The organism is Nonomuraea montanisoli (assembly GCF_013363975.1).
Classification (GTDB): domain Bacteria; phylum Actinomycetota; class Actinomycetes; order Streptosporangiales; family Streptosporangiaceae; genus Nonomuraea; species Nonomuraea montanisoli.
In genome coordinates this window covers 283,331-339,380 of the sequence record NZ_JABWGN010000007.1, presented here as the reverse complement: position 1 = coordinate 339,380, position 56,050 = coordinate 283,331, and the positions used below count along the sequence as shown (strand labels likewise).

57 protein-coding genes, 1 pseudogene and 1 riboswitch (2 of these 59 cut by a window edge) are annotated in these 56,050 nt (G+C 71.6%); of the genes and pseudogenes, 31 read left to right on the top strand and 27 right to left on the bottom strand.

What is annotated here, in order from left to right; translation table 11 throughout:
* A protein-coding gene (locus HTZ77_RS19895) for an ABC transporter permease (protein ID WP_175591108.1) crosses the window boundary here: on the top strand, positions 1-1,020 show its 3' portion. The gene continues 159 nt to the left of window position 1, outside the view; the window shows 1,020 of its 1,179 coding nt (coding positions 160-1,179); the start codon falls outside the window, past its left edge; it ends in the stop codon at positions 1,018-1,020.
* Positions 1,021-1,096: 76 nt separating this feature from the next.
* Here HTZ77_RS19895 and HTZ77_RS19890 read toward each other — a convergent pair whose 3' ends face one another.
* From HTZ77_RS19890 to HTZ77_RS19865, 6 genes are all read right to left on the bottom strand, one after another.
* Positions 1,097-1,726: a bifunctional DNA primase/polymerase gene (locus HTZ77_RS19890; protein ID WP_175591107.1), complete on the bottom strand. Its 630-nt coding sequence runs from the start codon at positions 1,724-1,726 to the stop codon at positions 1,097-1,099.
* Between the two features lie 138 nt (positions 1,727-1,864).
* Positions 1,865-2,848: a porphobilinogen synthase gene (gene hemB, locus HTZ77_RS19885; RefSeq protein ID WP_175591106.1), complete on the bottom strand. Its 984-nt coding sequence runs from the start codon at positions 2,846-2,848 to the stop codon at positions 1,865-1,867.
* Positions 2,845-4,389, bottom strand: coding sequence for a bifunctional uroporphyrinogen-III C-methyltransferase/uroporphyrinogen-III synthase (locus HTZ77_RS19880; protein ID WP_175591105.1), 1,545 nt, complete (start codon positions 4,387-4,389; stop codon positions 2,845-2,847). The genes hemB and HTZ77_RS19880 overlap by 4 nt, the downstream gene beginning before the upstream one ends.
* Complete coding sequence (gene hemC / locus HTZ77_RS19875; RefSeq protein ID WP_328808663.1) at positions 4,386-5,291, bottom strand: hydroxymethylbilane synthase; 906 nt, start codon at positions 5,289-5,291, stop codon at positions 4,386-4,388. The genes HTZ77_RS19880 and hemC overlap by 4 nt, the downstream gene beginning before the upstream one ends.
* On the bottom strand, positions 5,288-6,544 hold the full coding sequence (locus tag HTZ77_RS19870) for a glutamyl-tRNA reductase (protein WP_175591104.1): 1,257 nt from the start codon (positions 6,542-6,544) through the stop codon (positions 5,288-5,290). Before HTZ77_RS19870 ends, hemC begins: the two co-directional genes overlap by 4 nt.
* Complete coding sequence (locus HTZ77_RS19865) at positions 6,541-7,218, bottom strand: redox-sensing transcriptional repressor Rex (protein WP_175591103.1); 678 nt, start codon at positions 7,216-7,218, stop codon at positions 6,541-6,543. The genes HTZ77_RS19870 and HTZ77_RS19865 overlap by 4 nt, the downstream gene beginning before the upstream one ends.
* A 123-nt stretch (positions 7,219-7,341) precedes the next feature.
* Between HTZ77_RS19865 and HTZ77_RS19860 the strand changes: the two genes are divergently transcribed.
* A complete protein-coding gene (locus tag HTZ77_RS19860; protein WP_175591102.1) occupies positions 7,342-7,575 on the top strand; it encodes a glutaredoxin family protein in 234 nt (77 codons plus the stop codon).
* A gap of 16 nt (positions 7,576-7,591) precedes the next feature.
* On the opposite strand, the gene HTZ77_RS19855 is transcribed toward HTZ77_RS19860, so the two are convergent.
* Positions 7,592-9,382: an antibiotic biosynthesis monooxygenase gene (locus HTZ77_RS19855; RefSeq protein ID WP_175591101.1), complete on the bottom strand. Its 1,791-nt coding sequence runs from the start codon at positions 9,380-9,382 to the stop codon at positions 7,592-7,594.
* Positions 9,383-9,561: 179 nt separating this feature from the next.
* Between HTZ77_RS19855 and HTZ77_RS19850 the strand changes: the two genes are divergently transcribed.
* The 3 genes from HTZ77_RS19850 to HTZ77_RS19840 all read left to right on the top strand — a co-directional run bounded on the left by HTZ77_RS19850 (position 9,562) and on the right by HTZ77_RS19840 (position 11,990).
* Positions 9,562-10,200: a sigma-70 family RNA polymerase sigma factor gene (locus HTZ77_RS19850; protein WP_175591100.1), complete on the top strand. Its 639-nt coding sequence runs from the start codon at positions 9,562-9,564 to the stop codon at positions 10,198-10,200.
* 223 nt (positions 10,201-10,423) lie between these two features.
* Positions 10,424-11,107, top strand: coding sequence for a DUF5667 domain-containing protein (locus HTZ77_RS19845; RefSeq protein ID WP_175591099.1), 684 nt, complete (start codon positions 10,424-10,426; stop codon positions 11,105-11,107).
* Positions 11,108-11,117: 10 nt separating this feature from the next.
* Entirely contained in the window at positions 11,118-11,990 is an 873-nt protein-coding gene (locus tag HTZ77_RS19840) for an HAD family hydrolase (RefSeq protein ID WP_175591098.1), read from the top strand.
* Between the two features lie 3 nt (positions 11,991-11,993).
* Here the strand turns inward: HTZ77_RS19840 and HTZ77_RS19835 are convergent, their stop codons facing one another.
* From HTZ77_RS19835 to HTZ77_RS19795, 9 genes are all read right to left on the bottom strand, one after another.
* Positions 11,994-12,980, bottom strand: a complete 987-nt coding sequence (locus tag HTZ77_RS19835) for an LCP family protein (RefSeq protein WP_175591097.1) — start codon at positions 12,978-12,980, stop codon at positions 11,994-11,996.
* Between the two features lie 2 nt (positions 12,981-12,982).
* Positions 12,983-13,567, bottom strand: a complete 585-nt coding sequence (locus HTZ77_RS19830) for an RNA polymerase sigma factor (protein ID WP_175591096.1) — start codon at positions 13,565-13,567, stop codon at positions 12,983-12,985.
* 91 nt (positions 13,568-13,658) lie between these two features.
* Positions 13,659-14,453, bottom strand: coding sequence for an SDR family NAD(P)-dependent oxidoreductase (locus tag HTZ77_RS19825; RefSeq protein WP_175591095.1), 795 nt, complete (start codon positions 14,451-14,453; stop codon positions 13,659-13,661).
* 81 nt (positions 14,454-14,534) lie between these two features.
* Positions 14,535-15,413 carry a lysophospholipid acyltransferase family protein gene (locus HTZ77_RS19820; protein WP_175591330.1) on the bottom strand — a complete coding sequence of 293 codons (879 nt, stop codon included), beginning with the start codon at positions 15,411-15,413 and terminating at the stop codon, positions 14,535-14,537.
* Positions 15,414-15,439: 26 nt separating this feature from the next.
* The gene (locus HTZ77_RS19815) at positions 15,440-16,435 is read right to left on the bottom strand and encodes an NAD-dependent epimerase/dehydratase family protein (RefSeq protein WP_175591094.1); all 996 of its coding nucleotides are present in this window, start codon (positions 16,433-16,435) and stop codon (positions 15,440-15,442) included.
* Between the two features lie 24 nt (positions 16,436-16,459).
* The gene (locus tag HTZ77_RS19810; RefSeq protein ID WP_018654693.1) at positions 16,460-16,558 is read right to left on the bottom strand and encodes a 30S ribosomal protein bS22; all 99 of its coding nucleotides are present in this window, start codon (positions 16,556-16,558) and stop codon (positions 16,460-16,462) included.
* A gap of 173 nt (positions 16,559-16,731) precedes the next feature.
* Positions 16,732-16,935: a helix-turn-helix domain-containing protein gene (locus HTZ77_RS19805; RefSeq protein ID WP_043629748.1), complete on the bottom strand. Its 204-nt coding sequence runs from the start codon at positions 16,933-16,935 to the stop codon at positions 16,732-16,734.
* Positions 16,936-17,246: 311 nt separating this feature from the next.
* A complete protein-coding gene (locus tag HTZ77_RS19800) occupies positions 17,247-18,029 on the bottom strand; it encodes a phosphatase (RefSeq protein ID WP_175591093.1) in 783 nt (260 codons plus the stop codon).
* Between the two features lie 29 nt (positions 18,030-18,058).
* Positions 18,059-19,222 carry an acetoin utilization protein AcuC gene (locus tag HTZ77_RS19795; protein ID WP_175591092.1) on the bottom strand — a complete coding sequence of 388 codons (1,164 nt, stop codon included), beginning with the start codon at positions 19,220-19,222 and terminating at the stop codon, positions 18,059-18,061.
* Positions 19,223-19,376: 154 nt separating this feature from the next.
* Between HTZ77_RS19795 and HTZ77_RS19790 the strand changes: the two genes are divergently transcribed.
* The 13 genes and pseudogenes from HTZ77_RS19790 (at position 19,377) to HTZ77_RS19730 (ending at position 30,095) form a co-directional block, all read left to right on the top strand.
* Positions 19,377-20,534: a sensor histidine kinase gene (locus HTZ77_RS19790; protein ID WP_175591091.1), complete on the top strand. Its 1,158-nt coding sequence runs from the start codon at positions 19,377-19,379 to the stop codon at positions 20,532-20,534.
* Positions 20,535-20,550: 16 nt separating this feature from the next.
* A complete protein-coding gene (locus tag HTZ77_RS19785) occupies positions 20,551-21,210 on the top strand; it encodes a response regulator transcription factor (protein ID WP_175591090.1) in 660 nt (219 codons plus the stop codon).
* Positions 21,211-21,290: 80 nt separating this feature from the next.
* A pseudogene (locus tag HTZ77_RS48935) lies at positions 21,291-21,416 on the top strand (ABC transporter ATP-binding protein); the annotation flags it as partial.
* A gap of 503 nt (positions 21,417-21,919) precedes the next feature.
* Positions 21,920-23,164 (top strand): helix-turn-helix domain-containing protein, encoded by a 1,245-nt coding sequence (locus HTZ77_RS19775; RefSeq protein WP_328808662.1) that lies wholly within the window; start codon positions 21,920-21,922, stop codon positions 23,162-23,164.
* Positions 23,165-23,242: 78 nt separating this feature from the next.
* Positions 23,243-23,635: a hypothetical protein gene (locus tag HTZ77_RS19770; protein WP_175591088.1), complete on the top strand. Its 393-nt coding sequence runs from the start codon at positions 23,243-23,245 to the stop codon at positions 23,633-23,635.
* A complete protein-coding gene (locus HTZ77_RS19765; RefSeq protein ID WP_175591087.1) occupies positions 23,632-24,120 on the top strand; it encodes a hypothetical protein in 489 nt (162 codons plus the stop codon). The genes HTZ77_RS19770 and HTZ77_RS19765 overlap by 4 nt, the downstream gene beginning before the upstream one ends.
* A 309-nt stretch (positions 24,121-24,429) precedes the next feature.
* Positions 24,430-25,005 carry a hypothetical protein gene (locus tag HTZ77_RS19760; RefSeq protein WP_175591086.1) on the top strand — a complete coding sequence of 192 codons (576 nt, stop codon included), beginning with the start codon at positions 24,430-24,432 and terminating at the stop codon, positions 25,003-25,005.
* Between the two features lie 746 nt (positions 25,006-25,751).
* Positions 25,752-26,093, top strand: coding sequence for a hypothetical protein (locus HTZ77_RS19755; protein ID WP_175591085.1), 342 nt, complete (start codon positions 25,752-25,754; stop codon positions 26,091-26,093).
* Positions 26,093-26,833, top strand: coding sequence for a hypothetical protein (locus HTZ77_RS19750; RefSeq protein WP_205302871.1), 741 nt, complete (start codon positions 26,093-26,095; stop codon positions 26,831-26,833). The genes HTZ77_RS19755 and HTZ77_RS19750 overlap by 1 nt, the downstream gene beginning before the upstream one ends.
* Positions 26,834-26,835: 2 nt before the next feature.
* Positions 26,836-27,561, top strand: a complete 726-nt coding sequence (locus HTZ77_RS19745) for an FtsK/SpoIIIE domain-containing protein (protein ID WP_175591083.1) — start codon at positions 26,836-26,838, stop codon at positions 27,559-27,561.
* 64 nt (positions 27,562-27,625) lie between these two features.
* Positions 27,626-28,006 carry a hypothetical protein gene (locus tag HTZ77_RS19740; protein WP_175591082.1) on the top strand — a complete coding sequence of 127 codons (381 nt, stop codon included), beginning with the start codon at positions 27,626-27,628 and terminating at the stop codon, positions 28,004-28,006.
* A 248-nt stretch (positions 28,007-28,254) separates the two neighbouring features.
* Positions 28,255-28,503 (top strand): hypothetical protein, encoded by a 249-nt coding sequence (locus HTZ77_RS19735; RefSeq protein WP_175591081.1) that lies wholly within the window; start codon positions 28,255-28,257, stop codon positions 28,501-28,503.
* 173 nt (positions 28,504-28,676) lie between these two features.
* Positions 28,677-30,095, top strand: a complete 1,419-nt coding sequence (locus HTZ77_RS19730) for a replication initiator (RefSeq protein ID WP_175591080.1) — start codon at positions 28,677-28,679, stop codon at positions 30,093-30,095.
* A gap of 505 nt (positions 30,096-30,600) precedes the next feature.
* On the opposite strand, the gene HTZ77_RS19725 is transcribed toward HTZ77_RS19730, so the two are convergent.
* Positions 30,601-32,145, bottom strand: coding sequence for a recombinase family protein (locus HTZ77_RS19725; protein WP_175591079.1), 1,545 nt, complete (start codon positions 32,143-32,145; stop codon positions 30,601-30,603).
* A 69-nt stretch (positions 32,146-32,214) separates the two neighbouring features.
* Here HTZ77_RS19725 and HTZ77_RS19720 point away from each other — a divergent pair, with 69 nt between their 5' ends.
* A complete protein-coding gene (locus tag HTZ77_RS19720; RefSeq protein WP_328808661.1) occupies positions 32,215-32,985 on the top strand; it encodes an ATP-binding cassette domain-containing protein in 771 nt (256 codons plus the stop codon).
* Complete coding sequence (locus HTZ77_RS19715) at positions 32,982-33,722, top strand: ABC transporter permease subunit (protein ID WP_175591077.1); 741 nt, start codon at positions 32,982-32,984, stop codon at positions 33,720-33,722. Before HTZ77_RS19720 ends, HTZ77_RS19715 begins: the two co-directional genes overlap by 4 nt.
* Positions 33,723-33,737: 15 nt before the next feature.
* Here the strand turns inward: HTZ77_RS19715 and HTZ77_RS19710 are convergent, their stop codons facing one another.
* From HTZ77_RS19710 to HTZ77_RS19690, 5 genes are all read right to left on the bottom strand, one after another.
* Positions 33,738-34,922, bottom strand: coding sequence for an ABC transporter permease (locus tag HTZ77_RS19710; protein ID WP_175591076.1), 1,185 nt, complete (start codon positions 34,920-34,922; stop codon positions 33,738-33,740).
* A complete protein-coding gene (locus HTZ77_RS19705; protein WP_175591075.1) occupies positions 34,919-35,665 on the bottom strand; it encodes an ABC transporter ATP-binding protein in 747 nt (248 codons plus the stop codon). Before HTZ77_RS19705 ends, HTZ77_RS19710 begins: the two co-directional genes overlap by 4 nt.
* On the bottom strand, positions 35,662-37,041 hold the full coding sequence (locus HTZ77_RS19700; protein WP_175591074.1) for an efflux RND transporter periplasmic adaptor subunit: 1,380 nt from the start codon (positions 37,039-37,041) through the stop codon (positions 35,662-35,664). Before HTZ77_RS19700 ends, HTZ77_RS19705 begins: the two co-directional genes overlap by 4 nt.
* Positions 37,042-37,114: 73 nt before the next feature.
* Positions 37,115-37,909, bottom strand: a complete 795-nt coding sequence (proC, locus tag HTZ77_RS19695) for a pyrroline-5-carboxylate reductase (RefSeq protein WP_175591073.1) — start codon at positions 37,907-37,909, stop codon at positions 37,115-37,117.
* Positions 37,910-37,953: 44 nt separating this feature from the next.
* Complete coding sequence (locus HTZ77_RS19690) at positions 37,954-38,844, bottom strand: proline dehydrogenase family protein (protein WP_175591072.1); 891 nt, start codon at positions 38,842-38,844, stop codon at positions 37,954-37,956.
* 174 nt (positions 38,845-39,018) lie between these two features.
* Between HTZ77_RS19690 and HTZ77_RS19685 the strand changes: the two genes are divergently transcribed.
* From HTZ77_RS19685 to tenA, 8 genes are all read left to right on the top strand, one after another.
* Complete coding sequence (locus tag HTZ77_RS19685; protein ID WP_205302870.1) at positions 39,019-39,486, top strand: hypothetical protein; 468 nt, start codon at positions 39,019-39,021, stop codon at positions 39,484-39,486.
* 196 nt (positions 39,487-39,682) lie between these two features.
* Positions 39,683-41,557 (top strand): molecular chaperone DnaK, encoded by a 1,875-nt coding sequence (dnaK, locus tag HTZ77_RS19680; RefSeq protein ID WP_175591071.1) that lies wholly within the window; start codon positions 39,683-39,685, stop codon positions 41,555-41,557.
* Positions 41,557-42,186, top strand: a complete 630-nt coding sequence (grpE, locus tag HTZ77_RS19675) for a nucleotide exchange factor GrpE (protein ID WP_175591070.1) — start codon at positions 41,557-41,559, stop codon at positions 42,184-42,186. The genes dnaK and grpE overlap by 1 nt, the downstream gene beginning before the upstream one ends.
* Before the next feature lie 44 nt (positions 42,187-42,230).
* The gene (gene dnaJ, locus HTZ77_RS19670; RefSeq protein ID WP_175591069.1) at positions 42,231-43,424 is read left to right on the top strand and encodes a molecular chaperone DnaJ; all 1,194 of its coding nucleotides are present in this window, start codon (positions 42,231-42,233) and stop codon (positions 43,422-43,424) included.
* 3 nt (positions 43,425-43,427) lie between these two features.
* On the top strand, positions 43,428-43,778 hold the full coding sequence (locus HTZ77_RS19665) for a heat shock protein transcriptional repressor HspR (protein ID WP_175591068.1): 351 nt from the start codon (positions 43,428-43,430) through the stop codon (positions 43,776-43,778).
* A 4-nt stretch (positions 43,779-43,782) separates the two neighbouring features.
* Entirely contained in the window at positions 43,783-46,353 is a 2,571-nt protein-coding gene (gene clpB, locus HTZ77_RS19660) for an ATP-dependent chaperone ClpB (RefSeq protein WP_175591067.1), read from the top strand.
* 799 nt (positions 46,354-47,152) lie between these two features.
* Positions 47,153-47,818 carry a hypothetical protein gene (locus tag HTZ77_RS19655; RefSeq protein ID WP_175591066.1) on the top strand — a complete coding sequence of 222 codons (666 nt, stop codon included), beginning with the start codon at positions 47,153-47,155 and terminating at the stop codon, positions 47,816-47,818.
* 15 nt (positions 47,819-47,833) lie between these two features.
* Positions 47,834-47,929: riboswitch (TPP riboswitch) on the top strand.
* On the top strand, positions 47,930-48,649 hold the full coding sequence (tenA, locus tag HTZ77_RS19650) for a thiaminase II (protein WP_175591065.1): 720 nt from the start codon (positions 47,930-47,932) through the stop codon (positions 48,647-48,649).
* Between the two features lie 80 nt (positions 48,650-48,729).
* Here tenA and HTZ77_RS19645 read toward each other — a convergent pair whose 3' ends face one another.
* A complete protein-coding gene (locus HTZ77_RS19645) occupies positions 48,730-49,260 on the bottom strand; it encodes a tetratricopeptide repeat protein (protein ID WP_312888617.1) in 531 nt (176 codons plus the stop codon).
* A gap of 266 nt (positions 49,261-49,526) precedes the next feature.
* On the opposite strand from HTZ77_RS19645, the gene HTZ77_RS19640 reads away from it, so the two are divergent.
* The 3 genes from HTZ77_RS19640 (at position 49,527) to HTZ77_RS48750 (ending at position 51,645) form a co-directional block, all read left to right on the top strand.
* Positions 49,527-50,180 (top strand): hypothetical protein, encoded by a 654-nt coding sequence (locus HTZ77_RS19640; protein WP_175591064.1) that lies wholly within the window; start codon positions 49,527-49,529, stop codon positions 50,178-50,180.
* Between the two features lie 98 nt (positions 50,181-50,278).
* The gene (locus HTZ77_RS19635; RefSeq protein ID WP_175591063.1) at positions 50,279-51,265 is read left to right on the top strand and encodes a zinc-binding dehydrogenase; all 987 of its coding nucleotides are present in this window, start codon (positions 50,279-50,281) and stop codon (positions 51,263-51,265) included.
* A gap of 71 nt (positions 51,266-51,336) precedes the next feature.
* On the top strand, positions 51,337-51,645 hold the full coding sequence (locus HTZ77_RS48750; protein ID WP_407940527.1) for a putative quinol monooxygenase: 309 nt from the start codon (positions 51,337-51,339) through the stop codon (positions 51,643-51,645).
* Here HTZ77_RS48750 and HTZ77_RS19625 read toward each other — a convergent pair.
* From HTZ77_RS19625 to HTZ77_RS19610, 4 genes are all read right to left on the bottom strand, one after another.
* Positions 51,584-52,237: a TetR family transcriptional regulator gene (locus tag HTZ77_RS19625; protein WP_175591326.1), complete on the bottom strand. Its 654-nt coding sequence runs from the start codon at positions 52,235-52,237 to the stop codon at positions 51,584-51,586. The two genes, HTZ77_RS48750 and HTZ77_RS19625, sit on opposite strands and share 62 nt — an antisense overlap.
* Positions 52,238-52,306: 69 nt before the next feature.
* Positions 52,307-54,094, bottom strand: coding sequence for an SDR family oxidoreductase (locus HTZ77_RS19620; RefSeq protein WP_175591062.1), 1,788 nt, complete (start codon positions 54,092-54,094; stop codon positions 52,307-52,309).
* Positions 54,095-54,173: 79 nt separating this feature from the next.
* Positions 54,174-55,265, bottom strand: coding sequence for a CapA family protein (locus HTZ77_RS19615; protein WP_175591061.1), 1,092 nt, complete (start codon positions 55,263-55,265; stop codon positions 54,174-54,176).
* Positions 55,266-55,358: 93 nt separating this feature from the next.
* Positions 55,359-56,050, bottom strand: partial view of a helix-turn-helix transcriptional regulator gene (locus tag HTZ77_RS19610; RefSeq protein ID WP_235994876.1) — the 3' portion only. Its footprint extends 142 nt past the window's final position; only the last 692 of its 834 coding nucleotides appear in the window; its start codon lies beyond the right edge, outside the window; it ends in the stop codon at positions 55,359-55,361.

Below are 56,050 nucleotides of genomic sequence, written 5' to 3'. Positions count from 1 at the left end.
GACGAGCTGGTGGCCACGGCGATCACGGTCGAGGTGCCGGAGACGGAGCACGTCCCGCTGGTGGAGTGGGACGCGATCGACCGGCTGACCCGGCTGCGCGGCGTGGTCTCCGCCGCCGCGCTGGCCGAGGGCAAGGACGGAGCCAACCTGCCCGTACGCTCCAACGACCTCGTGGACCCGGCCCGGGTCACCACGCAGAGCCTGAGCGTGCTGGCCGCGTCCACCGGGCTGCCGGAGGCCCTCCGCGGCCGGATGGTGCGGGGCAGGTTCTACGACGCCGGGCACGTCCGGCGCGGCGACCGGGTCGCGGTCATCGGCGACCAGGCGGCCAGGCTGCTCGGCGTCACCCGGCTCGACCCCGCGCCCGCGATCTTCATCAACGGGCACGCGTACACGGTCATCGGCGTCCTCGGCGACCTGCGCCGCGAGCGGAACCTCGGCTCCGCCGTCATCGTGCCGCCCACCGCGGGCCGCCGGTTCGGGCTGCGCCAGGTGTCGAGGGTGCTGGTCAACACCGACCTGGGCGCCGCGGCGCTCATCACCCGCCAGGCGCCGGCCGCGCTCAGCCCGGGCAACGGCGACATGCTCCAGGTGGTCGCGCCGCCCAGCCCGACCAGGGCCAGGGACCAGGCTCAGGAGGACGTGAACGCGCTCTTCCTCATCCTCGGCCTGGTGTCGCTGCTCGTCGGCGCGGTCGGCATCGCCAACGTCACGCTCGTCACGGTCATGGAGCGGGTCGCCGAGATCGGCCTGCGCCGCTCGCTCGGCGCGGCCCGGCGGCACATCGCGGCCCAGTTCCTGCTGGAGTCGACGCTGATCGGGCTGACGGGCGGGGTCATCGGGGCGAGCGTGGGCGTGGTCGCGGTCGTCGCCGTCTCGGCGGCCAAGCAGTGGACGCCGCTCCTGGACGCGCGGCTGGCGATCGCGGCGCCGGTGGCGGGCGCCCTGGTGGGCCTGCTGGCGGGGCTGTATCCCGCGATGCGGGCGGCCCGGATGGAGCCGGCGGACGCGCTCAGATAGCCGTCCAGGACCCAGGCGGCGTCCGGGCGGCGGTTCGGGAGCCGGGCGGCGGCTCGATCGGCCGCGGGACGGGGCCTCAGTCGTCCAGGAACTCCAGCACGCGCAGCGGGTCGGGCAGCGGGCGGCCGTCGGGCGGGCGCAGCCACGTCACGGACTGCCCGCTGGGCAGCAGCGACGGCGGCGCGAGGACGTAGCTGTCACGGCAGTGCCAGCGCAGCCCCGGCGTGTCGTCGATCGTGGCCGGGTCGCAGTCGAGGTGGCAGGACCACCACTCGTCCTCGTCGTCGGGGTTGCCGCGGGTGGCCACATAGAACAGGACCCGGTCGCCGTTCGCGGCGACCGGGCCCGAGTGCGCTTGCGCGTCGTCGATCCGGGACAGGGCCGTGAGCCCCGTCGTGACGGGTACGTCGAAGACGTCGAACACGCGGCCGGTGGGGAGGATCACGTTGGCCTCGGGATCGAGGCTCCACCAGCGGGTGAGCTGGGCGGTGTCGGTCGTGGCCTGGAGCTGCCAGGCGGGCGAGAGGGGATGGGCGCCGGGGTCGGGACAGCCGAGCCGGTCGCAGGAACACGCCCGGGCGCCCTCTCGCAGCGGATAGGCACCCGGCACGCTCGGCCACCCCAGGGCCGCGTAGCCGAGCACGGAGTCGATCCGGGACGGCCGCGACCGTTTTCTGGTACGCCGAGTCAGAGGTGCCCCCACCATGGTGTCTCCCGTCGCATCGTGCCTGAAGCGATCCCGGCTCCTGGCCTGGCTTCTCGACAAGGGCTCACGCGGGACACACCAGCACTAGTTGTCACAGTTTATCGCACTGGCCACACGACACGGCGGAAAACCCCCACGTTAGAGACGGCGCGCCACCTCGGTCGCCCAGTAGGTGAGGATGAGGTCGGCCCCGGCCCGCTTGATCGACACCAGCGACTCCATGATCATCCTGTCGCGCTCGATCCAGCCGTTGGCCGCGGCCGCCTCGACCATCGCGTACTCGCCGCTCACCTGGTAGGCCGCGACCGGCACGTCCATCTCGTCGCGGAAGCGCCTGATGACGTCCAGGTAGGCCAGAGCGGGCTTGACCATGACAGCGTCGGCCCCCTCGGCCAGGTCGAGCCGCGCCTCGCGCAGCGCCTCCTCCAGCGGCCCGGCGGGGTCCTGCTGGTGGGTGCTGCGGTCGCCGAACTGCGGCGCGCACTCGGCGGCGTCGCGGAACGGGCCGTAGAAGGACGAGGCGAACTTCGCCGTGTAGGCGAGGATCGGCAGCTCGGAGAAGCCGTCGGCGTCGAGCGCCGCGCGGATGGCGCCGACCTGGCCGTCCATCATGCCGCTCGGCGCGACCATCTGCGCCCCGGCCCGGGCCTGGGCGACGGCGACGGAGGCGTAGCGCTCCAGCGTGGCGTCGTTGTCGACGTCGCCGGACTCGGTCAGGATGCCGCAGTGGCCGTGGTCGGTGAACTCGTCGAGGCACGTGTCGGCGATCACCACGAGGGCGTCGCCCACGTCGGACGCCACGTCGCGCAGCGCGAGCTGCAGGATGCCGTCGGGGTCGTCCCCCGCCGAGCCGCGCGCGTCCTTGACGGCCGGGATGCCGAACAGGATCACGCCGCCCACACCGGCCTCGGCGGCCTCGTGGGCGGCCTTGCGCAGCGAGTCGCGGGTGTGCTGGAACACCCCGGGCATCGACTGGACCGGCGCCGGCTCGTCGATGCCCTCCTTCACGAACATCGGCAGGATGAGGTCGGCCGGGTGCAGTCTCGTGCCGGCCACCATCCGCCGCAGGGCGGGAGTGCGCCGCAGCCTGCGGGGGCGGGCTGTCGGGAACTCGGCACTCACTTGGCTCTCCTCCTGGCTCCTCGGCGGTTCTGGGACGGCCGACGCGGCGTCTCGCCGGCGGCCAGCGCGGCCGAACGCTGCTTGGCGCCGTACTCGGCCAGTGCGGCCGCGAGGGCCGAGGCTGACGGCTTGTCGGCCATCACGTCGACGCGCAGCCCGAACTCCTCGGCCGTGCTCGCCGTCTGCGGCCCGATGACCGCGATGACCGTGACGTTGTGCGGCTTGCCGGCGATGCCGACGAGGTTGCGTACCGTGGACGACGACGTGAAGAGCACGGCGTCGAAGCCGCCGCCCTTGATGGCCTCGCGGATCGGCGCGGGAGGCGGCGCCGCCCGCACGGTCCGGTACGCGGTGACGTCGTCGCACTCCCAGCCCAGCTCGGTCAGGCCGGCCACCAGCGTGTCGGTGGAGATGTCGGCGCGCGGCAGCAGCACGCGGTTGATCGGGTCGAGCATGGAGTCGTACGGCGGCCACTCGGCCACCAGGCCCTCCGACGACTGCTCGCCCGAGGGCAGCAGGTCGGGCTTGACGCCGAACTCGACCAGCGCCCGCGCGGTGGCGTCGCCCACGGCGGCCACCTTGAGCCCGGCGAAGGCCCGCGCGTCGAGCCCGTACTCCTCGAACTTCTCGCGCACCGCCTTGACGGCGTTGGCGCTGGTGAAGGCCACCCACTCGTAGCGGCCGGTGACCAGGCCCTTGATGGCGCGGTCCATCTGCTGCGGCGTGCGGGGCGGCTCGACCGAGATGGTCGGCACCTCCTCGGGCACCGCGCCGTAGGAGACGAGCTGCTCCGACAGGCTCCTGGACTGCTCCTTGGTACGCGGCACGAGCACCCGCCAGCCGAACAGCGGCTTGGTCTCGAACCACGACAGCTTGTCGCGCAGCCCGACGGCCTCGCCCACGACGATGAGCGCGGGCTCGGTGAAGCCGGCGTGCTTGAGGTCGGCCTGGAGCCTGCCGAGCGAGGAGACCACGGTGTACTGCTCGGTGGTGGTGCCGCCGCTGCTGACCGCCACGGGCGTGGAGTCGGGCTTGCCGCCGGCGATGAGCGCCTTGGCGATGGGCACGGCCTCGCCGATGCCGTTGTAGATCACCAGGGTGCCCGGGCAGGCGGCGTGGGAGGACCAGTCCTGGTCCTCGGCCGCGTCCACGACGCGGAACTCGGGCACCGAGGTCGCCGGCGGGATGCCGGCGTAGGTGAGCACGGCGGTCGCGGGCGGCACGCCGGGGACGATCTCGAAGTCCACCTCCGCCGCGGAGCACGCGGCGACCTCCTCGGCGACCGAGGAGAACAGCATCGGATCGCCCTCGCACAAGCGCACGACGAACCGGCCCGCCTTGGCGTGCGTGACGAGGTCGCCCGAGGCCACCTCGACGCCTTCGCGGCAGTGGCGCAACAGCGGGCCGTACTGGTCTTCGTCGAGCACGACCAGGTCGGCCTTGCCGAGCAGCTCTGCGCCGCGGAGCGTGAGCAGGTTGGGATCGCCGGGGCCCGCGCCGACGAAGGCGACGAAGCCGGAGGCTGGACTACTGGGGCTCAATGGGAATGCTCCCCCATCAATCTGTCGGCCCCCTCGGAGATCATCTCGTCCGCGAGCGTGCGGGCGAGAGACACGGCCTCCGAGGGAGAGCCGGCGGTGGACTTGCGGACCGCCCGGCGGCCGTCGAGCGCGACGACCAGGGCGGTCAGGTTGAGAGTCTGCCCGTCATCGTGGGCGAACGCACCCACGGGGGCCGAGCAGCCCGCCTCCAGGGCGGCCAGCACCTCCCGCTCGGCCGTCACGGCGGAGCGGGTGCGCGGGTCGTCGAGGACGGCGAGGAAGTCGATCAGGTCGTCCCGGTCGGACAGGCACTCCACGGCGAGGGCGCCCTGTCCCGGGGCCGGCATCAGCTCCTCGACCTCGAAGATCTGGGAGATCTCGGAGGTCCTGCCGATCCTGGTCAGGCCGGCCGAGGCGAGCACGACGGCGTCGAGCTCGCCCGAGGTGACCTTGCCGATCCGGGTGTCGGCGTTGCCGCGGATCGGGACGTACTCGAGGTCCGGCCGCATGGCGCGCAGCATGGCGACGCGGCGCGGCGAGCCGGTGCCGACCTTGGCGCCGGGCGCCAGGTCGGCGAAGCGGAGCCGGCCGACCAGCGCGTCGCGGTGGTCGTGCCGGGCGGGGATCGCGGCGAGCGTCACCCGCGGGTCCTGCTTGGTGGGCAGGTCCTTGAGCGAGTGGACGGCGAAGTCGATCTCGCCCTCCATGAGCTTGTCGCGCAGCGCGCTGACGAACACGCCCGTGCCGCCGAGCTGCGCGAGGTGGGCCTTGCTGACGTCGCCGAAGGTGGTGACGCCGACGAGCTCGACGGCCCGGCCGGTGCGCGCTGTGTACGCGTCGGCGACCATCTGGGACTGCGTGGTGGCCATCAGGCTGCGCCTGGTCCCCAGCCGCAACGTCACAGCTCCACCTCCCTCACGGCCTCGGGCATCGACGGATCGAGATCGAACAGCTCCCGCAGAGCTTCGGCATAATGATCGCCCCCTGGTGAGGTGGCGAGCTGTTTGACACGCACGGTCGGCTCGTGGAGGAGCTTGTCCACGACGCGCTGCACGGTCAGGGCGACCTCGTCGCGCGTCTTGGCGTCGAGGCCGGGGATGCGCATCATCAGGCGGCCCAGCTCGGCCTCGACCACGCTCGCGGCCTTGCCGCGCAGCGCGACGACGGTCGGGGTGACCTTGGCGGCCCGCTCGGCGTCGAGGTAGGCCGTGAGCTCTTGGGAGACGAGCTCACGCACCGACCGTACGGCGTCGCCCTCGCGGGAGCCGATGCCGGACTCCTGGATCGTCTCCAGGTCGACCAGCGTGACGCCGGGCACGGAGCGCACGGCGGGGTCGATGTCGTGCGGCAGCGCGAGGTCGAGCAGGAACGCGCCGCGCGTCAGCATCTCGGGCGTGACCAGGTGGTGGCCGGCGCCGGTGCAGGTGATGACGATGTCGGCCGCCGCCAGCTCTCGGGGAACCGCGGAGAACTCCACCGCCCTGCCGCCGACCGACTCGGCCAGCCGCCTGCCGCGCTCGAAGGTGCGGTTGGCGACCACGATGTCGGCGACGCCGGCGCGGGCCAGCGTGGTGGCGGCCAGCGAGCTCATCGAGCCCGCGCCGATCACCAGCGCCCGCCGGCCGGGCAGCTCGCCGGCCAGCGCCAGGCCCGCGCTGACCAGGGACGCCCCGGCCTGGTCGATGTCGGTGTCGGTGTGGGCGCGCTTGCCGACCCGCAGCGCCTGCTGCGTCAGCTCGTTGAGCACGGCGCCGACCGTGCCCTGCTTCTGGGCCAGCTTGAGCGCCTGGCGCACCTGGCCGAGGATCTGGCCCTCGCCCACCACCATCGAGTCGAGGCCGCACACCACGGAGAAGAGGTGCTCGACGGCACGCTCCTCGTAGTGGACGTACAGGTGCGGCTTGAGCTCCTCCGGGGCGACGCCCGTATGGACGCTCAGCAGGTCGCACACCGAGGTGACGGCGGCGTGGAAGCGGTCGACCGCGGTGTAGACCTCGACCCGGTTGCAGGTCGAGACCACCATGGCCTCCGCCACGCAGGCGTCCTGCTGCACGTCGTGCAGGAGTTTGACGAGCGCGTCGCCTGTGAGCGAGACGCGCTCCAGCATGGCCACCGGCGCTGTCCGGTGGCTGAGTCCGATCGCCAGAATGCTCACTGGCTGTCCACGGCCATCAGCGGCCCCCCAGCTTTGCGTTGCTCATGGAACGCAAGGATCTGCAATTCAATTGATAGGTCGACTTTACGGACATCGACGCCGTCCGGCACTGACAGCACGACGGGAGCGAAGTTGAGGATGCTGGTCACTCCCACCGCCACGACACGGTCGCACACTTCCTGCGCCGCCGCAGCCGGTGTCGCCAGAACCACGATGGAGACCCCGCGCCTCTTGATGACGGCCTCTAGCTCGTCGATGTGCTCAACATTCAACCCCGCGATGTCGTCGCCCACCACTTCGGGGTCGGCGTCGATGAGGGCCGCGACGCGGAAGCCCCTGGAGACGAAACCGCCGTAGTTGGCGAGCGCACGGCCGAGGTTACCCACTCCGACGATGGCCACGGCCCAGTCCTGGGTCAGGCCCAGCTCGCGGGAGATCTGGTAGACGAGGTACTCGACGTCGTAGCCCACCCCGCGGGTGCCGTACGAACCGAGGTGGGAGAGGTCCTTGCGGAGCTTGGCCGAGTTGACCCCCGCGGCCACGGCGAGGTCCTCGGAGCTGACCGTGGCGATCGCCTTCTCCGCCATCCCGTGCAGCGCCCGCAGGTACAACGGAAGCCGGGCCACCGTGGCGTCGGGGATGCCCCGGTCACGGGGTTGGGACGGGCTCTTCACGTGCCGGAGCTCCAGGGAACGGGCGGCCGTCGGCCGCGTGAGTGAATCGAACCGCCTTTCAGGTTAATCCTTTTGTGAACCGACGCACAAAGTCAGCCGGTTCGGGACGCTACGGTGGGGGCCATGCACAGCATCACGTTGCTCGGCCGCCCGGGGTGCCACCTCTGCGACGACGCGCGCGAGGTCATCGCGAGAGTCGCGGGAGAGCTGGGCGTGCCGTGGGAGGAGGTCGACATCGACACCTCCCCCGAGCTGCGGGAGAAATACGGCGAGATGATTCCTGTCACACTCGTCGACGGGACCCAGCACGACTTCTGGCGCGTCTCGGAGGACCGCCTGCGCGCGGCCCTGGCCTGAGCCCCGCGAACGGCCCCTAGAACATCACCGTGGGCAGGGGCACCACCTTGGCGGCATTGACGTTGAGCTCGATGACGTTGGTGGCCAGCACCATGTTCTGGCGGTCGTTGACGAACCGCTCCACGTGCGGCTGGCGCTGGTGGTCGCGGTAGGCGACCTCGTCGCGGTACAGCTCGTAGACGATGCGCTGGAGCGGGGCGGACTTCACGGCGTGGCAGGCGTAGACGAGCGTGTCGGGCTCGCCGCGGCGCACGGCCTCGACGGTCTGCTCGGCGAGCCGGTCGAACGCCTCGCCCGAGCCGTCCATGAGTGTGAAGACGGTCAGCAGGCCGAAGATGCTCGGTGAGGGCTTGCCGGAGCCGGGCTGGGGCTGCGCCTGGGCCTGGGGCTGGGGCGGCTGCTGGGCGTGGCGCTGGGGGCCCTGGCCGGCGTGCTGGCCGCCGCCGAACAGCTCGGCGCCGGAGAAGAGCGCGCCGGTCGCGGGGCCACCCGGCGGCATGCCGAGGTCGCCCGGCGGCATGCCGAGGTCACCGCGCTGGTCGCGGAGGTCGTCGCGGGACCGGCCGAAGCCCTCGGGACCGCCGAGGTCCTCGCGCGAGCGGCCGAAGCCCTCGGGACCGCCGGGCTCGTCGGGACGGCCGAAACCTCCGAAGTCGTCGCGGCCCCCGAAGTCGTCACGCCGGCCGAAGTCGTCGGGGCGGCCGAAGCCTCCGAAGTCGTCGCGCCGGCCGGGGTCGTCGCGAAGGTCGCCGAAGCCGGGGTCCGTCCCGCCGTGCCGGCCGTTCATGATGTAGCCGGTCGAGGGACCCTCCTCGGGCGGCCCTGCGCGCCCGCCGAAGCCCGGCTCGCGGTCGCCCGCCCGGTATTCGGCCACCAGGTCTCCCAGGCCCGTCGCCCGCCTGGACGGCCGCGTGGGCGGCGCGTCGGCCATGGAGCCCATGGAGGCCATGGAGCCCGTGGCCGGGGCGGAGCCCAGGGGCTCGGGCCGCGCGCCGGGGCGCGCGGCCAGGCCCGGCTCGCCGCCGTGCCGGGCGGCCCGGCGGCCCCCCGCGCGCCCGCCCTCGACCCGGCCGGGGTCCGTGCCCCGGTCGCGGACGTCCGCGCCGTCGAAGTCGTCCTCGTCCTCGTCGTCCTCGTACGGGGCCAGCGGGCGCAGCACGCAGTACCAGATGCCGGCGGCGGCCACCACGAGCAGCGCGACCGTGAAGAACGCGGGCACGGCGAAGCGCATCGCGCCCAGGACGGCCAGCGAGGACGGCACGACGACCAGCACCGCGTGCAGGTTGTCGGTGTCGTACTCGTCGCCGTTGCGCCACCGCAGCGCGGCCACGACCAGCGCTCCGAGGACGAGCGCCGTCACGACGACGTGGGCACCGATGAGCAGGTAGTCGGGGATGAGCCCCCAGTGCCCGTTGCCGGGGGGCAGGACCTTGGACATGCTGTCGCCGTCGATGACCGGGTCGGCGATGAGGATGACGCCCGCCACGATCGTGAACGCGACGCCGAACAGCCAGGCGGCGAACTTCGGCGGCGCCTTCTCGGCCAGCAGCTGGACCAGGCCGACGGCGAGCCAGAGCGGCGCCAGCAGCGATCCGGTGAGCTGGTAGAGCTTGAACGTGACGGGGCCGAAGCCCGTCAGGCAGCCGAGGCCGATCATGGCGAGGGAGAGGCAGAGCGCGACCGCCGCGACGGTCCAGGCGATCAGCCACCCCTCGACCTCCTCACGCAACCGGCGCACGAGGGCGCCCGTGGCGATCGCGGCGAGGAGAGCACCGGCGAAGGCAATGACAGCAACGAGGATCTCCATGGTGACTCCAATGCTGCCGGACGATGCCTCCCAGCCGGTAGCCGAAGAGGGAACGGGTCGGTCCAACACGGTATCTGCCGATTACGGCAAGTCATGCCTGCTGGGCCTGGATTGTGGAATTTCCAGTTGATTTCTAGAGTGTTCGAGCACGCCGCACCCCTTACCCGTAGGGATACCGGATGCCTGACTCGTGGCCGTTCGCCGGGCTGCTTTCCCCAGCGGTCCCCGGCGCCGCCCGGACGTCCGAGCTCGCCGTACGTGAGGAGCTCCCCGACGACCTACGCCTGCTGGTGCTGCGCGCCAAGACTGGTGACACGGAGGCTTTTGGCACGCTCTACGACCGTTACGTTGGGCTCGTCTATCGCTACATCTACTTCCGGGTGGGCTCCCATCCGCTCGCCGAGGACCTGACCAGCGAGACCTTCCTGCGCGCGTTACGCCGCATCGCCGGCTTCACCTGGCAGGGGCGTGACTTCGGGGCATGGCTCGTGACGATCGCGCGCAACCTGGTGACCGATCACTTCAAGTCGGGCCGTTACCGGCTGGAGATCCCGACTGGAGAGGTGATCGACGTCCCGCTCGACGGGGCGCACATCCCGGAGAACGCCGTGGTCACGGCCATCATCAACGACCGGGTGCTGCGCGCGGTGCGCGAGCTCGGCCCGGAGCAGCAGGAGTGCGTGGTGCTGCGCTTCCTGCACGGTCTGTCGCTGGCCGAAACGGCGTTGATCATGGGAAAGAAGAGTGGAGCGATCAAAGCCCTGCAGTTCCGGGCGGTCAAGGCGCTGGCGCGCGCCCTCCGCCACGACCTCGCCTGACCCACGACCTCGCCTGACCCATGACTCGCGCGACTCATGACCTTGCGTGACCCATGACCTTGCGTGACCCATGACCTTGCGTGACCCATGACCTTACGTGACCCATGACCTTGCGTGACCCATGACCTTGCGTGACCCATGACCTTGCGTAACCTCCCATCGCGTCACTTCGTTAGTCATTTGTCACGACCGGATCATTTTCGGGGGATATCAGGGAGTTGTCATGGGTAGGTCGCGCAGATCGCGCGAACGCGTGCTGGGTCACCTCACCGAGCTGCGGGAGCTCCCGCTCGGCGGCGGGCCGAGCGACGCGTTCCGCGACCGGCTGCGTGACGAGCTGCTCGCCGCCCGTTCCGGTGCCTGCGAGCACCCCTCGCGCGGCTCGCGCCCCGGCTCCTCCCGGCGCGGCCCCCGCTCCCTCCGGCGCCGTGTGCGCGCGCGGTCGTTGCTGTCGCAGCTCGCCACGCTGAGCCTGGCGGCCGCCCTGATGCTGTCGGCCTTCGCCACGTACCGCGCGGTGCCCGGCGACCCGCTCTACCCGCTCAAACGCGCGGCCGAGAGCACGCTCGTCCGGCTCAGTGACGACGACGTCGAGCGCGCCGAGCGCGAGCTCGACTCCGCCAAGACCAGGGCCGAGGAGATGGCCGAGCTGCTCGGCTCCTCCCGCGAGAACTCCCCCGGCAAGGACGCGCTGGTCGGCAAGACGCTCAAGGACATGGAGGAGTCCACCCGCTCCGGCATCACCCGGCTGGAACGCGTGCGGCCCCGCTCGCCGAAGATCAGGAGCTTCGCCCGGGACCAGCGCGACATGGTCGAGCCCATGCTGGAGCGCATGGACGGCGACGACCAGGACCAGGCGACCGGATACCTCGACTACATCGAAGGACTCGCGGCTCCGCCTGGGTAAGCTGAACGGCATGCGGCTTATCCGACGACGGCGCGAGGTGGAGGCGGAGATCGCCGGCGAGGCCGCGGCGGCGGCCGCCGTGACGGCGCCCCCGGCCGACCCCGACCTGGAGGCGGCGGCCTTCTTCGACGTCGACAACACGATGATGCGCGGCGCCTCGATCTACCACTTCGCCCGGGGTCTGGCGACGCGCGGCATGTTCACGACGTCCGACCTGTTCAAGTTCGCCGTCGGGCAGGCGGTGTTCCGCCTGCGCGGCAACGAGAACCCCGAGCACATCGCCGTGGCCCGCGAGACCGCCCTCGCCTTCGTCGCCGGCGCCAAGGTCGACGACGTCGTACGCCTCGGCGAGGAGATCTACGACGAGGTCATGGCCGACCGCATCTGGGGCGGCACCCGCGCGCTCGCGCAGAGCCACCTCGACGCGGGCCAGCGCGTCTGGCTGGTGACGGCCACCCCGGTCGAGCTGGCCCGGGTCATCGCGCAGCGGCTCGGCCTGACCGGCGCGCTCGGCACGGTCGCCGAGACGCGCGACGGCATCTACACCGGGCGGCTGGTCGGCGACCTGCTGCACGGCCCGGCCAAGGCCGAGGCGGTGCGGGCGCTGGCCCGCCGCGAGGGCCTCGACCTCACCCGCTGCACCGCCTACAGCGACTCGGCCAACGACCTGCCCATGCTGTCGCTGGTCGGCAACGCGATGGCCATCAACCCCGACACCGAGCTGCGCGAGCACGCCAGGAAGGTCGGCTGGCCGATCAAGGACTTCCGCACCGGCCGCAAGGCCACGCTGACCGCGCTGCCCATCGCGGCGGGCGTCGGGGCGGTGGCGGGCGGCGTCGCGGCCGGCATCGCGCTGCGCCGCCACTACCGCCCCCACCTGTAGGGGCTACCGGAACCGCGCGAAGAGCTGTTCGGCGTCCGGCTGCTTCCAGACGACCCGGTGGGGGTCGTCCGGGCTGGGCACCCACGGCACGGTGAGGAACGTCGGCAGCCGGCTGTCGTTCAGGGAGGTGGCGAGGTCGACCATCGTCTCCATGTCGAAGTCCTCGTCCGCTTTGATCGACTTGCCGACGACGCCGAGGAAAGCGCTCACCTTGCCCGGGTCGGTGAGCATCTTCTTCGCCTTGGCCATCATCGCGCGCAGAAGCACCTGCTGGCGCTTGATCCGCTGCATGTCGGAGCCGTCGCCGTAGTTGCGCAGCCGCATGTACCCGAGCGCCTGCTCACCGTTCAGGATGCTCGTGCCCGCCGGCAGCCTCAGCTTGGACTTCGGGTCGTTCACCGGCTGCTTCATCGTCACCTGGACACCGCCCAGGGCGTTCACGACCTCCTTGAAGGCGAGGAAGTCCACCTCCACCATGTGGTCGATCCGCACGTCCGTCAGGGTCTCGATCGTCTTGACCGTGCAGGTCAGCCCGCCCTGGTCGAACGCCGAGTTGATCATGCTCTTCCTGGCCGGCACCGACCCGCACCGCGGGATCTGCACGATGGAGTCGCGCGGGATGTTGACCGCGGTGATCTCCTTGCGGTCGGCGGGCAGGTGCACCAGCAGGATCGTGTCGGTGCGGGCCCCCTTCCGGAAACGCTTCGAGCCCACCTCGCTGTCGGTGCCGACGAGCAGCACGTTGAGCGCGCCGGTCACCACCTTCGCCGGCCGGGCCCCGGTGGGCGGGGCCACGCTGCCGCGCAGCACCAGCGTGGGCACCGCGACCGCGGCGGCGGTGGCGACGGCGGCCAGGCCGGTCACCAGCAGGCCGACCCGCCTCCGGCGCGGCCTGGCCCCGGTCAGGCGGTTGCGCTGCCGCGCGAGCGTGGCGGGCGGCTCGTGCTCCAGTGCGGCGCCGAAGTCGCGCAGCAGCTTCATGTCGTCCATCGTCACGCCTCCTCGTCGAGCAGCGGGTTCGTGTCGCCGAGCGCCGCGCGCACCTTCCGCCTGCCCCGGTTGAGGCGGGAACGCACGGTGCCGACGGGGATGTCGAGGGCCTGTGCGGTCTCCTCGTACGTCAGGTCGCCCCAGGCGATGAGCAGCAGCACGTCGCGGTCCCTGGCGGGCAGGGCGGCCAGCGCGCCGGCCAGTTCGGGCCGCGCGGCCTGCGCGGAGACGCCGGCGGCGACCCGGTCGGCGGGCGAGTCCACGTGGTCCTCGACGGGCGCCCGCAGCAGGGCGCGGTAGCGGGCCGCCTCGGTGCGCCGGTGGCGCGAGATGAGCTTGGTGAGGATGCCGAACAGCCAGGGCCGTGCGTCGGCGTAGGCGAGGTCGTAGCTCCTGCGGCGGGAGAACGCGACGAGGAACGTCTCACCGACGAGGTCCTCGGCGGGCTCGGGGCCGAGACGCTTGGAGACGTACCGGTAGAGCATGGCGGAGTAGCGGTCGAACAGTTCGGCGAACGCCTCCGGCTCGGTCCAGGAGGCGCTGACGAGGTCGGCGTCAGCGCCCCTGGTGGCGGGTTGCGTGATCATCTCCGCCCTTCGGTGGGGGAAGTCGGTCGGAGATGTCTCGCCACAACCCGCCGTCCGGGTTCACGCGGCGGGATCCGCGGTGGGGCCGACCCTACAGCTCCTTGAGGAAGCCGCCGTCCACCACGACCTCGGCGCCCGTGGTGCTGCCGGAACGCGGGGAGGCGAGCAGCGCCACCGCGTCGGCGATCTCCTGCGGGTGGACGAGGCGGCCGGTGACCATCCTCATCATCTCCGGGGCCACCTTGGAGATGACGCTGTCCTTGTCGGCGCCGGCCATCCCGGCGATGACCTCGGCCGCGCCGCCCTCCTTGGTCCACCAGTCGGTGAGCACGGCGCCGGGCAGGACGGAGTTCACCCGGATGCCCTGCGGGCCGTACTCCTCGGACAGGGACTTGCTGACGTGGTCGAGCGCCGCCTTGGCGGCGCCGTAGTCGACGTTCAGCGCCGACGGCTGCTTGCTCAGGGTGGAGGAGACGTTGACGATCGCGCCGCCGCCGCGCTCCAGCATGACCGGCACGGCCGCGCGGATCATCCGGATCGCCGCGAACAGGTTGAACTCGAACATCTCCTGCCAGGCGGCGTCGTCCGGCGCCATGAAGCCGACGCGCGGCAGCGTGACGCCGGGCGGCGGGCCGCCGGCGTTGTTGACCAGGACGTCCACCCCGCCGAACTCCTCCACGGCGGCGGCCACGACCCGGGCGGGCGCCTGCGGGTCCATCAGGTCGGCGGCCACGTGGACCACCTTGTCCGGCAGGTCGTCGGTGCGGGTGCGGGAGACCGCCACGACGTGCGCGCCCTCCTCGTGCAGGGTGCGCGCGACGGCCAGGCCGATGCCCTTGGAAGCGCCGGTCACGACGGCCACACGGCCGGAAAGCTGCAGGTCCACGATGATTCCTCTGCGTCGTTGTTCTTGACGTTCCGAGGAACACCGGGCCCGCGCGACCGGTTGCGGGAAATCGCAAAGAATCTAGAGAAAAGGCGGGAACGCGTGGCCGCGGCGCAGCCGCAGCTCGTTGAGCAGCTGCTGGATGACCTCGCGAACATGGTCGGTCAGCTCGAAGACCACCATCGGGTCGTCGGCGGCCGACGGGTCGTACTCGTCGGTGCGGATCGGCTCGCCGAACTCGATCATCCACTTCGACGGCAGCGGCACCAGCCCGAGCGGGCCGAGCAGCGGGAAGAACGGCGTGATCGGCAGGTAGGGCAGCCCCAGCAGCCGCGCCAGGGTGGGCAGGTCGCCGATCTTCGGGTAGATCTCCTCGGCCCCCACGATGGCGGTCGGCACGATCGGCACGCCCGCCCTGATGGCGGAGGCCACGAAGCCGCCCCGGCCGAAGCGCTGCAGCTTGTAGCGCTCGGAGTAGGGCTTGCCCACGCCCTTGAAGCCCTCGGGGAACACCCCGACCAGCTCGCCCTTGCGCAGCAGCCGGTCGGCGTCCTCGGGGCAGGCCAGCGTGTGGCCGGTCTTGCGCGACAGGTGGCCGAGCACGGGGAGCTGGTAGACCAGGTCGGCGCCGAGCAGGCGCAGCGGCCGGCCCGCCTCGTCGTGCAGCGCCACCTGCATCATGAGCGCGTCGAGCGGGAGCGTGCCGGAGTGGTTGGCGACGACGAGCGCGCCGCCGTCGGCGGGCACGTTCTTCAGCTCGACGGTCTCGACCCGGAACCAGTGGCGGTAGAGGGGCCGGATCAGCTCCAGCATCACCTTGTCGGTGAGCTCGGCGTCGTAGCCGAACTCGTCGACGTCGTAGTCGCCGGTGATGCGCCGCCGCAGGAAGGCCAGCGCCTCCGCGAGCGGTTCGGGCCGGTCGGACTGGTCGTAGGAGGGGGCGGCGGTGATCGGGATCACCCGCGCCTCCTCGTGGTCCGGGACGCTCACCTGCGGACACCTCCGAGCGGGCGAAGCCTCCGCGACCGCAGGAAGTCGTCGAACGCCGCGCCGGTCGTGAACTTGGGCTTCCAGCCGAGCTCGGCCTCCAGCCGGGAGCAGTCGACCACGCGGCCGTGGCTCATCAGCCGCACCTGCTCGGGCGAGTAGTCGACCAGCCCCGCCCGGCGCGCGGCGTCGCCCAGCATGCGGAAGGCCGGCGCGAGCAGCGGCATCGACGCCCTGCCCGCGCGGCGCGCGCACTGCGACAGCAGCAGCACGCCTGCCCCGGCCACGTTGAACGTGCCGGGGTGGTCCTCCGTCGCCATCCGGCGCAACACCTCGACCGCGTCGTCCTCGTGGACGAACTGCAGCCGCGGGTCGAAGCCGAACACCGTCGGCAGCACCGGCTGGGTGAAGTAACGAGTCAGCGGCGAGTCGACGCCCGGACCCATGAAGTTGGCGAAGCGCAGCAGCGAGACCGAGATGTCAGGGCGGCGGCGCGCGAAACCGCGCACGTAGCCCTCCGCCTCGGCCGCGTCCTTGGCGTAGCCGTGGACCGGGCCGTCGTGGGGCTCCAGGTCCTCGGTGAAAACCGCGGGGTCCCGGGGCGACGACCCGTAGACGGCCGTGGTGGAGCGCACCACGACGCGCCGCACGGTGGCCGACCGCTGGCACGCGCCGAGCAGTTGCATGGCGCCGATGACGTTGTGCTCCTTCATCAGCGCCCGCCCGGTGGTGCGCGAGGGAGCGCTCACCAGGCTCATGTGCACGACGGTGTCGATGTCAGCGGCCGCGATCACCTGGGCGATGTCGGGGCTGCGCAGATCCACCCGGACGAACTCCGTCCGGCCGAGGGAGATGCCGCCGTCCCGCGTGAGGGAGGGGGGCGGCACGGTGTCGACTCCGATGACGCGGCTGATGTCCGGGTCTGCCGCCAGGACGCTCGCCACCCGGGCGCCGATATGGCGCGAGACCCCGGTGACGAGCACGGTGTGGGTCATCAGCGCCTCGCAGCTGCGTGTGTCTTACTTCTTGTTACGCCGCTGGATGCGCGTCTTCTTGAGCAGCTTGCGGTGCTTCTTCTTGGCCATCCGCTTGCGGCGCTTCTTGATCACAGAGCCCACGGGACCCCCAGTGCTGGTAGCAAGTACGACGGTGTGCGAGCGCACACCGGCTCACAGACTACCGGCGATCCACGGTAGATCGCCCCAGGGGGGGCGAGAGCCCGGCCGCGTGGCGCCGGCCAGGCCTCTCCCGCGTCGGCACTCGCGGTGTGTCCCACACCGCTACTCCAGCATCAGCCTGCCTCGATGTAGGCCTCCCGAAGATAGTCGTGGACCGCCTGCTCGGGCACTCTGAAGGACCGGCCGACTCGGATGGCCGGCAGCTCACCGGAGTGCACCAGCCGGTACACGGTCATCTTGGACACCCGCATGACCGTGGCGACTTCTGCCACGGTCAGGAACTTCACCTCGCTGAGAGGTCTTTCGCCTGCAGCCATCGGACGCCTCTTCCGCACGTGTTTCCGGGTTATCCCCACTGGTGCCATTGCTCACGCACGTGTACTGCTGTCAGCGTAAGACGGGACTCCGAGTCGGCAAACCCCCTAGTTTCTCAGTTGGCGGAGCCCTCTGTCAGCCGAACCAGCGAACTGGCTGGCCAGCGCCGCTGCCGTGCACCTCGCCTGGACGTTGGAACCGTCCAACTCGTCACACATAGAGTCGCCCAGGGCGCGTCAAAAGTTGGCAAAGGGACAGCGAGCCTCTTGGAATGCAGGCGCGAAAAGACGGTATCGGGAGGGCCGAATTGAACTCAAAGGGCTCGTGTGACCAGAGTGACGAGGCGGTCGGTCAGCGGAGCGTAATAGCGGGGTAGCACGTTGTCGTCGAGCGGGACGACGACCTCGATCTTGCCCTCGGCCTCGCCGACGAACAGTCCGGGGTCGTTGCTGTCGGCGAAGGCCACCGTGGGCACCCCCGCCTGGCCGGCGGCCCCCGCCCAGCCGTGGTCGGCGATGACGAGGTCCGGCGGGGCGTCGCCCAGTTCGGCGAGCATCCACTCCATCGGGGCCGCGTCGTGGGTGTGGACGAAGCCGCCCTTGTCGTCGAGCATCGCCACGTCCTGGAGGTAGCGCAGCCGGCGCGGCCGGCCGAAGCCCGACCCGGCGTACGTCCAGCCCTCGGCGGGCGTCAGCAGCGTCGCGCCGCGCTCGGCGGCGAGCCGGGCCAGCGGCAGGTGGACGGCCAGCAGGCCGGTCGGATGGCCGGTGGCGAACAGCAGCCGCGGGTGCTCGCGCGACAGCGCGGCGGCGATGCGCTCGGCCATGGCGTCGAGGGCCTCGATCGTGAGGTCGGGGTCGATGGTGTCCTGTCCCCAGCGGTGACCGGGATCGCCGACCACGCCCGCGGACTTGGCCATCAGCTCCAGGACGTCGCGGAACGACCAGGGCTGCTCGCAGGTGAGGCCGAGCAGGTAGTACGGGTCGCCGTTGGCCAGGGAGCTGTAGTGGTCGAGGTTGTTCTCGCGGGGGGTCGCGACATCGCCGGCGATGCGGGTGCGCACCAGATGCTCGCGGAGTTCGTCGCGGCTCAGCACTGCTCTTCCTCGTCAGGGCATGGGGCTCGTCAGGGCATGGGATCGAGGCCGTGCAGGGGGAAGACCGCGTTGCGGGTCGCCATGATCGCACGGTCTATGGGATCTCCTGGGTCATAACCACCAGAAAGTGAGCGAAATTCCGGATTGCGGCCGTCTGTCATGGTGAGCGGTGGAGTCTCGCCCGTGCGCTCGCGCGCGAGGCGCCGCCACTCCTCGCCGGTCGGCGTGGCCGGGGCGATCGGATGCCCCGCGACCTCGGCGATCAGGTGCGTCCACGCCCGCGGCACCACCTGCACCAGCTCGTAACCGCCGCCGCCGGTGACGATCCACCGGCCGCCCGCCGTCTCGTGGGCCAGCCGGTGCAGCGCGGCGTACGCGGTGCGCTGCCCGTCGACGCTGAGCATGAGGTTGGCCAGCGGGTCGAGGGCGTGGCTGTCGCAGCCGTGCTGGGTGACCAGCACCTCCGGCCGGAACTCGCGCAGCAGCGGCGGCACCACCGCGTCGAAGGCCCGCAGCCACCCGGCGTCGCCGCACCCCGCCGGGAGCGGCACGTTGACGGCCGTGCCCTCGGCGCCGGTCTCCTCCGAGAAGCCCGTGCCGGGGAAGAGCGTGCGGGGGCTCTCGTGCAGGCTGATCGTCAGCACGCGCGGGTCGCCGTAGAAGGCCGCCTGCACGCCGTCGCCGTGGTGGACGTCGACGTCCACGTACGCGACCCGGGTGGCGCCCCGCGCCAGCAGCCAGGCGATGGCCAGCGCCGGATCGTTGTAGACGCAGAAACCGCTGGCCGTGGCGGCCATGGCGTGGTGCAGGCCGCCCGCCACGTTGACCGCGTGCTCGGCCGTGCCCTCCCAGACCGCCCGGGCGGCGGCCAGGGACGCGCCGGCGATCAGCGCGGAGGCCTCGTGGACGCCGCGGAAGGCGGGGTTGTCCGGCGTGCCGAGCCCCGCCGACAGGTCGGGCGCGCCGGTGGCCGAGACCCGCTTGACCGCCTCGATGTAGCCGCGCTCGTGGACCATGGCCAGCTCGTCGTCGCTCGCCGGGGCGCACCCGGCGGTCTCCACCTTGTCGAGCACGCCCAGCTCACGGGCCAGCGCCATCGTCAGCTCGACCCGGACGGGCGCGAGCGGATGACCGGGCCCGAAGTCGTACGAGGTGAGAGCGTCGTCCCAGATGACCCGTGCTGTCCGACTCATAGCTCTCCCGTTCCCTCGCCTTGGGGCGACGTTACCGCAGCGTTCTCGGGCGCGGCCCGCGTGGCGGCACCCGTTGATCAAGGTGAGATGTCGCCGCGCTCCGGCGTGCGCCCACGCCCCGCACACGTGGGCATGTCCCGAATAGGGTCGGGTCATGGCTCACCTCCGGCCGGCGACCCGGCGCGTCGCGGCCGTGTGGCGCTTCTTCCGGCGCCCCTGGGTCTTCGACATCGCGCTCGTCACCGTGCTGGCCCTGATCGGGTGCGCCGGCATGGTGTCCGTCGTCCTGGGGGGTCATCCCGACCTGGCGGCCGGCGCCGCCCACTACATGATCACCACGATCCCCCTGCTCGTCCGGCGCCGCCACCCGGTGCACGCCCTCGGCCTCGTCGCGGCGCTCGACCTGATGGGCCTGGCCACCGGCATCCTCCAGGGGCCGAACGTCCCCGTGGCGATCGCCCTGTACAGCGTCGGCCGCTACACCAGGGGCAGGACGGCCGTCTGGGTCACCGCCGCGGCGGTGGTCGCCTACAACGCAGCGATCATGCTCGCCGTGGACGACCGCACCGTCTGGCTGCCCAACGCGTTCCTGCTCTTCGGCTCCATGGGCGTGGGGCAGTTCACCCGCGTCCGCGCCGAGCTCAGGGAGCGCGACCGCACGGAGGCGGCCGAGGCCGCGGTCCGCGCCGAGCGGCGGCGCATCGCCCGCGAGCTGCACGACGTCGTCGCCCACCATCTCAGCGTGATCAACGCCCTGGTCGGGGGCGCCCGCGCCACGCTCCCGCCCGGCCACGACGTCACCCGCGAGGCCCTGTCCGGCGCCGAGCAGACCGCCCGGCAGGCGCTGGCCGAGATGCGCCAGCTCCTGTACGTGCTGCGGGCCGGCGACGGCGACGGGGCCGACGCCGCCACGGGCGTCGGCGCGGACCGGCTGCCCGCGCTGGTCGAGGAGGCCCGCACCGCCGGCCTGCCGGCCGAGCTGACCGTGACCGGCGCGGCCACGCCCCTGCCGGCGGCCGTGGACCACGCCGTGTACCGCATCGTCCAGGAGGCGCTGACCAACACCCGCAAGCACGCGCCCGGCGCGCGGGCCCGGGTCCTGCTCGCGTACGGGCCGGAGCGGGTGGAGGTGGAGGTCGTGGACGACGGCCCGGACGGCGCCCGGCCCGACGGGCCGCCCGGGTTCGGGCTCGGCGGCATGGCCGAGCGCGTGGCCCTGTGCGGCGGCGAGTTACGCGCGGGCCACCGCCCGGAAGGCGGCTTCCGGGTGCGCGCCCGCATCCCTCTGGAGATCCCCCTGGAGCAGGCATGACCCCCGTGGAGCGGGCATGATCGCGGTGTTGCTGGCCGACGACCACGCGCTGGTGCGCAAGGGGTTCCGGCTCATGCTGGACGCCCAGCCCGACATGACCGTGGTCGGCGAGGCCGCCGACGGCGAGGAGGCGGTGGAGCGGAGCCGGCTGCTGCGGCCCGACGTGGTGCTGATGGACCTGCACATGCCCGGCCTCGACGGGGTGCGCGCCACCGAGCGGATCACCGCCGAACTGCCCGGGGTGCGGGTGCTCGCGCTCAGCACGTTCGACCTGGACGAGAACGTCGTGGCCGCGCTGCGGGCCGGGGCCAACGGCTTCCTGCCCAAGGACGTCTCCCCGGAGGAGCTGGTCGAAGGGGTGCGCGTGGTCCACCGCGGCGAGTCGGCCGTGGCGCCGCGGCTGCTGACCCGCCTCATCGGCACGTTCGTCCGCGCCGCCCGCCCGCGCCGCCCCGGCCGCCGCTCCCCCCTGTCCGGGCTCACCGACCGGGAGCGCGAGATCCTCGCGCTGATCGGGCGGGGCCGGTCCAACGGCGAGATCGCCGCCGAGCTGGGCGTCTCCCCCTCGACCGTGAAGAACCACGTCACCAGCCTGTTCGGCAAGCTCGGCGTCAGGGACCGCGCCCAGGCGGTCATCGCCGCCTACGAGTCAGGAATGATCACACCAGGAGAGTAGGACCGCGCTCCCAGGGCACGCGCCCGCGAACGGTCCTCCGGCAGGAGGATCTTCCGCCGCCGCGCCGCCAGGCTGGAGACATGACCGCGATACACGCGACGAACCTGACCAAGCGCTACGGCCGGACCGTCGCCGTGGCAGACCTCTCCTTCGACGTCGAGCCCGGCCGGGTGACCGGCTTCCTCGGGCCGAACGGCGCCGGCAAGCCCGTGAGCGGTCTAGGGCACTTGCGGTTTGGTAACGATGCTCAGGCGTGCGGCAGGGTCTCCATTATGGCTGTGACGTGCTGGGATTCACAGACGTAAGGGGGTTTCCGAATCGTTGCGGTGGCGCTGACTTCATGGGGCAAGATCCCAAAAGGGGGCATTACAATCGTCCGCTAATCGGGGAGGGGCGACGCCCCCGCCCCCGTACTCCCCTCCCCGCCCCCCTTTTGGGATCTTGGAGGGGTCCCCATGAAGTTGGCTCCGAAACGATTCGGCAACCCCCGCCCCGCTTGCGCGCCGGTCTGCGGCGAGTCCAGCGGGCCGAAGGCACGCAGTGCGGAGGGGCACCCGAGGGGGTTCCCAAAAAGCGCCTTCAATCTGGCTCGGCTCGCACTGTCGCAACCGACTCCATACGGCGTGAAGTCGGACGCCTTTGCGCACGTTGATCTGTCGCCGTTCAAGGTCGCGGGCGTACTCTGGCGATAGAACTGGCCTTACTTCCCGTGGTGGTGGCTGTGTCCGAGACCCTTCCCCCAGAGCTGGCCACTGGTGCCCGCATCCAACTACTCCGGGAACGGCGGGGTATGTCTCGCACGGTTCTCGCCGGACTCGTCGGCCGGGGCCCGTCCTGGCTGAAGAAGATCGAACGAGGCGAACGGGAGCTGAGGAGTTACGAACTCCTCAACCGACTCGCAACGGCCCTGGGCATCAACGATCTGTCCCTACTGACAGGCGCACAGTCTCCCGTGCCGGTGAACGCCGCCGCTGCGGGGATGGCCCCGTTCATTCCTGGGGTACGCGATGCCGTTCGGGGGCATCTGTGGGCGCACGATACCGGCAACGATCTGCCCGTCCTCGACGTTCTCAGAGGCCGTGTCGCGGAAGCCTGGCGACTGTGGCACACCTCCCGTTTCCAGCGATCGGAGGTCGGAGCGCTCTTGCCTGGCCTCATCACCGACGCCCAACGCCTCGCCCGCTCGCTCGATGGCCGAGAGCGGCGAGAAGCCTCGGCGACACTGGCGGACGTCTACCGGCTCACGCAACAGGCGACGGCTTACGCCTGCGAGCCTGAGCTGTACTGGATCATTGCTGACCGCGCCCGGCTAGCGTCCCAAGACGCCGACGACCCCCTGGCGCTCGCCGGTGCTGCATGGTCGTTCGCCAACGGACTGCGAGAGACCGGTTACGCCGAAGAAGCCCTTGCAGCCGTGAACGAAGCGGCTGACGTCCTGCGGCCTCACCTGGAGGAAGGCACGGATGACCTGCGAGGGATGTACGGCGCGCTTAACCTGCACGCAGCGATCACTCACGCCCGGGAAGGCCGGGACGGTGACGCCTGGCGGCACTGGGACGAAGCCAACGCGGTCGCCCAACGCTTGCCCAAGGGCTACGCGCAGACATGGACCGTGTTCAGTCAGGGCAACACCGACTTTCACGCGGTGTCCGTGGGGGTCGATCTCCGTACGCCCGGTGCTGCGCTCCAGCGTGCCGAGTCGATCGACCTCAAGACCGTGCCCTCGGTCGAGCGCCGCGCCCGCGTGCTGGTCGAGTTCGCCCGTGCCTACAGTCAGCGCGACGACAAGGCGGGTGCGCTGCACTTCATGAACCGGGCCTGTGACGCGTCACCAGAGACGGTTCGATACACACCCTCTGCCCGATCGCTGGTCGCCGAACTGGCGACGGGGACGCGCGGTCCTCTCAAGGCCGACGCGATGGGCCTTGCCGAACTCGTCGGCGTCCCCACCTGATAGTCCATCTGCGGGCCCCGTCTAAGGGGCCCCATTTTGGGCCCCATGGCCTTCTGAGCTGGGGTTACCGTCCCGGACATGGCTTTCCGGGACAAGAGCAACCTTCATGGCTGGCCTGATGGCCGCCCGGCAAGATCCACGCTTCCCGTCGCAGAGAGTGCCACGCAACTCCAGCGGGCTCTCGACGACCACCAGATCGGGTCAGACGTTCACCAGGGCTACGGTCTTGCCCTCGTGTCGGTATGGGTCGGTCTGGTCGTCTGGTGCGACGGCGAGCGCTACTGGTGGCGTACCGGCTGGGATGCCCTGCGAAAGCGCGTGGTGTATGCCTGGCACCCGGCCCTCGAACCCGTTCGGGCTGCTCGGCGGGTCGCCCTCCGCTACACCTACTTGCGTGACAACCATCCGCATTCGGAGCTGATCACCGGTCTGGTCTCGGCCACGCGCTCCGGGGATGAGGACGTCCGGTGAACGGGCTGTGGTCCAAGGTGGGATGCCGGGCCACGATCGCGCAAATGCGATACAGCCCGGAGCGGACGCGGGACTGTGCCGCGTGGTTGGTCGGACGGCAAGCGACAGTGGTGGGCATCGTGCGCCACGGTGCCTATGCCCTGATCGAACTGGACGGCGAGCGTGAGGAGTCGCCCGGCGGGGTGCTGCGCTGGCCCGTCCACTGGGATGACCTGGAGATCTATAACAGCCTTCCGCAGCCGGGGCAGGCCGATGTTTACCGGCTTGGGCTCTCTAAGGGGACCCGCCGGGCTATTCAGCATGCGGTACCGGCCGATTCGACCGTCAGCCTATGCGGGATGAGGGCTCGTCCCCTGCCGCTGCTGGAATGGTCGCTCCCGTTCGTTCCCACGGCGGCGCGCGCGTGTTCTGAGTGCGTGCTTGAACTGGAACAACGTGCCAAGTTGGCCGCCGTGTCGGGCCGCACCTCTCCAGAACCCCGTTAGGTCGCTCAACGGGAGTGGTCACGGACAACTCGGTCCCGGCGAGCGGATGACGGGTAAATCCGCTCGCCGGGTGGTTTTGGGAAGTTGCCGGAAGTCTAGGCCGCGCACGCCTGGCCGCGAACCTCATACATGTCTGTAGATGGCAAATTGACCGCCGTTCCCCGCGCTATGCCACCAGACGCCCCAGGTCACGGCAAACAGTGCCCCTGTGTCGCGTGGCGGATGGTCTGTGCCTGCTGTTCGATGTCAAGGATGCGATCACTGACGATGAGGTCTCGGGGACCCGGACAGCTTTTATGGAGTTCGCACATGTTCGACACCCGCCGCCGCGCCTTGGCAACGGCGCTGGCCGCCGCGATCACGACCGCGATGACGGCGATGCCCGCCCATGCCGACACTTGTGCGGCTTCAACGAACTGCAACACCACGGTTCTCTTCACCGTCAGCGCCGGGACTGGCTTGCAGATCACTGTGCCCAACGGGCCAGTCAGTATCGGCACCGGAAGCCCTGGCGGCACGATCAGCGGGCAAATCGGCACCGTGACCGTCTCCGACCAGCGCGCTACCGTGACTGCAACCTGGGTGGCGCAAGTATCGGCCACCGACTTCACCACTGGAGGCGGCACGCCTGCCGAGACAGTGGCCAATAGCCGCGTCAGCTATTGGTCCGGCCCGGCCACGGCCACCACTGGCACTGGAACCTTCGTGCCTGGGCAGGCCAACGCCGCCTCCGCCGTCGTGCTTGACCAGACCCGTATTGCCTTCTCCAAGACCAGCGGGTCGGGCAGCAACTCCGCCTCCTGGAGCCCGACCGTCGTGATCGACGTGCCTGCCCAGGCGGTCGCTGGTACCTACACAGGCGTCGTCCGCCACTCGGTCGCCTGACCTGACGCGGTAGGGCAGGACTGAGCGAGGCTGCTGGGCGCGCACATGATGCCTCGTGGCCTTCGAACCACTGCCGAGATGAGCCGCTTGCACAGGTCGGCGTCGGACTGAGCGAACTCGTAGGGTGCGGGGCGTCGGCGGGTGCTGGGCGGTTCGGTGGTCGCGGCGAGGGGCGTGCCGTCGGGTGGCGAGGGCGAGCACGGCGCGCTAGCGCCGCGCGCAGTCCCGATGCCGACCGCCGGCGCGACCCGCTGCCGTGGCCACCTGGGGCCGGTAGCGGTGGTCCTCCTACAGCAGCCACGCATTGCTACTGTCTGCGATGGTTCGGTAACTGATATAGAGGCAGTGGGCAGAGGGGAAGGTGGGCCTGGGCGGCGTCCTAGGGTCCTGTGCACGCATCCCTGGACGCCCCACCTACAAGATCAATTCCGCGGGGGCCGCCCCGCCCGGTCGGGGGCCGGGCGGGCTTGATGTAGTAGGGAAACTCATCACACAGCGCGCGGCCGGTGCCCGGCCGGGGCGATCTATCACGCGCGGCGCGCGGGCGCACATGGGTATGCCGGGGCGGCATCGTTTCGAACCATTCGAACACGTGTTCGAGTACTGCTTGGCATCGTGGGTGTCACAGGGACACCCCAACGCTGGGAGGTACGCGGATGCGATTCCCGATCGACACGAGCCAACTGGGGTTCACGGTAACCTCCCCGCCGATTCCGGCGCGGGACTTCGCGACCAAGAAGGCCAAGGTGACCGAAGACGGTCAGCCGGTCATGGTCGTGAACCTGCTGGCGATGGACGGCACCGACTCCACGAAGATCAAGTTCAATCTGCCGGGCGAACAGCGGCACCTGGTGCCCGGTCAGCCGGTCCGGGTGGAGGGGCTGTGCTACGGCATGGCCAAGGACGGTGACGTGCGGTGGTGGAGCGCTTCGGCGGTCGTGCCGCTGACGGCGGCCCCGGCTCAGGCCGTGCCCGCCCCGCCCGCCCCGTCCGGTGCCGACACGGCGGGTGGCACGCGGGGGCGTAACCCGCTCGCCTCGGCCCGGCACTCCTCGCCGGTGCCGGGTGAGCCCGGGGGCGAGAGCTGATGCTGGGGCCGCAGGTTCCGGGGCGTCCGTCCGGGCTGCCCCCAGCGGTGGAGATGCCCGCCGTCCCGATCCGCGCGCAGAACACTCGCGGCTCGCTGCTGACCATGTACGTGCTGCGTCCGGCATGGCTCATCCGGCGCGAGATCGCTCTGACCGCTGCCGTGGTCGCTCTGGTGGGCGGCGGCTGGATGCTGGGCGGCTGGCCGGTCGCGCTGGTGGTGGCGGTCTACCTGGCCGCGATGCTCGGGGTCTCTGCGGTGCGCGGCTGGCTGGTCGCCCTGCTGTGGCGGGCACGCATCATCCGGCGCTGGGATCGGGCGGCCCGCTTCGCCGGGCTGGCCACCCACAACGACCGCGTCCCCCGCGTGATGGAAGCGACCCCGACCGGGGCGGGGGAACGCCTGCTGGTGCGGGTGCCCAAAGGCGGCGCGGCCTGCGACATAGAGGACCGTGCGCCGTGGCTGGCCTCCTCGCTGGAAGCGGCCGAAGTCCTCGTCTCTGCCGATGACCTGAACGCCCGGTACGCGCATGTGGAGGTGATCCGGCGCGATCCGCTGGACGCCTTCGGGGTGCTCGGCTGGCCCTGGGCCGATGCGCCGGATCAGGGCTGGGTCGCTGATGCGTGGGAGCCCATCCCGGTCGGGGTGTCGGAAACCGGCGCACTGGTGACGGTCTCGCTGCTCAGTGACGGGCTGGTGCCTGTCCAGGGTGGCCCGCCTGAGATCGAAGGGAGGCCGTAGCGATGGGCGTGCATGTGCTGATCGGCGGCACCCCCGAATCCGGCAAGTCGGTGTCGCTGCACAGCCTGATCGCGGGCGCGATGCTCGACCCCGCCACGCAGGGCGTCTTCATCGACGGCAAGCACGGGGTGGAGCTGGCCGCCTGGGAGAAGGTGGCGCACGGCGGAATCCGCAGCGACATCGACAGCGCAATCGACGGGCTGGACTGGGCGCGTGCTCAGATGGACGAACGCTATGGCTACCTGGCCGCCTGCGGCGCGCGGAAGATCACGCGCGGCATGGGGTTCGGGCTGCTGGCCGTGGTGATCGACGAACTGGCCACGTTCACCCTGCACCCGGACAAGAAGAAGCGCGAAGCGTTCCTGCTGCCCCTGCATGAGCTGGGGGCTCGCGGGCGGGCGGCGGCGGTGCGCATCATCGCCGCGACCCAGAAGCCGGGCTCTGACGTGGTGCCCACCTACATCCGGGATCTGTTCGACACCCGGTGGGCGCTGCGCTGCTCGACCCGGGAAGCCTCCGACACCGTACTGGGCTCGGGCTGGGCGGCCCGGGGCGTGGACGCCTCGACCATCCCCCTGGGCGCGGCCGGCGTCGGCTACCTGCTGGCGGGCTCGGCCGGGCCGGTCCGTCAGAAGGGCTTCTACCTCAGCGACGGGCAACTGTCGGACCTGGCGGCCTACGCGGCGGAGCTGCGCGCCACCAACGCCGTGCACTGGATCGACCGCTAGAGCGGTCCCCCGCAACACCTGCTCAATCAACGACCCTGCTCAACCAACAATCCAAGGAGAGATCATGTCCAAGCTGTTCACGCTGCTCGCCACCGTCGTCACCACCGCCAGCCTGGCGGCGCTGCCCCTGTCGGCAACCCCCGTCAGCGCGCAGAGCGTCACGCGGGGCGACGTCCGGCAGGGGGCGGCGTGCCGGAGCCTCCAGGTCATCGGCAGCAAGATCGCGATCCGTGACTTCCCGTTCGTCAACGGGCTGGTGGTGCGCAGCGTGCCGCGCGGAACGATCCTCAGCACGTGCGAGTTCGTGCGCGGCAGCGGGGCCAACAGCTACCCGAGCAAGTGCGGGCTGCGGGGCGCGGACTGGTACAAGGTCCGCTCCGGCCGGGTGAGCCTCATCGGGAGCCCGTTCGGCTACGTGCCCGCCACCTGCGTCCGGGTCCTCTGACCCGCCGCTGATGGGAGGCTGCCCGGGAGTGGAACGGTCCGGGCAGCTTTCCGGAAACCGACATTTTCACCGAAAAAGGTGGCGAACGGTTGAACCCGGCAGTGCCGAGCGCCGTACAACCACTATCTGACAATCCCGTCCCCCCAGGACGGTCACCACGTAAGACGGGGAGCCTCACCCCCGGAGTACAGGTCGCGGGCGATACGGGGATCACCCGCGACACCGACACCCGGGAAAGGAGCACAACAGTGAAGGCGTGGATCGCCAACGAAGAGTTCACTCCAGTGGAGATCGGCGACGCCTACGCGGCCGAGCGGTTCGTGAGCTGGCTCAAGGCCAGCGGCGAACGGCAACTGGAAGACACCCTTCGGGCGTTCGTGCACTCGCCGTGGCAGTGCGGCGGGCTCGGGGTGACGTTGCTGGATGGCCCGGACGACCTGGCCACCCTGCGGCAAGCGGTGCTGGATCGGTGGGAGCCGATCAGGGCGGGCGGCTGACCAGCCAGCACCAAGGGGCCACGACTGACCGGACATGAGGGGTCCGGGCGATCAAGGGCCTAGAGCATAACCCGGGGGCGGATGTGGGGACCGCCTCCCGGCCGGAATGGCCGGTGAGACGGAGATGTCAGATGATGAGGACTCAGACGGTACTCGGGCAGATGATCGCCCGCATGGCTGATGATGATCACTACCGGCGTTGGACAGCCCAAGTGGAACGTGCTGGGCACTGCGTGCGACCGGTGCGGCTGATCGGCTCGGCGATGACGGTCAACGCGGCGACGGGTGAGATCGACGCCACCTACTCCAGCCTGGAGGAGCCGGGCGGGGTGCTGCTGGTGGCCTGCAAGGATCGCCGCGAGAGCGTCTGTCCGCCGTGCGCGGCGCGCTACCGGGCCGATGCCTGGCACGTGTTCGCCGGGGGCGTGACCCCCGCCGAGAACGGCAGCGACGACGGCGACACAGACGATCGGCTTCCGCATCCGATGGTGCTGGCCACGTTCACCGCTCCCAGCTTCGGAACCGTGCACGCCGCCCGCGACGGGAAGGTGTGCCGGACTGCCAGAGGCGGCCGACGCGGTAGGAGGACCTGCGAGCACGGTAGGCCGCTATGGTGCGACGCGCGCCACAGCCCCGGCGATGGCATGGTCGGGGCTCCTTTGTGTGAGGACTGCGCGGACCTGGCCGGACTGGTGCTGTGGAACGCGCATGTCGGGGAGTTGTGGCGGCGCACGGTGATCTACGTCTATCGCGCGCTGGCGGCACTCGCGCCGAGCGTTGGCGGGCAGCCGGTGACGGTGCGCAAAATCCGTGAGCTGCTACGCCTCTCCTACGCGAAAGTGGCCGAATTCCAGAAGCGTGGCGTGGTCCACCTGCATGTGCTGGCCCGCCTGGACGGCGTCAACCCCGACTGCCCGGATCAACTCGCCCCGCCTCCGGCTTGGGCGGGTGTGGACCTGCTCACGGCGGCACTGGCGTACGCGGCGCACCGGGTCAGCGTCCCGCTTCCCGTGGTCGATGGACGGACGGCGGCGGTGGCACGCTGGGGCACTCAACTTGACGTTCGGCCGGTGCAACCTCGTGAGATCGACCGGGCGCGGGTGGCCGGGTACCTGGCCAAGTACGCCACCAAAACGGTCTCCGACAGCGTGAGCGGTCTCCCGGCGTCCCGGCCACGTGCCGACGAGCGCGACTTGGAAGAGGGCCGTGCGCTCCCGGCGCACGTCGCCGCGCTCACGCAGACGGTGCGCAGACTGGCACGCTTGGGCACCTGCCGTGCGCTGCGACTGGCGCGGCATGTGCACACGCTTGGCTTCCGTGGCCATGTGACCTCCAAGAGCCGCCGCTATTCGACCACCTTCGCCGCGCTCCGGGAGGCACGCCGCGCCTGGCGGCTGGCTAGGCGGGCACGCGAACGCGACCCCTGGGCACAGCGCGATGAGGGCAATAGCGGCATGGCGACGGTCATGGTGGGCGACTGGCGGGTCACGGGCATCGGCTATCACACCCTGGGCGATCGAGTGTTGGCCGAAGTGCTCGGCCGTGAGCATCGCCAAGCGCGCGAAGCCTGGCGACTCGGGCTCACAGAGTAGATCGGCGCTACTTCGGCCGGCACGTGCGGCGAGGGCCGCCACCAGGCAAAACGCGCCGAAGGCACCACTTCAAGTTCTTGGCTGTTAGGGGTTGGCCCTTCTTCCCCGGCAGTCCACCTGCACCTGACCTACGGCGATCAAGCACCGCGCCATGGGCGGGTGGGTGGGCCGCCCGGCCGCTGCCAGACAGCACCCCATTAAACGATCATGCGGGCGGTCATGCCCCGGCGTCAGCGTGCGCTGATCACATCGCGCACTGTCGTTGCGGCGCTGGCCTGCCCGATCGGGTGAGGCGGCAGGAATGGACTCGACGGACGGACGGGAAGATCAGTTAGACGCGCATGAGCGGCCCCAAAGCGATGATGAGGAGATCACCGCCATGGTCCGCACCTGGCCGCCGCTAACCGAGAGCCAGCGTGAGCGGCTTGCCCTGCTACTGCGGTAACCGACTCAGCCCCTACGGCGCGCCCCCACCGGATGACCTGCCCGGCGGGGGCGCACGCGGCTACGCCGCCAGCCTGCCCGGCTGCGGTGGGGTCGGCTTGTTCGGCGTGATGATCACGCAATCCTTCACCGGCACGTTCCGGCGGCGGTCTGTCGGCAGGAGCTTGACCGTGACCAGTAGCTTCAAGATCTCCCGCTTCCTGCCGAGAGACAGCCCGTCCCATGTGCGTTGCGCGTCGTCGGATGCGGCGAACTCAGCCAACGGGCTGTCGGCTGACGCCTGCCTAAAGGTCTCGCGAATCTCGGCGATGCGGGCTGTCGCGGTGGTGATCACCTCGTCGGCGGTCTCTTCGTCCCACTGGTTGAGAGCGAACTTGCGGGCCGCGTTCTTCTTCGCCTGGTTCAAGGTCACGATTTCCTCGCGCAACGCGGCAACGTCCACGTCCACGTTCACCGGGAGGAGATCTTGAACGTCCTCTCGCGAGAGCCGCTTGACCAGAACACGCGCGAGGTAGGCGTCCAACGCTTCGGCCTTGGCCAGACAGTGCCCCTTGCTGCGGCACCGGTAGACCGGCTCACCTCGGCTGTTGTTGCGCACCGTGGCGACCGTGCCGTCGTCGCACCGGTCACACAGCGCGATCAGCGACCCCAACCACCGGGGCGTGTTGCCGGGGCTCTTCTTGCGTGCCGGGTCGGCGAACAGTGTGATCAACGCCTGTCGCGTGTCCTCGGGGATGATCGGCTTGTAGGCGTCCCTACGAACGATCTTCCCTTGGTGGACGGCATGGCCCGACGTGCGCGGGTGCGTCAAGATCTGCTTGATCGTCCGGGCGCTCCATCCCTGCGCCTCCATGACCTTGCCGCGACGCTTCAAACTCCGCCCGTCGTTCTGGCTGGCGGTCTTGACCCCTCGCTTGGCCAGGTCGCGAAGAAGCTGATCCGTCGGCACGCCTGCCAACAGCTCCTTGGCCCACCGCTGGATCTCTGCCGCTTCCTCCTCGTTGTGCTGGGTCATGTCCAGCACGGGCCGGTCCTCATAGCGGCGCTCGGAGATCGGAGCCCTGGGGTTGATGCACACCGACCGGACGCGACCGGTGTCCACGCCCCATCCATAGGGACGTATCCCACCGCCGTAGACACCGTTGCGGGCCTGACGCTTGCGGGCGTCGCTGACACGCTCGCCCCGGTGGTCGCTCTCGTAGCTGGCGCTCAACGTGTCGGCCACCAGCTCCTTGCGCCCGGCGGCCTTCTCCAGGTTGTAGAACGACCCCTTCATGCCGCTGTACAGCTTCACCTTGTGGGCGCGCGCCACCTTGATGAACTGCGTGACCTCCTCCACGTCACGGTGCAACCGGTCCGCGTGCCGAACGATGATCAGCCGAACCTTGTCCGCAGCCATGTCGGCAAGCAAGCGCTGATACTCGGGACGCTCCACACCGGAGAACGCAGACAGATCGTTGTCCACGTAAGTGCCCGTGATCTCCTCGCAAAGCTCCTCCGCAGACTCCACGTTCTCCAAGTGCTGAGTCTCGACGCCTTCGGAGTCTCCCCGCTTGTCGTAGGAGATCCGGCAGTAGTCCACGACGGCGGCGACTGCGGGGGACATGGGCGGAACCTCCTCGGTGGGGGCCTTCTTGGTGGTTCTACCTCAATTATGTGCCCCAAACCGATAGCCGTGAAGTCGACGACCATGCGGATGATCCTCGGCCTCGACCGCCCCACCGGCGGGTCGGTCCTCGTGGACGGCGTGCCGTACCGGGACCTGCGTCACCCGCTGCGCAAGGTGGGCGCGCTGCTGGACGCCAAGGCCGTCCACGGCGGGCGCAGCGCCTGGGACCACCTGCTGGCCATCGCCCAGAGCAACGCGATCCCGGCGGGCCGGGTCATGGAGGTGCTGGAGGCCGTGGGGCTGCGCGAGGTGGCCCGCAAGCGGATCGGTGGGTTCTCCCTCGGCATGTCCCAGCGGCTCGGCATCGCCGCCGCGCTCCTCGGCGACCCCGAGGTGCTCATCTTCGACGAGCCGGTCAACGGGCTCGACCCCGACGGGATCCTGTGGATCCGCACGTTCATGCGCGAGCTCGCCGCCGAGGGCCGCGCGGTGTTCGTCTCCAGCCACCTGATGAGCGAGATGGCACAGACCGCCGACCACCTCGTCGTCATCGGCAGGGGCCGGCTGATCGCCGACACGAGCGTGGCGGAGTTCATCGGGCGCAGCTCGCAGGCGTACGTACGGGTGCGCTCGCCCCGGCTGGCCGAGGTGGCCGAGCTGGTCAAGGTCGGCCACCTGCACCCGGACCACCTGCGCGTGACGGCGATGACGCCGCTGGAGATCGGCGCGCTCACCGCCCGCGCCGGTCTGCCGCTGGAGGAGCTGACGCTCGTGCAGCCCTCGCTGGAGGCGGCCTACATGGAGCTCACCAAGGACAGCCTGGAGTACTCGTCGTGATCGACATCATCCGTTCGGAATGGACCAAGCTGTGCTCCGTCCGCTCGACCATGTGGACGCTCGGCACCGCCGCGCTGCTCATGCTGGCGCTCGGCGCCCTGATGTCGATCGCGGTGAAGAACTCCCACCAGGGGCCGGTGCAGCCGTCCGACGTCGCCGAGATCAGCCTGATGGGAACCAATTTCGCCGCGCTGGCCGTCGCCGCGCTCGGCGCGCTGGTCGTCACCGGCGAGTACCGCACCGGCGCCATCCGGGTGTCGTACATGGCGGTGCCCAGGCGGCTGCTGCTGCTCGCGGGCAAGCTCGTGGTGTTCACGGCGGTGGCGCTGGCGGTCTGCATGGCCGCCGCGTTCGCCGCGTTCCTCGTCGGCCGGACCATCCTCGGCGGGGCCTCGCTCGGCGACCCCGGCGTGCTGCGCGCCGTCGCCGGCACCGGGCTCTACCTGACCGCGTGCGGCCTGTTCGGGCTGGCGCTGGGCGCCCTGGTCCGGCACACGCCCGGCGCCCTCGTCGCGGCCATCGGGCTGATCCTCGTGCTGCCGCAACTCACCCGGATGCTGCCCGGCCAGTGGGGCAGGACGGTGAACGACTGGTTCACCTCCAACGCCGGGCTGCAGGTGGCGTTCCCGTCGCCGGCCAGCTCGCTCGGGCCGTGGAGCGGGTTCGCCGTCTACCTGGGCTGGATCGCCGTCACGCTGGCCGCCGCCTGCGTCCTGACCCTGCGCCGCGACGCCTGACCCGGGCGTGCCCGGCTACTCGGCGCGGAGGGCGACCACGGGGTCCAGGCGGCCTGCCCTCCGCGCCGGCGCCACGCCGAAGAACACCCCCACCACGGCCGACACGCCGAACGCCAGCGCGATCGACCACCACGTGATCGACGCCGGGACCTCCGTGAACGACCGGATCGCCACCGCCCCGCCCACGCCCAGCACGATGCCGATCACGCCGCCGATCGTGGTCAGCAGCACCGCCTCGATGAGGAACTGGGCCAGCACGTCACGCTGCCGGGCCCCGAGCGCCTTGCGCAGCCCGATCTCCTTGGTCCGCTCCCGCACGCTGACCAGCATGATGTTGGACACGCCGACCCCGCCCACCAGCAGGGAGATCCCGGCGATGGCCGCCAGCACGCCGGTCAGCATGCCGAGCACGCTGCCGATCGTGCCGAGGAGCTGGGTCTGGGTGACGGCGGAGAACTTCTCGCCCGGGTACCGCTCGGTGAGCGCGGCCACCACCCTGCCCTGCAGCGCCTCCACCTCCTCCGGCCCCGACGCGCCCACGGCCAGCCCGTTGACCCGGTCGACGCCGAGCATGCGCTGCGCCGTCGTCACCGGCACGTGCACCTCCTGGTCGCGGGAGAGCCCGAACGTCTGCCCGACCGTGGCGTACACGCCGACCACCCGGAACCGCGCCCCGGCGATCGAGACCTGCCGCCCCACCGGGTCCACGTCGCCGAACATCCGCGCCGCCACCTCGGCGCCGAGCACGGCCACGCGGCGCCGCGTGTCGACGTCGGTCTCGCTCAGGTGGCGTCCCTTGGAGAGGGGCCGCTGGAAGACGTTCGTGAGGTTCTGGTCGGTGCCGATGATGGTCACGAACGCCTCCGTACGGCCCACCCGCACGGTCTCCCCCGACTGGAGCGACACGGTCACCTTGGCCGGATCGCCCACCACGCGCCGCACGTAGGCCACGTCGGCCAGGCTCAGCCGGCTCTGCGTCGGCGCGGCGCCCACGGTGAGCTGCCCGGGCACGACCAGGATGATGTTGGTGCCGAGGCCGGAGATCTGCTTCTCGACGGCGTCCTTCGCGCCCGTGCCGACCGACACGAGGACGACCACGGCCAGCACGCCGATGATGACGCCGAGCATGGTCAGTGCGCTGCGCAGCCGGTTGACCCGCAGCGCCTCCAGCGCCATGACGAACGACTCGCGCCCCCTCACGGCCTTCCCTCCGCCGCCCCTGTGTCCAGCTCGATGAGCCCGTCGCGTACGTGGATCTGCCGGCGGGCGTGCGCGGCCACCTCCGGCTCGTGGGTGACCAGGACGACGGCGACCCCGCGCTCGGCGTTGAGCCGGTCGAGGATCGCCATGACCTCCGTGCCGTTGCGCGTGTCGAGGTTGCCCGTCGGCTCGTCGGCGAGCAGCACCTTGGGCTCGCCGACCAGCGCCCGGGCGATGGCGACCCGCTGCTGCTCGCCGCCGGACATCTGCGACGGGCGGTGCCCCATCCGGTGGCCGAGCCCGACCGACTCCAGCGCCGTCCTGGCGCGCTCGCGCCGCTCGGCCCGGCCGACGCCCCGGTAGACGAGCGGCAGGGCGACGTTGTCGAGGGCGGTGGTCCTGGCCAGCAGGTGGAAGGACTGGAAGACGAAGCCGATCGTCTGGTTGCGCAGCTCCGCCAGCCGCGTGTCGGACAGGCCGGACATCTCCACCCCGTTGATCCGCAGCACGCCGGAGGTGGGGCGGTCGAGGCAGCCGAGCAGGTGCATGAGCGTCGACTTGCCGGAGCCCGACGGCCCGACGATGGCCGCGAACTCGCCCTGGCCGATCCGGAGCGACACGCCGCGCAGCGCCTCGACGGACACGCCGTCGAGGTCGTAGCGGCGGGTGAGGTCCACGGCCTCGATCGCGGGCGGGCCGGCGGGGCGCGCGGGCGCCGTCGCCGAGGGGTCAGGGGCCGTCATGGCAGGCGCTGGCCCGGCCGTACGGAGTCGGCGCCCTTGACCACGACCCGCTCGCCGACCGACAGCCCGTTCAGCACCTCGACCACCGCCTCCCCCTGGGCGCCGAGCTTGACCACACGGCGCTGGGCGACCCCGTCGCGCACGGCCCAGACGACGCTCTCGCGCCCGCTGGAGACGATCGCGGACGCCGGGACCGACACGGCCGACGGCGACTCGCGCACGGTCAGCCGCGCCACCGCGCTCATGCCCGGCTTCGGCGTGGGCGCCGCGCCGCCGTCGTCGAACGTCCCCGCGCCGAGCGAGAGCTGCACCGGGTAGCTGACGCCGCCCGTCGTGCCCTCCTTCGGGGTGACGCCGACGCCGGTGACGCGGCCCGTGTAGCCGGCGCCCGGGACGGCGTCGAGCTCCACCGTGGCCCTGGTGCCCTTCCTGACCAGCAGGACGTCGGTCTCGTCGATGTCGGCGGACAGGGTCAGCCTCGACACGTCGGTGACGGTCACGATCGAGTCGCCGGCCGACACGGGGACGCCGGTCGCCACGGGGGTGCCCGCCCCGCCCGAGCCGGTGGACGGCAGCGACGGGAGCTGCCGGCCGCCGCCGGGGATCTGGCTCAGCAGCCCGTCCAGGCCGCCCGAGCCGCCGCCGCCCGAAGCGCGGCCCAGGGTGACCACTCCGGAGAAGGGGGCCCTGATCGCCAGCGACGCGACCGTGCCCTCGGCCGCCTTGACCGCGGCCTTCGCCTGGGTGCGGGAGGCCGCCTGGAGCGAGGCCATGGAGCCGGCCAGGCCGCTGAACCCGCTCGTCACCCCCGACAGCACGCTGTTGATCGATTGGTTGAGCTGCGCGGTGATGGAGGCCAGGGCCCTGGTCTGCGCCCGGTGCTGCGCCTCGGCCAGGTCGATGGCGCCGAGGAGCTGCTTGCGGGCCTGGGCGTCGCGGATCCTGCGCGCCTCCTTGCGGGCCCGGGCGAAGTGCCTGCTGACCTTGGCGTCGAAGGAGCGGGTGTCGAAGGAGGCGAGCCGCACCTGGGGGCTCGCCAGGCGCGGGGCGGCCGGTGAGGCCAGCCTGGCCGCCTGGCGGGCCTGCTTGAGCTGGTCCTCCGCCTGCGGGGAGCGGATCCTGGCCAGCAGCTCGCCCTTGCGTACGTGCTCGCCCTCGCGGACGTACAGGTGGGCGAGCGTGCCCGGGGCGGGGGCGCGCAGGGTCGCCGTGGCGCGGGCGCCGACCGTGGCCGGGGCCTCGACGACCTCGGTGACCGGGGCGCGCCGGACATCGGCCAGCTCGACGCCGGCCGGCTCGTCCGAGGTGCAGCCGCCGACGGCGACCAGCAGGAGCAACGGGACGAGCAGCGGGGGGATGCCGCGACGGATCGTCACCTGAGTCATCGTAGGGACAGGGGTTCCCGCGTCCCCGATCAGGGGCCCGTCCGCCGCCGGTCCCGGTGTGTCCTCAGCCCGAGGCGAGCTCGCGGCCGCGGTCGCGGGCGGCCTCGATGGCGGCCAGGAACGCGGCGCGCACGCTGTGCCGTTCGAGCTCGGCGATCGCGGCGATGGTGGTGCCGCCCGGCGAGGTCACGGCCTCGCGCAGGATCACAGGGTGCTCGCCCGAGTCGCGCAGCATCACGGCCGCGCCCACGATCGACTGGGTCACCATGTCGAGGGCCGCGGCTCGCGGCATGCCGAGCAGGATGCCCGCGTCGACCATGGCCTCGACGAGGTAGAAGAAGTAGGCGGGCCCGGAGCCCGACAGCGCGGTCGCGGCGTCCTGCTGGGCCTCGGGGATGCGCAGCACCTTGCCGACGGGGCTGAGCAGCTCTTCGGTGCGCCGCAGGTGCTCCTCGCCCGCGTGGGCGCCCGCCGAGATCACGCTCATCGCCTCGTCGAAGCGGATCGGCGTGTTGGACATGACGCGGACCACCGGCACCTCGACGCCGAGGCGCTGCTCGACGAACCCGGTGGTGATGCCGGCCGCCGCGGTGATCACCAGCCGGTCGGCCGGGACGTAGGGGGCGATCTCGGCCAGCAGCGTCGCCATGTCCTGCGGCTTGACGGCCAGGATGAGCGTGTCGGCCGCCTTGGCGGCCTCGGAGTTGGACAGCGTGCGCACGCCGTACGTCTCGCGCAGCCCGCGCGCCCGCTCGGGCCTGCGCGTGGTCGCCACGATGTCGCCGGGCTGGACGCCCGCCCGCAGCAGCCCGGACAGCAGGGCCTCGCCCATCTTGCCGGTGCCCAGAATCGCGATCACGTCACACCTCCGTCCAGCAGCCTACCGGCCGCCGGACCGGCGCCTCAGCGTCGCCCGGCCAGGGAGCGCAGGAAGAAGGTCAGGTTGCGGGGGCGCTCGGCCAGGCGGCGCATGAGGTACGGGTACCAGTCGGCGCCGTAGGGCACGTAGACGCGCATCTGGGCGCCGAGCCGGGCCAGGCGCTCCTGCTCGGCGGGGCGCACGCCGTACAGCATCTGGAACTCGAACCCGGAGTGGTCGCGGCCGTGCAGCACGGCGAGCGCCGAGGCGATCTCGACCAGCCGGGGGTCGTGCGTGGCGACCATCGGGTAGCCGGAGCCGGCCATGAGGACCTTGAGGCAGCGCACGTACGCGCGGTCGATGTCGGCCGGCGCGGTGAGCGCGCCCGGCGCCGTGTAGGCGCCCTTGCACAGCCGCACCCGGGCGCCCTCGGCCTCGGCCAGCCGGGCGCAGCGCTCCAGCGCGCCGGGAAGGTACGACTGGACGACCACGCCGACCGAGGCGTGCTCCTTGAGCAGCGTGGCGTGCACCGAGTGGAGCCCGCCGATCGTGTCGTGCTCCTCGGCGTCGAGCGTGAGCGTGATGCCGCGCTCCGCGGCGCGCTCGCAGATCGTGGCGGCGTTGTCGAGCGCGAGCTGCTCGGACAGGCGCAGGCCGAGCGCGGTGAGCTTGACCGACACGTCGGCGCCCTCGGGCAGCAGGGCGAGCAGCGCGAGGTACTCCCGCACGGCGCCCTCCGCCTGCGCCCGGTCGCCGACCTCCTCGCCGAGGTGGTCGACGGTGACGAGGAGGCCCTCACGGGTGAGGTCGGCCACGACGGCCGCCACGTCGCCCGCGACGTAGCGGCTGACCACGTCGCGGGTCAGCGGGGAGGTGGAGACGACCCGCTCGACGCGGTCGCTCCTGGAGGCCGCGAGCAGCACCTGACGAAGCACATCTCCACCCTAGCCGGACACCCCGCACCCCGCCCGGCCGCCGTCACACACCCCCTCCACCGCCCACACCCCCGACCGCCCTCCTGCACCACCCCCGCCACCCGGCCGCCCCCTGCGTATCGCGAGGCGTCTCTTGAACCGGGCGGGCCCGCCGTCCGTCGTAGGGGTATGCGGATGTTGCAAGGGACTCTTCTGGCCGGATGCGTCGTGCTCGTGATGGGCTGCGGCACGGCGACGCCCGCCGGGCAGGCCGCCTCGCCCACCGGAGGGCAGGCCGCCTCTCCCGCTCCCCACACCCCCGTCTCCGCCTCCGCGGTGACCAGCCCGCCCAAGGGCCCCAAGCCGGTCAAGCCCACGGGCGACGCGGTGAACGTGCGCAAGGTCCCGTGGCAGAAGGCCAAGCCGGTCGCCAAGGGCCGGGCCGTCCAGCTCGTGTGGTCGTCGGGCGTCGAGCCCTGCACGGTCCTGGACCGCGTGAAGGTCAAGGAGACCGGGAAGACCGTGACGATCACCCTGTACGAGGGCGCGTCCCCCAAGGCCAAGAACGTGGCCTGCATCATGATCGCCATCGAGAAGACCACGACGGTCAAGCTCAAGACCCCGCTCGGCCACCGGAAGATCGTGGACGGCGCCAAGCGCTGACCGGCGACTTCCCCGACGAACCCCGCCCCGGCACGGTGATCCGTGCCGGGGCACTTTTGCAGGCGGGGAAGCGTTCGACGGGAATGCGGGGCGAGTCATCTAGGTTGAGTCGAGTAGGCTCAAGGCGTTTGACAAAGCCTCACGGCATTCGTAGCTTGAGTCTGACCGACTCAACTTTGACTACAAGGACGTACTCATGGCACGTGCGGTAGGTATCGACCTTGGGACGACCAACTCCGTCGTCTCGATCCTCGAGGGCGGTGAGCCCACCGTCATCGCCAACGCGCAGGGCTCGCGGACCACGCCGTCCGTGGTCGCCTTCGCGAAGAACGGCGAAGTCCTGGTCGGCGAGGTCGCCAAGCGCCAGGCCGTCACCAACGTGGACCGCACCATCCGCTCCGTCAAGCGCGAGATGGGCACCAACTGGTCCCAGGAGATCGACGGCAAGAAGTTCTCCCCGCAGCAGATCAGCGCCTTCGTCCTGCAGAAGCTCAAGCAGGACGCCGAGGCCTACCTGGGCGAGAAGATCACCGACGCGGTGGTCACCGTCCCGGCCTACTTCAACGACGCGCAGCGCCAGGCCACCAAGGAGGCCGGCACGGTCGCGGGCCTCAACGTGCTGCGCATCATCAACGAGCCCACCGCCGCGGCCCTCGCGTACGGGCTCGACAAGGAGCAGGACCAGACGATCCTGGTCTTCGACCTCGGCGGCGGCACCTTCGACGTGTCCCTGCTCGACGTCGGCCAGGAGGACGGCCACGGCTTCGTCGAGGTGAAGGCCACCTCCGGCGACAACCACCTCGGTGGCGACGACTGGGACCAGCGCGTCGTCGACGAGCTGGTCAAGCGCTTCCAGAACGCCCACGGCGTCGACCTGTCCAAGGACAAGATGGCTCTGCAGCGCCTGCGCGAGGCCGCGGAGAAGGCGAAGATCGAGCTGTCCAGCCAGTCCGAGACCACCATCAACCTGCCCTACATCACGGCTTCCTCCGAGGGCCCGCTGCACCTCGACGAGAAGCTGACCCGCGCCGAGTTCCAGCGCCTGACCGCCGACCTGCTCGAGCGGACCAAGGGCCCGTTCCACCAGGTCATCAAGGACGCCGGCATCAAGGTCTCCGACATCGCTCACGTGGTGCTCGTCGGCGGCTCGACCCGCATGCCCGCCGTCACCGACCTGGTCAGGGAGCTGACCGGCGGCAAGGAGCCCAACAAGGGCGTCAACCCCGACGAGGTCGTCGCCATCGGCGCCGCCCTGCAGGCCGGCGTGCTCAAGGGCGAGGTCAAGGACGTCCTGCTGCTCGACGTGACCCCGCTGTCCCTCGGCATCGAGACCAAGGGCGGCATCTTCACCAAGATCATCGAGCGCAACACGACGATCCCGACCAAGCGCTCCGAGGTCTTCACCACGGCCGAGGACAACCAGCCGTCGGTGCAGATCCAGGTCTTCCAGGGTGAGCGCGAGATCGCCTCGTACAACAAGAAGCTCGCCACGTTCGAGCTGACCGGCATCGCGCCGGCGCCGCGCGGCATCCCGCAGATCGAGGTCACCTTCGACATCGACGCCAACGGCATCGTCAACGTCTCCGCCAAGGACCTGGGCACGGGCAAGGAGCAGTCGATGACGATCACCGGCGGCTCCGCGCTGCCGAAGGACGACATCGAGCGGATGATGCGCGAGGCCGAGTCGTACGCCGAGGAGGACAAGAAGCGCCGCGAGGAGGCCGAGGTCCGCAACAACGCCGACGGCCTCGCCTACCAGACGGAGAAGTTCCTCCGCGAGAACGACGACAAGGTCCCGGCCGACATCAAGACCGAGGTCAACGACGCGCTCGGCGACCTGAAGAAGGCGCTGGAGGGCACCGACACCGACACGATCCGCACCTCCGCCGAGAAGCTCGCCACCGTCAGCCAGAAGATGGGCTCGGCGATCTACGCCCAGAGCCAGCAGCAGGCCGGCGGCGAGGGCGCTCCGCAGGGCGCCGCGTCCGGCGACGGCCAGCAGCAGAAGGCCGACGACGACGTCGTCGAGGCCGAGATCGTCGATGACGACCAGCCGAAGAAGGACCAGTGATGCCGCCGCGCGACAACGGGCACGAGCACGGTGAGCCGGTGATCCGCGACAACCGCAAGATCGACCCGGAGACGGGGCTGCCGCGCGTCAGGTCGGAGGCCGGGGCGGACGCCCAGGCCCACTCCGACCAGGCGCAGGCCCCCGAGCGCGCCGGGGCAGCGGTCGACGGCGAGCTGGAGGCCCAGCTCGCCGAGCGGACCGCCGACCTCCAGCGTCTCCAGGCCGAGTACACCAACTACCGCAGGCGCGTCGAGCGTGACCGCGTCGCGGTACGCGAGCAGGCGGTCGCGGGCGCGCTCACGGAGCTGCTGCCCGTGCTCGACGACATCGGCCGGGCCCGCGACCACGGCGAGCTGACCGGTGGCTTCGCGAAGGTGGCCGAGTCCCTGGAGGCCGCGGTCACCAAGCTCGGGCTCGCCCCGTTCGGCCAGAAGGGCGACCCCTTCGACCCGACCGTCCACGAGGCGCTGATGCACAGCTACTCGCCGGACGTGACCGAGCCGACCGCGATCGAGGTCCTTCAGCCCGGTTACCGCATGGGTGACCGGGTCCTGCGGCCGGCCCGCGTGGCCGTGGCCGAGCCCGAGGACGCCCCCCCGGCGTCCGACAGCGCCGCCTCCGGCGACTGACTGCGGCACGACAACTCAAGCGAACAAGGGACGAAGGGCTGTAGATGAGCACCAAGGACTACCTGGAGAAGGACTACTACGCCGTCCTTGGTGTGCCCAAGACCGCCACCGCCGACGAGATCAAGAAGGCGTACCGGAAGCTGGCCAGGCAGTACCACCCGGACACCAACCACGGCGACACCGCCAAGGAGACCAAGTTCAAGGAGGTCTCGGAGGCGTACGACGTGCTGTCCGACGGCAAGCGCCGCAAGGAGTACGACGAGGCGCGCACGCTGTTCGGCTCGGGTGTCGGCGGCCAGCGGCCCGGCGGTGGCGGGTTCTCGTTCGACTTCGGCGACCTCTTCGGCGGCACGGCCGGTCAGCAGACCGGCCACGGCGCCGGAGAGCGGCTCGGCGACCTGTTCGGCGGGCTGTTCAACCGCGGCGGCGCCGGCGGTGGTGGTGGTGCGACCCGCACCACCAGCGCCACCCGGCCGCGCCGCGGCCAGGACATCGAGTCCGAGGTCACGCTCACGTTCACCGAGGCGATCGAGGGCACCACGGTGTCCCTGCGGCTCACCAGCTCGGCCGCCTGCGGGGCGTGCAGCGGCACGGGAGCCAAGGCGGGCACGACCCCGCGGGTCTGTCCCACCTGTGAGGGCACCGGCGCGGCCAGCCGCAACCTCGGCAGCTTCGCCTTCTCCGAGCCGTGCCGCGACTGCAAGGGCCGCGGCCTGATCGTGGACGACCCCTGCCCCGTGTGCGAGGGCAGCGGCCGGGCCAAGAGCACGCGCACCATCCAGGCGCGCATTCCCGCGGGGGTGGCCGACGGCCAGCGGGTCAGGCTCAAGGGCAAGGGCGCACCGGGTGAGAACGGCGGACCCGCCGGCGACCTGTACATCCTCACCCACGTCAAGCCGCACGCGGTCTTCGGCCGCCAGGGCGACAACCTGACGATCACCGTGCCGGTGACGTTCACGGAGGCCGCGCTGGGCGCCGAGATCAAGGTGCCGATCCTCAAGGGGATGCCGGTCACGCTGCGCATCCCGCCGGGCACGCCCAACGGGCGCACGTTCCGGGTCCGGGGCAGAGGCGCCGCGCACAAGGACGGCACCAAGGGCGACCTGCTCGCCACCGTCGAGGTGATCGTCCCGCAGAGTCTGGACGACAAGTCGCGGGAGCTCCTGACCGAGTTCGGCACCGCGACGGCGGGTGATGACCCGCGAGCTGATCTCATTCAGAGAGCCAGAAGCGAGTAGCCGATGGACGCCAACTATTTCGACCTGTCAGACGAGACGCCCGTCTACGTGATCTCGGTGGCCGCACAGCTCTCGGGCCTGCACCCGCAGACGCTGCGGCAGTACGACCGGCTGGGGCTGGTCTGCCCGGGGCGTACGGCGGGGCGCGGCCGCCTCTACTCGACCCGTGACATCCTCCAGCTGCGCGAGGTGCAGCGGCTCTCCCAGGAGGAGGGCATCAACCTCGCCGGCATCAAGCGGATCCTCGAGCTCGAGAACGAGGCACTGCGGCTGCGCGAAGAGGTTCACCGCCTGCGCGCCGAGATGCAGATGGTCAAGGCGCTGATCCGCTACGAGCTGCCACCGGGGGCCTAGGAAGATGGACTACAAGCTCACCCAGAAGAGCCAGGAGGCACTGGCGGGCGCCATGCGACGCGCCGCCGCCGAGGGTCATCCCGAGATCTCCCCGGCTCATCTGCTGACCACGCTGCTCGGCCAGACGGGCGGCACCGCGGTCCCGCTGCTCGACGCCGTGGGCGCCGACTGGAAGGCCGTGCGCGCCAAGGCCGAGGAGATGCTGGCCGCGCTGCCCAAGGCGCAGGGCTCCACCGTGAGCGCGCCGACGAGCTCGCGCCAGCTCCTCACCGTCATCAACACCGCGGCGCAGCGCGCCAAGCGGCTGGAGGACGAGTACGTCTCCACCGAGCACCTGCTGGTGGGCCTGGCCACCGACGGCGGCCAGGTCGCCGAGCTGCTGAAGTCGCAGGGCGCCACGCCGCAGGCGCTGCTCGACGCGTTCGAGAAGGTGCGCGGCCACGCCCGCGTCACCAGCGAGACGCCCGAGGACACCTACCAGGCGCTGGAGAAGTACGGCGTCGACCTGACCGAGCGGGCCCGCAGCGGCCGGCTCGACCCGGTCATCGGCCGCGACTCCGAGATCCGCCGCGTCGTGCAGGTGCTGTCGCGGCGCACCAAGAACAACCCGGTGCTGATCGGCGAGCCCGGCGTCGGCAAGACCGCCGTCGTCGAGGGGCTCGCCCAGCGGATCGTAGCGGGCGACGTGCCCGAGTCGCTGCGCAACAAGCGGCTCATCTCGCTCGACCTGGGCGCGATGGTGGCGGGCGCGAAGTACCGCGGCGAGTTCGAGGAGCGGCTGAAGGCCGTGCTGTCCGAGATCAAGGAGAGCGACGGCCAGATCGTCACCTTCATCGACGAGCTGCACACGGTCGTCGGCGCGGGGGCCGCCGAGGGCGCGATGGACGCGGGCAACATGCTCAAGCCCATGCTGGCCCGCGGCGAGCTGCGCATGATCGGCGCGACGACGCTCGACGAGTACCGCGAGCGCATCGAGAAGGACCCGGCGCTGGAACGCCGCTTCCAGCAGGTGTACGTCGGCGAGCCCACGGTCGAGGACACCATCGCGATCCTGCGCGGGCTGAAGGGCCGCTACGAGGCCCACCACCAGGTGCAGATCGCCGACAGCGCACTGGTGGCCGCCGCAGCCCTGTCCGACCGCTACATCACCAGCCGGTTCCTGCCGGACAAGGCCATCGACCTGGTCGACGAGGCCGCCTCGCGGCTGCGCATGGAGATCGACTCCCGTCCCGTGGAGATCGACCAGCTCCAGCGCAACGTCGACCGGATGAAGATGGAGGAGCTGGCCCTCTCCAAGGAGACCGACGACGCCTCGCTGCAGCGGCTGGAGCGGCTGCGCAAGGAGCTGGCCGACCGGCAGGAGGAGCTGAGCTCCCTCGTCGGCCGCTGGGAGCGCGAGAAGGCCGGCCTGAACAAGGTCGGCGAGCTGAAGAAGCAGCTCGACGAGGCGCGCGGCGCGGCCGAGCGGGCCCAGCGCGACGGCGACTTCGAGGCGGCCTCCCGGCTCATGTACGCCGAGGTGCCGAGGCTGGAGCAGGCGCTGCGCGAGGCGTCCGAGGCCGCCCAGCCGGACGACGCCATGGTCAAGGAGGAGGTCGGCCCCGACGACATCGCCGAGGTCATCTCGTCCTGGACGGGCATCCCGGCCGGCCGCCTGATGGAGGCCGAGACGGCCAAGCTGCTGCGCATGGAGGACGAGCTGGCCACACGGCTCGTCGGGCAGCGGCAGGCCGTGCAGGCCGTGTCCGACGCGGTGCGGCGCAGCCGGGCCGGCATCGCCGACCCCGACCGGCCGACCGGGTCGTTCCTGTTCCTCGGTCCCACGGGCGTCGGCAAGACCGAGCTGGCCAAGGCGCTGGCGGAGTTCCTGTTCGACGACGAGCGGGCGATGACCCGCATCGACATGAGCGAGTACTCCGAGAAGCACAGCGTGGCCCGGCTCGTCGGGGCGCCTCCGGGCTACGTCGGCTACGAGGAGGGCGGCCAGCTCACCGAGGCGGTGCGGCGCCGGCCGTACACCGTGGTGCTGCTGGACGAGGTGGAGAAGGCCCATCCCGAGGTCTTCGACATCCTGCTCCAGGTGCTCGACGACGGGCGGCTCACCGACGGTCAGGGCCGCACGGTCGACTTCCGGAACACGATCCTGATCCTCACCTCCAACCTGGGCTCCCAGTTCCTGGTGGACCCGAAGCTGGAGAACGGCGCCAGGCGCGAGGCCGTGATGGGCACGGTCCGGAACGCCTTCAAGCCGGAGTTCCTGAACCGGCTCGACGACGTGATCCTGTTCGACGCGCTCGGCTCGGAGGAGCTGGCCCAGATCGTCGACCTCCAGGTCGAGCGGCTGGCGCGGCGCCTGTCGGACCGCAGGCTGACCCTGGAGGTCACGCCGGCGGCCCGCGAGTGGCTCGCGCTCACGGGCTACGACCCGATGTACGGCGCGCGGCCGCTGCGCCGGCTGGTCCAGTCGGCGATCGGCGACAAGCTCGCCAAGGCGGTGCTGTCGGGCGAGATCGTGGACGGCGACAAGGTGCTGGTGGATCTCGGCGACGACGAGCTGACCATCAAGCGCGCCTGACGCGACCTCGGCGGCTGCGAGCGCAGGCCGTCGAGCGCAGGCCGTCGAGCGCGCCTGACGCGAGATCGGCGAGGCCCCGGGGCCCGGCCTTCACGGCCGGGGCTTCCGGGGCCTTCTGCGTGCCCGCGCCCCAGCCGGGGTGCGCCTGGGACACGGCCCCGGTGGTGCCTGGGACACGGCCGGGGGACGTGCCTCGGACACGGCCGGGGGACGTGCCTCGGACACGGCCGGGGGACGTGCCTCGGACACGGCGGCGGAGGTGCCTGCGGCGCGGCCAGGAGTGCGTGCTTCAGACACGGCCGGCGGGTGTGCCCGCGACACGGCCGGGGGTAAGGAGTGGTCCACCGTTCGGCCAAGCGGGCCACGCGGCGGCGCTCGGCTGGCTAGCTTCGGCCTTCGTCCGAGACTCCGCCGGCTGCGGCCCGATCAGCCGCGCGGGCCTCGGCCCGAGAAGGCCGCCCGGGCGCCGTCCGGGCACCCGCGACAACGAGGACGTCCGCCACGGTGCGAGCGCCCGCGAGGGCGAGGACGCCCGGCACCGCGCGAACGCCCGCGAGGACGACGGCGCCCGGTGTCGAGCGGACGTCGCGCGCGAGGGTGTCCGGCACCGTGGGAGCGCCCGTGAGGGCGCCCGGCGTCGTCCGAGCCCGTATCGACGAGAGGACGTGCAGTGTCGAACCCAGCGCCATCACGGCGATCCCCGTCATCCACCTCATCCGCGCCATCCCCCTCATCCCCGTCATCCCCGTGGTCCGGGTCCGGGTCATCCCGGTCATCCCGGAGGTCCGGGTCATCCCGGTTGTCCCGATCATCCCGATCATCCTGGTCGTCCCGGTCATGTCCCAGCCTCCGGGCCGCCGTCGCAGCGGCCACGCTGAGCGCCGGCGTCATCTGGATCGCCGCCGCCCCCTCTCCGGCCCTGGCCCTCGCCCGGCCCGACAGCATCGCCGCCGCCCTTTCCCCGGCCCTGGGCGGGGGCGAGGACGACGCCTCCGCGGTCGTGGCGCGTACGGCGGAGCGACTCGGACTCACCGGGCCGCGCGGAGCCGGCTCCCCCCTGGTCACGCCGGACGTGACGGCCACGACCGCGGGCACGCCCGTCGTGCCTCCGGGCGCGCGCAACCCGTCGGGGCTGTCCGACGTGTCCTCGATGGCCACGGCGCCCGACCTGCCCGGCCTGCCGGGGGTCCCGGCCCGCCCCGCCCGGACGTTCGACGGGGTCGCCGTCTCGGGCGGCGAAAGCGCCTCGCCGTCCGCCCGGCGCCAGGACGCGCACGAGGGGCAGGACCGGGCGCGCAGCCGCCCGGACGCCGCCACCCCGGCGGAGCGGCCGCGCAACGGCGCCGCCCGCCTGGCCGAGCCCCGCTCCTCCTCCCCGCACGAGCCCCGTGCGGGTCGCGCGGGCCGCACGACGGGCGACGTCGACGAGGTCGGCACGCTCCTCCCCGACCTGGCCCTGAACTGACCTACTGTTACGGTTGATCGCGACGCGGGGTGCCCGGAGAGCCGGGCTGAGATCACACCCGTCGAACCTGATCTAGTTCGCACTAGCGAAGGGACGTCAACGTTGACCGCCATGCCCGAAGCGGAGCCCCGTACCACCGAGTCGTTCTGCGACGCGGCCTGGGCGCGCACCGCCGCGCTGCTGGACGCCATCCACGGCCACCCGTTCAACACCGCCCTCGGCGAGGGCACCCTGAGCCGCGACCGGTTCGTGTTCTACCTGGTGCAGGACGGCCGCTACCTCGCCGCGTACGCGAAGACCCTGGCCACGGCCGCGGCGCGGGCCACCGACCCCGCCGACGCGATGTTCTTCGCCCAGAGCGCGCACACGGCGCTGGCCGTCGAGCGCGCCCTGCACACCGGCTACCTCGACGGGTTCGGGATGGGCGCGGAGGACGTGGCGGCCGTCGCCACCTCGCCGACCTGCCTGGCGTACGCGTCGTACCTCCAGGCGACGGCCCTCACCGCGCCCTTCCCCGTGCTGGTCGCCGCGGTGCTGCCGTGCTTCTGGGTCTACCAGGACGTGGGCACGGCCCTGCTGGAACGTACGGCCGGCCTGGACGACCACCCGTACCGGACGTGGATCTCGACCTACTCCGACCCGGCGTTCGCCGCATCGGTGACGCAGGTGAGGCGGATCGCCGACCGGCTGGCCGCCACCGCCGACCCGGAGACGCGCCGGAGCATGACCGAGGCGTTCTGCCGGGCGACGGAGTACGAGTGGATGTTCTGGGACAGCGCCTGGCGGCTGGAGACCTGGCCCACCGGCCAGTGGCTCACGACCGCTGGCTGACCGTGACGCGGGCATGACGACGGCGGGGCGCGCCCGTCAGGGCGTCCCCTGCTCCGGCTCCTGGGGCGGGAGTGCCCGCCTCAGGAGACCAGGGCGTCGAGCTCGTCCTCGGGCAGGCCCAGGTCGACCCGGATGCGGTAACGCGTGCGCAGCAGCGCGTCGTGCTCCGGGTCGTCCTCGTCGCTGGCGAGCACGGCCTGGGTCACCCATTCGAGCCCGCTCCGCAGGTCGCCGTACGCGACGAGCGTCTCGGCGATCGTGTGGGACGTCGCCGTGGTGATGCCGCCCTCGGCGCGGATGGTCTCGATGACCTCCCTCGCCTCCTCCGGACGGTCGAGCTCGAAGAGCGTGTCGGCGATGCCGGCGCGCGGGTCGACGAGCGACTCACCGCCGTCCTCCACCGCGCGCTGGAAGCACTCCAGAGCCCGGGCGGGCTGCCCGGCCGCGCGCCATTCCTCGGCCGCCAGGACCAGGATCGACGCCCTGGAGACGTCGCCCGAGGAATAGCCGAGCGCGACGTCGTACAGCCGCCTGGCCAGGGAGCTGTGGTCGTCGGCCAGCAGGGCCTGCTCAAGCAGGCGATCAAGGTGCTCACGGGTCACATGCGCCACACCGCGAGACTACCGAGCCCCTTGCCGGTTTGCCCCGGCAATGCACATCGCCGATCCGGCACGACTTTGGCAAGGTCATGTCAAAGGATGCCCGCTTCCGGCGTGTCTTCGCAGGCCGTAGGGCATATAGCCGTCGCGCGCACCGGCGAGCGGGAGGGGCTGCGATGGGCACGTCCAAGCAGATGACCTTCACTCTCGCCTGTGCCGTCGCCTTTTCGGTCCTGGTTCCGGGTACGGCCGGATACCTTTCCGGACGACTGGAAGCGGTGGAATCGGCCGAGCGCCAACTCCACGCGATCGAGACGCGGCTGCGTTCCCGGGAGGCTCGCGAGGACCGGCAGGCGTGGCCGGTGGCGTACCCGGCGCCCTGCGGCGTCCAGACCCCCGGCGCCCGGCAGCCTGGCGCCCGCGAGAACGGCGTCCGCGAGAACGGCAAGGCGCCCGCCCCCGTGGGCCGGACCCGCGACCGGGAGGCGCGGCCACCGGCGGCCCGCGAACGCATCGCCCGCCCGCCCGGCGCCCATGAAGCGCAGGCGGGCCCACCGGCGCCCCATGAAGCCCAGGGGGTCCCGCCGGCGCCACAGGAGCGCGGCGACCGCCTCCTCGCCCCCGGCGAGCAGAGCGAGGCCCGCCCGCCGGCCCCTGAGGCCCGCCCACAGGTCCCCCAGAAACGCGAAGCCCGTCCACAGCCCCCCGAGGCCCGTCCACAGGCCCCCGAGGCCCGCGACGCCCATCCACAGGCCCCCGAGGCTCGTGACGCCCGCCCAGAGGTCCCCCAGGCCCGTGACGCCCAGCCTCCCGCCGCCCTCGGGCGGACGACCGGCGACGGCGCGACGGGCGCCCAGGCGCACCGGCCCGCCACCACGGACCCGTTCGGCTGGCTCCCCCAGCTCATCGACCGCCTGCGCTGGGACCGCTGACCGCCCCGCACACGCGCCGCACACGCGCCGCCTTGACCTCAACCAATCTTCAGGTTGAAGACTGGCCGGGACATCGTCCCACAGCAGAGGTGCTTCCCATGCGCGCGATTCAGGTGGCCGTGTTCGGCGATCCCGAGGTCCTGTCCCCCGTCGAGCTGCCCGACCCGACGCCCGGCCCCGGCCAGGTCGTCGTCGGCATGGCCGCGGCGGACGTCATCTTCCTCGACACGCGGCTGCGCGGCGGCTGGGGCCAGGAGTTCTTCCCGCGGACGCTGCCGTACGTGCCGGGCGGCGGCGGAGCGGGCGAGGTGCTGGAGACCGGAGAGGGCGTGGACCCGGCGTGGCGGGGCCGGCACGTGGTCGTGCGGACCGGCACCAGCTCCGGCTACGCCGAGCGGGTCGTCGCGGGCGTCGAGGAGATCACGCCGGTGCCGGACGGTCTGGCCGTCGAGACGGCCGCGGCGCTCGTCCACGACGGTGTGACCGCGCTCAGGATGGACCGCCTGGGCGCGCCGGAGAAGGGGGAATGGGTGCTGGTCTCGGCGGCGGCCGGTGGCGCCGGATCGCTGCTGGTGCAACTGTCCGTCGGCGCGGGCGCCCGGGTGGTGGCCGCAGCGTCCAGCGAGACCAAGCTGGCCCTGGCCCGCGAGCTGGGCGCGGAGGCCGTCGTCGACTACTCGCGCCCCGACTGGGTCGAGCGGGTGCGCGAGGCGACCGGCGGCGGCGCCGCGCTGGTCTACGACGGCGCGGGCGGCGCGCTCGGCACGGCCGCGCTGGACGCCGTGTCCGACGGCGGCAGGTTCGTCACGTACGGCGCCACGGACGACTTCGCCGCCCCGGACCCGGAGGAGGCCGCGCGCCGCGGCATCCGCGTGATGGCCCCGCTCCTGGACGGCCCGCCGGACCAGGAGACCGTGCGCGAGCTGATGGTCCTGGCGCTGGAACGGGCCGCCGAGGGACGGCTCCGGCCGGCGATCGGCGCCACCTACCCCCTGGAGCGGGCGGCCGACGCCCACCGCGCCCTGGCCGCACGCGCCACGGTGGGCAAGTCGCTGCTGCTGGTCGGCGGGGAGTCCAACGTGTGACCCACTGCACAGGCGAGCGGCTTGCGGCTCACATCGATGTCACGTCCTAACGTCCGTGGCATGACGACGACATCGACGCCGGACACGACATCGACGACGCAGGCCCCGTCTCGCTCCACGGATTCCTGACCCCCAGGCACGGGCACGCCGACGCGCTCCGCACGCTCCTGCTCGACCTCGTCGGGCCGTCCCGTGAGCACGCGGGCAGCCTCCAGTACCACCTGCACGAGCAGGAGGACGGCCGGTTCTTCCTCTATGCGGTCTGGCGCTCGCAGGAGGACCTCGACCGGCACAACGCGACCCCGCTGCTGCGCGCCTTCATGGCCGAGCCGTCTGCGTGGCCCAGGAGCGGAGCTGGCGGGACAGGAAGCCCCGGATGAGCTGCTTGGCCGCCGCGATGACCTCCGGCTCGCCGTGCGGGTCGCGGCGGAAGGCGAGCTTGAGCACCGCGTCCCCCGCCTCGACCGCCACTAGGACGGCGATGTCCAGCTCGTGGCTGTCGGCCAGGCCGAACTCCTGCAGCAGCAGACCGCGCAGCCGCCCGGCGATCACCGTGTTGTTGTCGGAGTCGGAGTCGAGGAGGTTGAGGTCGACCACGTCGCCGAAGTGCAGGCTCCTGAAGCCCGGAACGGTCCGGTGCATGTCGACGTACTCGTCGATGATCGCATCGACGGCCTCCCACCAGCCGACGTAGTCCTCCTCCATGAACCTGCGGCCCACCCGGGAGACGAACAGCTCGACGTTGCGCCGGGTCAGTTCCTGGGTGATGGCCCGCTTGTCGGGGAAGAACTGGTAGACCGACCCGATCGCGACGCCGGCCCGGTCGGCGATGCGGGTGGTGGAGAGCGACTCGTAGCCGATCTCGTCGAGCAGCTCGGCGCAGGCGTCGAGCATCCGCTCGACCCGGCGTGCGCTGCGGCGCTGCGCGGGACGCCGCCGTAACGGCTGCGGCGGCACGCACTGATCGTCCATCTGGGGTGACAGCACGCGTTCCATCATCCCCCGAAGACCACGATCGTTATCTGGCAATCAGCGGATTTCTCAGGTCCGCGAGCCGGTTCCGTGCGGGCGGGGTCGGCCCAGGCGCAGGGCGGCCCTCGACAGGCGGGCCAGCCCGCGCGTGGCACCCGGTGACAGGCGCGACATCGCGTACCCGAGCTTGCCCTCGGCGTTGACCGGGACGACGGCCTGGTCGCGGTGGACCGCCCGGAGGATGTGCGCGGCGACGCGCTCCGGCGGATAGCCGCGCCGCTCCAGCGCCGCCACCGACACCTCGCGCAGGTCGGCGCCCATGTACGTGGCGTGGCGGGCGATCCCGGTGGACACGAAACCGGGGCAGATCGCGCTGACGCCGATGCCCTGCCCGGCCACCTCGGCGCGCAGGCATTCGCTGAGCGTCTTCACGCCCGCCTTGGTCGTGGAGTACGCGGGCAGCAGCGCCGAGGGGGTGAAGGCGGCCAGCGAGGCGATGTTGACGATGTGGCCGCCTTCGCCGCGTTCGACCATCTGCGCCGCGAACAGCCGGCACCCGTGGACCACGCCCCACAGGTTGACGTCGATCATGCGTCGCCAGTCCTCCACGGAGTGGTCCAGGAAGGCGCCGGCCACCAGCGCTCCGGCGTTGTTGACCACGATGTCCGGCACGCCGTACTCGGCCCGTACGCGCTGGGCGAAGTCCTCCATGCGGGCGGCGTCGGCGACATCCACCTGCTCGGCGTGGGCGGCGCCGCCGAGGTCCTTGATGATGCCCTCGACCGTGCGGACGGCGGCGGGCTCGTCGATGTCGGCGCAGACGACCTCGGCGCCGTGCGCGGCGAAGGCCCGCGCGGTGGCGCGGCCGATGCCGCTGCCTGCGCCGGTGACGACCACCAGTTCCCCCTCGAACGCCCTCCCCGACTCCGGTCCCTGTCTCGCGGAGGAGCCGGCGACCCGGCGTGCGCGGCGGAGCCCGGGTGACGGCTCGGCGCCGTCCACGTGGTCCGCGAACTCGGCGATCATCCTGGCGACCACGTCCGGCCGGCCGCGCTGCGCCCAGTGCCCCGCCACGACCCTGCGATGCCAGAACCTCGGCGCCCACCGCCCGAGCGAGGCCAGCAGCGCCGGGGAGACGAACGGGTCGCGGGTCGCCTCGATGAGCTGCACCGGCACGTCCACCACCGGGTCGCCCCGCTCGCCCGTGTGGCGGGGCCGCAGCCCGGCGCTGGTGTTGAGCCGGTACATCCACAGCCCGTTGATCCCGTCGCGGGCCAGCGTGTCGGCGGGGTGGCCGGGGCGCGGCTCGACGCCGTCGCGCGCCCGCATGCTGCGCTCCAGCATCGCCGGCATGAACGTCCGCCACGCCGCCTCCGGAAGGACCGGGGCGTGGAAGACGCCGATGTACCAGGATCGCGCGCGCTGCCCGGCGACCTCTCCACGGCTGCCCTCGCGCATGAACCGGTGCGCCTGGGCCAGTCCCGGGCCGCCGAAGCTGGTGAGGGACGCCACCCGTTCCCGTATGCCGGGCCTGGTCACCGCGTCCCAGCACTGGAGCGAGCCCCAGTCGTGGCCGACGAGATGGACGGCGGGCTTGCCGAGCGCGTCGAGCACCGCCGACAGGTCGCCCGCCAGGTGGTCGAACGTGTAGCCGGTGTGGTCGGCCGGCTCGGTGGAGCGGCCCGCGCCGCGCACGTCGTAGCGCGCCACGTGGAAGCGGTCGCGCAGCAGCCCGGCCACCTCGTCCCAGACGCGGTGGGTGTCGGGGTAGCCGTGGACGAGCAGGATCGTCGGGCGGGCCGGGTCGCCCTCCTCCGCGAGCCACAGCCGCACGTCACCGGACTCCACCCACCGCATCGCGGCCTCCTCCACGTCGACGGGTCCCGACGTAAGGGACTTGACCGGTGGTACGGCGGGCAAACCGCTCGGCGGACTGTCAGGGCTTGGTGGACAGGCCCGTGCAGGAGCGCAGCGCCCGCCAGTCGGCCACCGCCTGGGTCCTGGCGGAGCCGGCCATCGGCACCGGGACGCCGCCCTGGATGGTCGCCGGGGTCCACTGGTCCTTGAGCACCTTGCGGCCGTCGATGGTGAGCGTCAGCACCCCGGTCCGGCCGGTCGTGGCCGGGTTGGAGTTGTAGAAGACGAAGTTGCCCAGGCCGTAGCTGATGTACGAGTTGTCCAGGTAACCGGCGCCGAGCAGGATGTGCGCGTGGCCGCCGACCACCACGTCCGCGCCCGCCTTGACGAGCTTGGGGGCCAGCGAGAGCTGCGCCGGGTTGGGGCACTTCTGCATCTCGGTGCCCCAGTGCAGGTGGACGATCACGGTGTCGGAGTTCTTGCGCGCCTGCCGTACGGCCCGCAGCAGGCGGTCCTCGTTCTTGGCCGAGGCGAGGCCGCCCTTGCCCGGCGTGGCCGTCCAGGAGTTGACGAACTCGGCGTCGAGCACCTGCGTGGCCCCGATGATCGACACGCGGTTGCCGTTGACCACCCTGCGGAACGGCCGGTACGCCTCGGTGTCGTTCGCCCCGATGCCCACCACGGGGAACTTCGACTTCTTGATGGCGGCCAGCGAGTCGGCCAGTCCGCTCTCCATGTAGTCCATGCCGTGGTTGTTGGCCATGGAGACCACGTCCACCCCGGCGGCCTTGAGCGCGGTGAAGGCGCTGGCGGGCGCGCGGAAGGTGAACTGCTTGCCCGGCGCCGGGGTGCCGCCCGTCGTGATGGCCGTCTCCAGGTTGACCATGGTCAGGTCGGCCTTGCGCAGCACGGGCGCGATCGGCCCGAGCGCGGTGCGCGGGTCGTTGAGCCGGTTGCGCAGCACTCCCTCGAAGTGGACGTCACCGCCGAAGGAGATGGTGAACGGCCGGCGTTCGGCGGACGGCGTGGAGTCAGCCGCCGCGGGCTTGTCCAGGGCCTGCTTGCGCTGGGCGCTCGGCCGGGGGTCGGGCTCCGACGCGGCGCACGCGGCGGAGGCGGTGAGGGCTGCGGCGACGGCCACGGCCGCGGCGGCACGACGGGGGAGTCTCATTTGTCGCCACTTCTGCTTGATCCTGACATTCAGCCAATGAGCATGCCATGGGCGACGGACCGGCGCGCGCCGGTCGGGCGGAGAAGACCTGGGTCAGCGGGACATGAGCCGGGCGACGGCCTCGCGGCTGACGTCGTCCATCGGGGTGTAGACCACCATGCGGGTCTCCGGAGCGGCCGAGGAGTTGAAGCTGGCCGTGCTGAAGCGGAGCCTGCCCATCTCGGCGTGCTTGAAGGTCTTCTCGCGCGGTCCCGGCTCGGCCACGTCCTGGCGCGCCCACAGCCGGGCGAACTCGGGGCTCTCGCGGCTGAGCCGGCGCACGAAGTCGCGCCAGCACGGGTCGTCGGCGTGGCGGCTGTAGGCGCCACGGAAGACGGCCACCGCGCGGGCCAGCTCCTTGTCACGGTTGACCAGCACGCAGGCCAGGGGGGTCATGCAGCTCTGCCAGAGGGTGTTGCGCTCGCCGTCGGGCGCGCCGACCACCTCGGGGAACAGCGCCGCGTAGGCGGGGTTCCAGGCGAGCACGTCGGAGCGGCTGTTGACCAGGCAGGCGGGCATCGGGCTGATCTGGTCGAGGATGGCCTGGAGCTGCGGGGTGACGCACGTGCTGGCGTCGTTCGGCACGTCCGTGGAGTGCCCGGCCAGCCGGTAGAGGTGCTGCCACTCGGCGTTGTCGAGCCGGAGCGTGCGGGCGATGGAGTCGAGCACCTGGGTGCTGGCGTTGATGGGACGGCCCTGCTCCAGCCACGTGTACCAGGTGACGCCCACGCCGGCGAGCTGCGCGA

Coding starts and splice junctions, on each gene's coding strand:
- HTZ77_RS19890 (WP_175591107.1), bottom strand. CDS start 1,726: ATGGTGGGGGCACCTCTGACTCGGCGTACCAGAAAACGGTCGCGGCCG.
- HTZ77_RS19860 (WP_175591102.1), top strand. CDS start 7,342: ATGCACAGCATCACGTTGCTCGGCCGCCCGGGGTGCCACCTCTGCGAC.
- HTZ77_RS19855 (WP_175591101.1), bottom strand. CDS start 9,382: ATGGAGATCCTCGTTGCTGTCATTGCCTTCGCCGGTGCTCTCCTCGCC.
- HTZ77_RS19850 (WP_175591100.1), top strand. CDS start 9,562: ATGCCTGACTCGTGGCCGTTCGCCGGGCTGCTTTCCCCAGCGGTCCCC.
- HTZ77_RS19845 (WP_175591099.1), top strand. CDS start 10,424: ATGGGTAGGTCGCGCAGATCGCGCGAACGCGTGCTGGGTCACCTCACC.
- HTZ77_RS19840 (WP_175591098.1), top strand. CDS start 11,118: ATGCGGCTTATCCGACGACGGCGCGAGGTGGAGGCGGAGATCGCCGGC.
- HTZ77_RS19835 (WP_175591097.1), bottom strand. CDS start 12,980: ATGGACGACATGAAGCTGCTGCGCGACTTCGGCGCCGCACTGGAGCAC.
- HTZ77_RS19830 (WP_175591096.1), bottom strand. CDS start 13,567: ATGATCACGCAACCCGCCACCAGGGGCGCTGACGCCGACCTCGTCAGC.
- HTZ77_RS19815 (WP_175591094.1), bottom strand. CDS start 16,435: ATGACCCACACCGTGCTCGTCACCGGGGTCTCGCGCCATATCGGCGCC.
- HTZ77_RS19805 (WP_043629748.1), bottom strand. CDS start 16,935: ATGGCTGCAGGCGAAAGACCTCTCAGCGAGGTGAAGTTCCTGACCGTG.
- HTZ77_RS19795 (WP_175591092.1), bottom strand. CDS start 19,222: ATGAGTCGGACAGCACGGGTCATCTGGGACGACGCTCTCACCTCGTAC.
- HTZ77_RS19790 (WP_175591091.1), top strand. CDS start 19,377: ATGGCTCACCTCCGGCCGGCGACCCGGCGCGTCGCGGCCGTGTGGCGC.
- HTZ77_RS19785 (WP_175591090.1), top strand. CDS start 20,551: ATGATCGCGGTGTTGCTGGCCGACGACCACGCGCTGGTGCGCAAGGGG.
- HTZ77_RS19770 (WP_175591088.1), top strand. CDS start 23,243: ATGGCTTTCCGGGACAAGAGCAACCTTCATGGCTGGCCTGATGGCCGC.
- HTZ77_RS19760 (WP_175591086.1), top strand. CDS start 24,430: ATGTTCGACACCCGCCGCCGCGCCTTGGCAACGGCGCTGGCCGCCGCG.
- HTZ77_RS19750 (WP_205302871.1), top strand. CDS start 26,093: ATGCTGGGGCCGCAGGTTCCGGGGCGTCCGTCCGGGCTGCCCCCAGCG.
- HTZ77_RS19745 (WP_175591083.1), top strand. CDS start 26,836: ATGGGCGTGCATGTGCTGATCGGCGGCACCCCCGAATCCGGCAAGTCG.
- HTZ77_RS19740 (WP_175591082.1), top strand. CDS start 27,626: ATGTCCAAGCTGTTCACGCTGCTCGCCACCGTCGTCACCACCGCCAGC.
- HTZ77_RS19730 (WP_175591080.1), top strand. CDS start 28,677: ATGGCTGATGATGATCACTACCGGCGTTGGACAGCCCAAGTGGAACGT.
- HTZ77_RS19725 (WP_175591079.1), bottom strand. CDS start 32,145: ATGTCCCCCGCAGTCGCCGCCGTCGTGGACTACTGCCGGATCTCCTAC.
- HTZ77_RS19705 (WP_175591075.1), bottom strand. CDS start 35,665: ATGACGGCCCCTGACCCCTCGGCGACGGCGCCCGCGCGCCCCGCCGGC.
- HTZ77_RS19685 (WP_205302870.1), top strand. CDS start 39,019: ATGTTGCAAGGGACTCTTCTGGCCGGATGCGTCGTGCTCGTGATGGGC.
- dnaK (WP_175591071.1), top strand. CDS start 39,683: ATGGCACGTGCGGTAGGTATCGACCTTGGGACGACCAACTCCGTCGTC.
- grpE (WP_175591070.1), top strand. CDS start 41,557: ATGCCGCCGCGCGACAACGGGCACGAGCACGGTGAGCCGGTGATCCGC.
- dnaJ (WP_175591069.1), top strand. CDS start 42,231: ATGAGCACCAAGGACTACCTGGAGAAGGACTACTACGCCGTCCTTGGT.
- HTZ77_RS19665 (WP_175591068.1), top strand. CDS start 43,428: ATGGACGCCAACTATTTCGACCTGTCAGACGAGACGCCCGTCTACGTG.
- clpB (WP_175591067.1), top strand. CDS start 43,783: ATGGACTACAAGCTCACCCAGAAGAGCCAGGAGGCACTGGCGGGCGCC.
- tenA (WP_175591065.1), top strand. CDS start 47,930: ATGCCCGAAGCGGAGCCCCGTACCACCGAGTCGTTCTGCGACGCGGCC.
- HTZ77_RS19635 (WP_175591063.1), top strand. CDS start 50,279: ATGCGCGCGATTCAGGTGGCCGTGTTCGGCGATCCCGAGGTCCTGTCC.
- HTZ77_RS19625 (WP_175591326.1), bottom strand. CDS start 52,237: ATGGACGATCAGTGCGTGCCGCCGCAGCCGTTACGGCGGCGTCCCGCG.
- HTZ77_RS19620 (WP_175591062.1), bottom strand. CDS start 54,094: ATGCGGTGGGTGGAGTCCGGTGACGTGCGGCTGTGGCTCGCGGAGGAG.
- HTZ77_RS19615 (WP_175591061.1), bottom strand. CDS start 55,265: ATGAGACTCCCCCGTCGTGCCGCCGCGGCCGTGGCCGTCGCCGCAGCC.